This window comes from Kangiella aquimarina DSM 16071 (assembly GCF_000374105.1).
In the GTDB taxonomy this organism is placed as follows: Bacteria; Pseudomonadota; Gammaproteobacteria; order Enterobacterales; family Kangiellaceae; genus Kangiella; species Kangiella aquimarina.
Window position 1 is genome coordinate 300,533 of record NZ_KB893650.1, and the last position, 57,671, is coordinate 358,203.

The 57,671-nt window shown below is 42.5% G+C and carries 58 protein-coding genes (1 of these 58 cut by a window edge); 12 read left to right on the plus strand and 46 right to left on the minus strand.

What is annotated here, in order from left to right; genetic code table 11:
• Window positions 1-378 precede the first annotated feature (378 nt).
• Both B158_RS0101485 and B158_RS0101490 read right to left on the minus strand, forming a co-directional pair.
• Window positions 379-765, minus strand: a complete 387-nt coding sequence (locus tag B158_RS0101485; RefSeq protein WP_018623552.1) for an ACT domain-containing protein — start codon at window positions 763-765, stop codon at window positions 379-381.
• Between the two features lie 2 nt (window positions 766-767).
• Window positions 768-1,820: a cysteine synthase A gene (locus tag B158_RS0101490; protein WP_018623553.1), complete on the minus strand. Its 1,053-nt coding sequence runs from the start codon at window positions 1,818-1,820 to the stop codon at window positions 768-770.
• A 146-nt stretch (window positions 1,821-1,966) separates the two neighbouring features.
• On the opposite strand from B158_RS0101490, the gene B158_RS0101495 reads away from it, so the two are divergent.
• A complete protein-coding gene (locus B158_RS0101495; RefSeq protein ID WP_018623554.1) occupies window positions 1,967-2,623 on the plus strand; it encodes a 2OG-Fe(II) oxygenase in 657 nt (218 codons plus the stop codon).
• A gap of 23 nt (window positions 2,624-2,646) precedes the next feature.
• Here the strand turns inward: B158_RS0101495 and B158_RS0101500 are convergent, their stop codons facing one another.
• The 12 genes from B158_RS0101500 to B158_RS0101555 all read right to left on the minus strand — a co-directional run bounded on the left by B158_RS0101500 (window position 2,647) and on the right by B158_RS0101555 (window position 16,040).
• Window positions 2,647-4,704 carry a tetratricopeptide repeat-containing diguanylate cyclase gene (locus B158_RS0101500; protein ID WP_018623555.1) on the minus strand — a complete coding sequence of 686 codons (2,058 nt, stop codon included), beginning with the start codon at window positions 4,702-4,704 and terminating at the stop codon, window positions 2,647-2,649.
• Between the two features lie 255 nt (window positions 4,705-4,959).
• The gene (locus tag B158_RS0101505; RefSeq protein ID WP_033413776.1) at window positions 4,960-6,138 is read right to left on the minus strand and encodes a hemolysin family protein; all 1,179 of its coding nucleotides are present in this window, start codon (window positions 6,136-6,138) and stop codon (window positions 4,960-4,962) included.
• A 52-nt stretch (window positions 6,139-6,190) separates the two neighbouring features.
• The gene (locus B158_RS0101510; RefSeq protein WP_018623557.1) at window positions 6,191-6,730 is read right to left on the minus strand and encodes a manganese efflux pump MntP; all 540 of its coding nucleotides are present in this window, start codon (window positions 6,728-6,730) and stop codon (window positions 6,191-6,193) included.
• Between the two features lie 84 nt (window positions 6,731-6,814).
• A complete protein-coding gene (locus tag B158_RS0101515) occupies window positions 6,815-7,330 on the minus strand; it encodes a TspO/MBR family protein (protein ID WP_407635753.1) in 516 nt (171 codons plus the stop codon).
• Window positions 7,331-7,342: 12 nt separating this feature from the next.
• Entirely contained in the window at window positions 7,343-8,710 is a 1,368-nt protein-coding gene (locus tag B158_RS0101520) for a diguanylate cyclase domain-containing protein (RefSeq protein WP_018623559.1), read from the minus strand.
• The gene (locus tag B158_RS0101525) at window positions 8,707-11,418 is read right to left on the minus strand and encodes a cation-transporting P-type ATPase (protein ID WP_018623560.1); all 2,712 of its coding nucleotides are present in this window, start codon (window positions 11,416-11,418) and stop codon (window positions 8,707-8,709) included. Before B158_RS0101525 ends, B158_RS0101520 begins: the two co-directional genes overlap by 4 nt.
• Window positions 11,419-11,513: 95 nt before the next feature.
• Complete coding sequence (locus tag B158_RS0101530) at window positions 11,514-12,173, minus strand: NADPH-dependent FMN reductase (RefSeq protein WP_026309180.1); 660 nt, start codon at window positions 12,171-12,173, stop codon at window positions 11,514-11,516.
• 29 nt (window positions 12,174-12,202) lie between these two features.
• Window positions 12,203-12,655: a hypothetical protein gene (locus B158_RS0101535; RefSeq protein ID WP_018623562.1), complete on the minus strand. Its 453-nt coding sequence runs from the start codon at window positions 12,653-12,655 to the stop codon at window positions 12,203-12,205.
• Between the two features lie 82 nt (window positions 12,656-12,737).
• A complete protein-coding gene (locus tag B158_RS0101540; protein WP_018623563.1) occupies window positions 12,738-13,529 on the minus strand; it encodes a PhzF family phenazine biosynthesis protein in 792 nt (263 codons plus the stop codon).
• 197 nt (window positions 13,530-13,726) lie between these two features.
• Window positions 13,727-14,905, minus strand: coding sequence for a GGDEF domain-containing protein (locus tag B158_RS0101545; RefSeq protein ID WP_018623564.1), 1,179 nt, complete (start codon window positions 14,903-14,905; stop codon window positions 13,727-13,729).
• A gap of 65 nt (window positions 14,906-14,970) precedes the next feature.
• Window positions 14,971-15,255 (minus strand): encapsulin-associated ferritin-like protein, encoded by a 285-nt coding sequence (locus tag B158_RS0101550; protein WP_018623565.1) that lies wholly within the window; start codon window positions 15,253-15,255, stop codon window positions 14,971-14,973.
• Between the two features lie 86 nt (window positions 15,256-15,341).
• Window positions 15,342-16,040 carry a DUF6920 family protein gene (locus tag B158_RS0101555; RefSeq protein ID WP_018623566.1) on the minus strand — a complete coding sequence of 233 codons (699 nt, stop codon included), beginning with the start codon at window positions 16,038-16,040 and terminating at the stop codon, window positions 15,342-15,344.
• 207 nt (window positions 16,041-16,247) lie between these two features.
• On the opposite strand from B158_RS0101555, the gene B158_RS0101560 reads away from it, so the two are divergent.
• On the plus strand, window positions 16,248-16,628 hold the full coding sequence (locus B158_RS0101560; RefSeq protein WP_156823030.1) for a hypothetical protein: 381 nt from the start codon (window positions 16,248-16,250) through the stop codon (window positions 16,626-16,628).
• Between the two features lie 216 nt (window positions 16,629-16,844).
• On the opposite strand, the gene B158_RS0101570 is transcribed toward B158_RS0101560, so the two are convergent.
• From B158_RS0101570 to B158_RS0101595, 6 genes are all read right to left on the minus strand, one after another.
• On the minus strand, window positions 16,845-17,276 hold the full coding sequence (locus tag B158_RS0101570; RefSeq protein WP_156823031.1) for a hypothetical protein: 432 nt from the start codon (window positions 17,274-17,276) through the stop codon (window positions 16,845-16,847).
• A gap of 124 nt (window positions 17,277-17,400) precedes the next feature.
• Entirely contained in the window at window positions 17,401-17,937 is a 537-nt protein-coding gene (locus B158_RS0101575; RefSeq protein WP_018623570.1) for a cytochrome b, read from the minus strand.
• Between the two features lie 51 nt (window positions 17,938-17,988).
• Window positions 17,989-18,819 (minus strand): hypothetical protein, encoded by an 831-nt coding sequence (locus tag B158_RS0101580; protein ID WP_018623571.1) that lies wholly within the window; start codon window positions 18,817-18,819, stop codon window positions 17,989-17,991.
• Between the two features lie 137 nt (window positions 18,820-18,956).
• Entirely contained in the window at window positions 18,957-21,113 is a 2,157-nt protein-coding gene (gene katG / locus B158_RS0101585; RefSeq protein ID WP_018623572.1) for a catalase/peroxidase HPI, read from the minus strand.
• Window positions 21,114-21,309: 196 nt separating this feature from the next.
• Window positions 21,310-21,837: a GNAT family N-acetyltransferase gene (locus B158_RS0101590; RefSeq protein ID WP_018623573.1), complete on the minus strand. Its 528-nt coding sequence runs from the start codon at window positions 21,835-21,837 to the stop codon at window positions 21,310-21,312.
• 71 nt (window positions 21,838-21,908) lie between these two features.
• Window positions 21,909-24,224, minus strand: a complete 2,316-nt coding sequence (locus tag B158_RS0101595; RefSeq protein WP_018623574.1) for a M20/M25/M40 family metallo-hydrolase — start codon at window positions 24,222-24,224, stop codon at window positions 21,909-21,911.
• Window positions 24,225-24,452: 228 nt separating this feature from the next.
• Here B158_RS0101595 and B158_RS0101600 point away from each other — a divergent pair, with 228 nt between their 5' ends.
• Window positions 24,453-25,757, plus strand: a complete 1,305-nt coding sequence (locus B158_RS0101600; RefSeq protein ID WP_018623575.1) for a DEAD/DEAH box helicase — start codon at window positions 24,453-24,455, stop codon at window positions 25,755-25,757.
• Between the two features lie 218 nt (window positions 25,758-25,975).
• Here the strand turns inward: B158_RS0101600 and B158_RS0101605 are convergent, their stop codons facing one another.
• The 5 genes from B158_RS0101605 to B158_RS0101625 all read right to left on the minus strand — a co-directional run bounded on the left by B158_RS0101605 (window position 25,976) and on the right by B158_RS0101625 (window position 29,857).
• Window positions 25,976-26,452, minus strand: coding sequence for a VF530 family protein (locus B158_RS0101605; protein WP_018623576.1), 477 nt, complete (start codon window positions 26,450-26,452; stop codon window positions 25,976-25,978).
• 74 nt (window positions 26,453-26,526) lie between these two features.
• Window positions 26,527-27,675: an FG-GAP repeat domain-containing protein gene (locus B158_RS0101610; RefSeq protein WP_211215570.1), complete on the minus strand. Its 1,149-nt coding sequence runs from the start codon at window positions 27,673-27,675 to the stop codon at window positions 26,527-26,529.
• Window positions 27,676-27,701: 26 nt separating this feature from the next.
• Window positions 27,702-28,298, minus strand: coding sequence for a dioxygenase family protein (locus tag B158_RS0101615; RefSeq protein ID WP_026309181.1), 597 nt, complete (start codon window positions 28,296-28,298; stop codon window positions 27,702-27,704).
• A 27-nt stretch (window positions 28,299-28,325) separates the two neighbouring features.
• Complete coding sequence (locus B158_RS0101620; protein ID WP_018623579.1) at window positions 28,326-28,913, minus strand: cytochrome b; 588 nt, start codon at window positions 28,911-28,913, stop codon at window positions 28,326-28,328.
• Between the two features lie 89 nt (window positions 28,914-29,002).
• Window positions 29,003-29,857: a LytR/AlgR family response regulator transcription factor gene (locus B158_RS0101625; RefSeq protein ID WP_033413926.1), complete on the minus strand. Its 855-nt coding sequence runs from the start codon at window positions 29,855-29,857 to the stop codon at window positions 29,003-29,005.
• A 350-nt stretch (window positions 29,858-30,207) separates the two neighbouring features.
• On the opposite strand from B158_RS0101625, the gene B158_RS0101630 reads away from it, so the two are divergent.
• Window positions 30,208-31,035 carry a MipA/OmpV family protein gene (locus B158_RS0101630; protein ID WP_018623581.1) on the plus strand — a complete coding sequence of 276 codons (828 nt, stop codon included), beginning with the start codon at window positions 30,208-30,210 and terminating at the stop codon, window positions 31,033-31,035.
• 34 nt (window positions 31,036-31,069) lie between these two features.
• On the opposite strand, the gene B158_RS0101635 is transcribed toward B158_RS0101630, so the two are convergent.
• From B158_RS0101635 to B158_RS0101675, 9 genes are all read right to left on the minus strand, one after another.
• A complete protein-coding gene (locus B158_RS0101635; RefSeq protein ID WP_156823032.1) occupies window positions 31,070-31,363 on the minus strand; it encodes a hypothetical protein in 294 nt (97 codons plus the stop codon).
• A gap of 109 nt (window positions 31,364-31,472) precedes the next feature.
• Complete coding sequence (locus tag B158_RS0101640) at window positions 31,473-31,802, minus strand: hypothetical protein (RefSeq protein WP_018623583.1); 330 nt, start codon at window positions 31,800-31,802, stop codon at window positions 31,473-31,475.
• Window positions 31,803-31,828: 26 nt separating this feature from the next.
• Window positions 31,829-32,425, minus strand: a complete 597-nt coding sequence (locus B158_RS0101645) for a glutathione S-transferase family protein (protein ID WP_026309182.1) — start codon at window positions 32,423-32,425, stop codon at window positions 31,829-31,831.
• A 106-nt stretch (window positions 32,426-32,531) separates the two neighbouring features.
• Window positions 32,532-33,050: a YcxB family protein gene (locus tag B158_RS0101650; RefSeq protein WP_018623585.1), complete on the minus strand. Its 519-nt coding sequence runs from the start codon at window positions 33,048-33,050 to the stop codon at window positions 32,532-32,534.
• Between the two features lie 91 nt (window positions 33,051-33,141).
• Window positions 33,142-33,768 (minus strand): DUF4304 domain-containing protein, encoded by a 627-nt coding sequence (locus tag B158_RS0101655; RefSeq protein WP_018623586.1) that lies wholly within the window; start codon window positions 33,766-33,768, stop codon window positions 33,142-33,144.
• Window positions 33,769-33,865: 97 nt separating this feature from the next.
• Entirely contained in the window at window positions 33,866-34,276 is a 411-nt protein-coding gene (locus B158_RS0101660) for a hypothetical protein (protein WP_018623587.1), read from the minus strand.
• Window positions 34,277-34,466: 190 nt separating this feature from the next.
• Complete coding sequence (locus B158_RS0101665; RefSeq protein ID WP_018623588.1) at window positions 34,467-35,879, minus strand: DUF1996 domain-containing protein; 1,413 nt, start codon at window positions 35,877-35,879, stop codon at window positions 34,467-34,469.
• Between the two features lie 103 nt (window positions 35,880-35,982).
• Window positions 35,983-36,645, minus strand: a complete 663-nt coding sequence (locus tag B158_RS0101670; RefSeq protein WP_018623589.1) for a response regulator — start codon at window positions 36,643-36,645, stop codon at window positions 35,983-35,985.
• A gap of 19 nt (window positions 36,646-36,664) precedes the next feature.
• The gene (locus tag B158_RS0101675) at window positions 36,665-38,107 is read right to left on the minus strand and encodes an ATP-binding protein (RefSeq protein WP_018623590.1); all 1,443 of its coding nucleotides are present in this window, start codon (window positions 38,105-38,107) and stop codon (window positions 36,665-36,667) included.
• A gap of 249 nt (window positions 38,108-38,356) precedes the next feature.
• Here B158_RS0101675 and B158_RS0101680 point away from each other — a divergent pair, with 249 nt between their 5' ends.
• Window positions 38,357-38,644, plus strand: coding sequence for a hypothetical protein (locus B158_RS0101680; protein ID WP_018623591.1), 288 nt, complete (start codon window positions 38,357-38,359; stop codon window positions 38,642-38,644).
• 103 nt (window positions 38,645-38,747) lie between these two features.
• Here the strand turns inward: B158_RS0101680 and B158_RS0101685 are convergent, their stop codons facing one another.
• The 5 genes from B158_RS0101685 to B158_RS0101705 form a co-directional block, all read right to left on the minus strand.
• Complete coding sequence (locus B158_RS0101685; protein ID WP_018623592.1) at window positions 38,748-39,155, minus strand: hypothetical protein; 408 nt, start codon at window positions 39,153-39,155, stop codon at window positions 38,748-38,750.
• A gap of 191 nt (window positions 39,156-39,346) precedes the next feature.
• A complete protein-coding gene (locus tag B158_RS0101690) occupies window positions 39,347-39,877 on the minus strand; it encodes an SMI1/KNR4 family protein (protein ID WP_018623593.1) in 531 nt (176 codons plus the stop codon).
• 64 nt (window positions 39,878-39,941) lie between these two features.
• On the minus strand, window positions 39,942-40,496 hold the full coding sequence (locus B158_RS0101695) for a hypothetical protein (protein WP_018623594.1): 555 nt from the start codon (window positions 40,494-40,496) through the stop codon (window positions 39,942-39,944).
• Window positions 40,477-40,842 (minus strand): hypothetical protein, encoded by a 366-nt coding sequence (locus tag B158_RS0101700; RefSeq protein ID WP_018623595.1) that lies wholly within the window; start codon window positions 40,840-40,842, stop codon window positions 40,477-40,479. Before B158_RS0101700 ends, B158_RS0101695 begins: the two co-directional genes overlap by 20 nt.
• A gap of 79 nt (window positions 40,843-40,921) precedes the next feature.
• Window positions 40,922-41,701: a hypothetical protein gene (locus B158_RS0101705; protein WP_018623596.1), complete on the minus strand. Its 780-nt coding sequence runs from the start codon at window positions 41,699-41,701 to the stop codon at window positions 40,922-40,924.
• Between the two features lie 259 nt (window positions 41,702-41,960).
• Here B158_RS0101705 and B158_RS0101710 point away from each other — a divergent pair, with 259 nt between their 5' ends.
• The 5 genes from B158_RS0101710 (at window position 41,961) to B158_RS0101730 (ending at window position 46,893) form a co-directional block, all read left to right on the plus strand.
• Window positions 41,961-42,926 (plus strand): integron integrase, encoded by a 966-nt coding sequence (locus tag B158_RS0101710; RefSeq protein ID WP_018623597.1) that lies wholly within the window; start codon window positions 41,961-41,963, stop codon window positions 42,924-42,926.
• Between the two features lie 16 nt (window positions 42,927-42,942).
• Window positions 42,943-44,472 carry a YifB family Mg chelatase-like AAA ATPase gene (locus B158_RS0101715; RefSeq protein WP_018623598.1) on the plus strand — a complete coding sequence of 510 codons (1,530 nt, stop codon included), beginning with the start codon at window positions 42,943-42,945 and terminating at the stop codon, window positions 44,470-44,472.
• A gap of 179 nt (window positions 44,473-44,651) precedes the next feature.
• Window positions 44,652-46,115 (plus strand): aminotransferase class V-fold PLP-dependent enzyme, encoded by a 1,464-nt coding sequence (locus B158_RS0101720; protein WP_018623599.1) that lies wholly within the window; start codon window positions 44,652-44,654, stop codon window positions 46,113-46,115.
• Window positions 46,116-46,201: 86 nt separating this feature from the next.
• A complete protein-coding gene (locus B158_RS0101725; protein ID WP_026309183.1) occupies window positions 46,202-46,510 on the plus strand; it encodes an ArsR/SmtB family transcription factor in 309 nt (102 codons plus the stop codon).
• Window positions 46,510-46,893 carry a rhodanese-like domain-containing protein gene (locus B158_RS0101730; RefSeq protein WP_018623601.1) on the plus strand — a complete coding sequence of 128 codons (384 nt, stop codon included), beginning with the start codon at window positions 46,510-46,512 and terminating at the stop codon, window positions 46,891-46,893. Before B158_RS0101725 ends, B158_RS0101730 begins: the two co-directional genes overlap by 1 nt.
• A gap of 63 nt (window positions 46,894-46,956) precedes the next feature.
• Here B158_RS0101730 and B158_RS0101735 read toward each other — a convergent pair whose 3' ends face one another.
• The 4 genes from B158_RS0101735 to B158_RS0101750 are packed head-to-tail and all read right to left on the minus strand — an operon-like array spanning window position 46,957 to window position 51,895.
• Window positions 46,957-47,172 carry a YgaP family membrane protein gene (locus B158_RS0101735; protein WP_026309184.1) on the minus strand — a complete coding sequence of 72 codons (216 nt, stop codon included), beginning with the start codon at window positions 47,170-47,172 and terminating at the stop codon, window positions 46,957-46,959.
• 26 nt (window positions 47,173-47,198) lie between these two features.
• Window positions 47,199-48,512 carry a hypothetical protein gene (locus B158_RS0101740; protein WP_018623603.1) on the minus strand — a complete coding sequence of 438 codons (1,314 nt, stop codon included), beginning with the start codon at window positions 48,510-48,512 and terminating at the stop codon, window positions 47,199-47,201.
• Between the two features lie 22 nt (window positions 48,513-48,534).
• Window positions 48,535-49,371 (minus strand): outer membrane lipoprotein-sorting protein, encoded by an 837-nt coding sequence (locus B158_RS0101745; RefSeq protein WP_018623604.1) that lies wholly within the window; start codon window positions 49,369-49,371, stop codon window positions 48,535-48,537.
• Between the two features lie 10 nt (window positions 49,372-49,381).
• Complete coding sequence (locus tag B158_RS0101750; RefSeq protein ID WP_033413930.1) at window positions 49,382-51,895, minus strand: efflux RND transporter permease subunit; 2,514 nt, start codon at window positions 51,893-51,895, stop codon at window positions 49,382-49,384.
• Window positions 51,896-52,020: 125 nt separating this feature from the next.
• Between B158_RS0101750 and B158_RS0101755 the strand changes: the two genes are divergently transcribed.
• Window positions 52,021-52,884 carry an MBL fold metallo-hydrolase gene (locus B158_RS0101755; RefSeq protein WP_018623606.1) on the plus strand — a complete coding sequence of 288 codons (864 nt, stop codon included), beginning with the start codon at window positions 52,021-52,023 and terminating at the stop codon, window positions 52,882-52,884.
• A 95-nt stretch (window positions 52,885-52,979) separates the two neighbouring features.
• Window positions 52,980-55,004, plus strand: a complete 2,025-nt coding sequence (gene rep, locus B158_RS0101760) for a DNA helicase Rep (RefSeq protein WP_033413933.1) — start codon at window positions 52,980-52,982, stop codon at window positions 55,002-55,004.
• A 6-nt stretch (window positions 55,005-55,010) separates the two neighbouring features.
• On the opposite strand, the gene B158_RS0101765 is transcribed toward rep, so the two are convergent.
• The 3 genes from B158_RS0101765 to fadB all read right to left on the minus strand — a co-directional run.
• Complete coding sequence (locus B158_RS0101765; RefSeq protein ID WP_018623608.1) at window positions 55,011-55,403, minus strand: VOC family protein; 393 nt, start codon at window positions 55,401-55,403, stop codon at window positions 55,011-55,013.
• A gap of 348 nt (window positions 55,404-55,751) precedes the next feature.
• On the minus strand, window positions 55,752-56,918 hold the full coding sequence (gene fadA / locus B158_RS0101775; protein WP_026309187.1) for an acetyl-CoA C-acyltransferase FadA: 1,167 nt from the start codon (window positions 56,916-56,918) through the stop codon (window positions 55,752-55,754).
• A gap of 17 nt (window positions 56,919-56,935) precedes the next feature.
• Window positions 56,936-57,671, minus strand: the end of a protein-coding gene (fadB, locus tag B158_RS0101780; protein WP_018623611.1) for a fatty acid oxidation complex subunit alpha FadB. Its footprint extends 1,421 nt past the window's final position; the window shows 736 of its 2,157 coding nt (coding positions 1,422-2,157); its start codon lies off the right edge, out of view — the gene reads right to left on this strand; the stop codon is at window positions 56,936-56,938.

Sequence of the window (57,671 nt, forward strand, 5' to 3'; positions counted from 1 at the left end):
ATGCCTATTTTATTAACTTAACTTATTGATATTAAATGAAATTTAATTTTTTTAATTTTATTTATTTTTTCCTTTTTGGCGGCAAAATGGAATAAAAGGAGAAATTCACTTAACTTGTAGCTAAATGTATCCAATATCAGGCAAACTGATGTTAATTACTCATATTTTCTAGCTTTTTCCATTTTGCCTACCGATTTGCAAATTTGTTTAGAATTGGAACTTATTTTAATTCCTTTACCTTCCCGTCATTCCCGCGAAAGCGGGAATCCACTTTTATTATTTTCATTCCTGCCTCGCCTATTTCGCTACTCAGCTCAATCAAAAGGGGTATTATGCATATACTTCGACATATGAGTTTATTAAAGAACTTTATTTTATCTAAACAAACACATAGCCTGATTTTTTCAAAACTACCAGTGTTTCAGCTAAATTGCGCTCTTTCACCAAAAGGTAGTCAGTTTCAAAAGTTGATACCACGAAAATTGGGATCTCTGCTTTAGCCAACTCATTACTAAGACCTGCAATAACTCCTGTCATGCTAAAGTCGAGGGGGCCCTCAACTTTGATGGAGCGCCAGTTCAGCTCACTTTTTTGCACTGAATCCTTTATCAACTCTCGATTGAGTCCTTCACACACCAGTGATAACTCTTCATCTGTAGAGGAGAGAAACCAGTTTCCCTGTAGATCCTCCAGCTGCATCACTGAGGACAATTTATGCACATCGAATTGTGCGTCGAGTAATTTCAGACGAGGTTTTTGCTCCATAATTAATCTCTCCTTGTGACATTAACGATGACATTCTCATCCATTGACCGGTACCGCTGAAACATTTGCTCAAGCGTTTCCAGATCATCCCTAATTCCTTTCTCAGCCAGAAACTCCGGGTTCCATAATTTCGAATACGAGCGTTCTCCAGCATCACAGGCAAATGTAACGATAGTTTTGCCCGGGCCACTTTTTGCCGCAACAAATAGAGCACCTGCCAGATTAAGCGCTGAACTACTGCCCAGCACCAGTCCATCATTATTTCTTACCGCTCGTGACACCGTTACCAGATCCTGATCTGGCAAGGTTATTCCTTTATCAATTTTTGCCTGAGCAAAATTCGCCACCGTCCGCATAATGCCAATTCCTTCTGTAAATGAGCTCCCTTGCGCCTTGTACTCACCGGTTTTCAGATAATGGTAGATACCTGAGCCATCAGGATCTACTGACCAGATCTGCACTTCAGGTTTCTGTTCTTTGAGGTAGCGGGAGGTTCCACCAATGGTTCCCCCTGTACCTGACACTGACACCAGTGCATCTATCTTACCCTCTGTCTGACTCCAGATTTCTGGGCCAGTGTGCTTGTAATGGGCTTTTGCATTATTGGTATTTTCAAATTGATTAGCCCACCAATAATTATCGTTTTCTTCTGCGAGACGTCGCGCGGTATGATAGAAATGATTGGGATTAGCAAAGGGACAAGGATCCACCAACATCAACTCCGAGCCATGCAGCGCAATCATTTTTTCCTTTTCCGGCGTTTGCCCCTTTGGCATGACAGTTAGCATCTTGTAGCCCAATGCCTTTGCCACCACCGCTAATCCAATGCCGGTATTTCCGGCAGTGCCTTCAACGATGGTCATTCCCGGTTTCAGCTCTCCTGACTCAATGGCATCCTTCACCATTTGCAATGCAGCACGGTCTTTGATCGACCCGCCCGGATTCTGGAATTCGCACTTGACCAATATTTCGCAACCCGTCAGTTCTGACAGTGAAGGAATTCGCAATAAATCGGTATTTCCAATTAATTCAGCGACATTTTGCTTATAGCTCATGGGACTTGTCTCAATCTACTTATCGATTCCATTTAGTCTAATTCAGCTTGCCTCTAAATGCGACCACGCCTATTGTATGATTTTTGTTCACAAAATCATTTTTTTGGAGTATAAAGCGCGCATAGAATTCATGAGGTTTCACTGCATTGAACCCAGTTTTAAAATCCGTTTCTTCCAGCTCTACTGGTTATTTTGATGACGATGTCTTTGCGCGTATCTGCGATGCGATTACTGATCAGGGCTATATTGTTCTGAAAAACGCTTTGCCGCTTGATACCCTTAATCATCTATTTACCGGTCTAATTGATAGTAACCCCCATCAATTCGACCTGGCGGGTATTGGACGTGAGCAGAATTTTCATACCAATGAATTTGTACGCACGGACCAAATCCAATGGTTAGAACCAGATCAGCCTTTTGCCAGTCAATATTTTACTTGGATCGAAGAGCTTCGCCTGCGTTTGAATAGGCATCTTTTCCTTGGATTATTTGATTACGAATGTATGTTTGCGCATTACCCGGAGGGCGCTTTCTATAAACGTCACCTGGATGCCTTTCGGGGCAGTACCAATCGTCGGTTAACCACCGTTTTATACCTGAATCCTCAATGGCTTCCAGAGGACGGTGGAGAACTGCTGATTTATCGTAAACGCGAGAAAACCCCAATCGAAACAGTGATACCTGAGTTTGGTACTTTGGTCGTGTTTTTAAGTGAAGTGTTTCCGCATGAGGTTTTGCCCGCCAATAAATCACGGTTTAGTTTGACGGGGTGGTATCGAATCAATGAGGGGTTAGCGATCTAACCCCTGCAATTTCCCAAAATATTTTAAATAACATATTCAACGCGATTACGACCATTTTCCTTGGCCTGGTAAAGCGCTTCATCAACTCGGTGAAGTAGCTGATCCATAGTCTCCCCCGATTTATATTCTGCTACTCCAACACTGATGGTTGCATTCAGATCACTTTCTATATTTGTGTACTGCTTAAGATCAACTTCTCGCTGAAGCCTTTTTGCAACCTGGATAGCCTGATCAATATTTGCATTAGGCAGGATCGCCAGAAATTCCTCACCACCCGTTCTGCCCAGTACGTCATTATCACGTAACAGCTCTTTACTAAAGTTGGAAAGGTTTGTCAGAACCACATCACCCACCGAATGACCATGCTGATCGTTGATTACTTTAAAATGGTCAATGTCATACATCAGTATGCTCAACGGCTTCTTGCTCAAGCTGGCTTCATCCATCGCTTTTTTCAGTGCTCGCTCTATCTGCCGACGGTTGGCTAAGCCAGTTAAGCTATCGGTATAAGCCAGTTGTTTAAATTTGCGTGAATTGGCAACCTGTCTCAAAGAAAACCCAATCAAAACTATGGTTAATAAACCACCTAGAATAATGGCCAGAATTTGCCACTGACGGGCTTTCTCAAAAGATTTCAATTGCTCATCTTTGAGTTTCTGTTCTTTCTGGAGCTGCTCGTTTTCCAGCTCAGTTCTTTCACTGTCATACTCGAATCGAAGTACCTGAGTCTGTTGATCAGAACGCTGTCGATCGAGCTCTTTCTGTAGCTCCATAAACTTCTGGAATTTATCCAAAGCCTGCTGGTTATTGCCAGCACGTTTATAACTTTCAGCCCACTCCTCATAAAGCAAAGCCAGATAGCGGCGATTATTATCCCTAAGCATTTGCCTTTCCGCTTCAAGAAAGTACTCTTCTGCCTGTTGCGGTTGCTCAATATTACTCAGAGCAATTCCGTACTGCATGGCTGCCATGCCGTCATAATTTATGTTGCCCAGCCTTTCTCTGGCTTCACTTGCCAGTTCCAGTTCACGAATTGCCTTACTATATTCACCACGCAAATTATAACCACCAGCCAGAGCTATCCGTATCGGTACCATCTCACTCTGGATATCATCATCTCTGGCAACTTTCATTGCTACCTGATACTTTTCTATAGCCTTATCTAGGTTGTTGCGCTGCTCTTCGAGGAATCCTTGTTGTAAATAAACCTGCAACTGACCAAATCGTAAGTTGTCTCTTTCAGCAATTTGCTGGGCGCGATTTAAATATTTCTCTGCTCGCTCCAGGAAACCTAACCGACGGTAAATGATGCCAATATCAAAGATTAAGCCTTCCGAACCTTCCAGTAGGCCCTCTTCGCGATATAATTTTTCGGCTTTAACACAGTCCTGTAAGGCAAAATCATTTTCACCAATCAATGAACGCATCGAGCAACGACTTACATGTGCGTCAGCTATCAAGAGCTTATCGTTAAGCTCCTCACCAATATCAAGTGCTTTTTCGGTAGTTTGCAATGCTTCAGAGACTTCACCGGCTCTGGATTGGTAGTTGACCAGGCACATGTAAAGAACTCCCTCCTCTAGCCGGTCACCTTTTGATTTCGCCTTACTGATTTCATCTTTGGCAAGTTCGATTCCCGCTCTTGGGTCAAACATGCTGCTCAATACACAATGATAATACACATAGGACAGTCGGCGATCTTCATCCCCATCTGGAACTAATGCTTTCATTTTTTCTAACTGGCGGTCGAAGTCTTCCTGACTATTGACCTCTATTGCACCCGATTCAAGTTTATAAATGAAATCATCAAACGCCTGCTGTTCAGGGGTTAATTCCTTTGACTTTTCTTCTTTTGATTCGGCATTGTGATTTTCAAGTTGATCGTCAAAAGTCCCTTTTATATTAACAGGGTGGTGTCCTGCAAATGCCAGGGTATTGCTGAGTAAATATAATAGGATGCCCACCCACAAAGGAGAGCTAAAAAAATTCTTTAGGGAAGGTTGCCTCGCTTGGCGCATGGAGTTCCTTTCACAATCTACAATCGAGGCAGCCGTCTGAGTTACTCGAAAACGACGAGCCATAGGATTTCCTCATGTCTGACCTTCTTTTACTTTAGCAAAGAATGAGAATGAGAAATAGATCACACTGTCAGTATTTTTTACAGTGCTTAGGTCTTTCCTAATCTAAAGACTTATTACTTATTTTAATGTTATATAAATCAATAGGTTATAAATTGTTGCAATATAAGTATTTTTGATATCAAAATGTAGCTTAGCGACCCATATCAAGTTAAATATGACTTAATTACTGACAATTATTGTCAGTTTTGACTTGCTTTATTGGCTTTCAGAGTCTTTATCAATGATGAGGCCACGTTTTTCTGCTCTCTTGCGCCACTGCTGGCGGGCCAATAACTGCATATCTTTGACCTCGTCCATCTCGTCCATAATCTCTAATCCCAGTAAAGTTTCAACAACATCCTCAAGAGTCACAAGTCCGGAAGTCTGCCCATATTCATCAACCACCAGAGCGATGTGTTGGCGTTCATTGAGTAGTACTTCCATTAAATCCGGCAAGGGCATCTCCGCCAACACCACCATCAGTTTACGTTTCAGATGAGCCAGTGTTCTGGCCCCATGATCTTTCGCTTGTGTCATCAAGATATCGTCTTTCAGCACAAAGTCAGTAATATCGTCATTGTCTTCACTGTAGATTGGCAGTCTTGAGAACCGAATCTCCAGCACCTGCTGAAACACATCTTTCACTTTAGCACTGGCCGGAAGAGAAACCATTACAGTGCGCGGCGTCATGATATCCTTAGCCCGTAATTGACGGAATCGAAACAGGTTTCTGACGACCCTGAACTCATGCTCGTCTATGTGTCCTGTTCTTTCGCCCAATCCGGCCATCGCAAGAAATTCATCGCGGCTGAAGATGTGTTGTTTCTTACCATGCGAGATCCATTTGGTAATCATCTCTGAAAGCCAGATTAGTGGGTACAGAATCTTAATTAACCACTGGACATATACAGCGGTAATGGTAGCAAGCTGCTTCCAATAGACGGCACCAATCGTTTTCGGAACGATTTCTGAAAAGAACAGAATGGCTAATGTCATTATCACAGAAAAGAGCCCAATCCAGGCACTGCCAAAAACTACAGTGGCCTGTGCTCCAGCAGCAATTGCACCAACCGTATGAGCTATCGTATTCAACGTTAAAATAGCCGCAAGCGAACGATCGACACTGGTTATCCTAAGAGTGCGCAATACTTTGGCACGCTTAGGATTTTTTTCCTGCATGTGCTCAATGTAAGATGGCGTGATGCTGAGAAGCACCGCTTCAGCTATGGAGCAAAAAAAAGAAAATAGAATTGCGATAAGAATATAAAGCGCCAGTAACGCCCAATCAATGCTACTGACCTTGCTGATATCAGAAGCAACCGCGCTGGCATGAGCAGGCTCAATAGACAACATCCATAATAGGCATAGGGTTGCTACAATAAATAATCTTTTCATTACCGGCATAATTCCAATATTCTTTAAATTTAAACTTATTAATCTTCAGGTGTTAGCTTAACACGAGCTTGATCGCTATCAGAATCAATATCACGCCACCCAATAGCTCTGCCTTACTTTCCAACCAGGTTCCACTGCGCTTGCCAATGTAAACACCTATCGTACTCATTAGCATCGTAATCAGTCCAATAATGAGACAGGCTACAAACGGGTTGGCATCTAACAGGTTCAAGGCAAAGCCTGCTGCCATGGCATCAATACTGGTTGCAATGGCAAGCGTCAACATGACTCGTTGGGTAATCTGGGCTATATCATCTTCTATGCCTTCCGAGAAAGCTTCAAAGATCATTTTGCCGCCAATAAATAATAATAACAGGAAGGCAATCCAGGGAGCGTAAACCTCAATCCAGCCGAGCAGCCCTTTACCACCCAGATAGCCAATCAACGGCATTAACCCCTGAAACAAGCCAAAATATACAGCAGCCTGGATCGCTAGTTTTCTATGGCTAGCTACTGGTTTTGAACCAAGGCCAATGGATACCGCAAAGGCATCCATACTTAAGGCAATCGCCAAAATTATAACTTCTAACATTTAAATTGTAGGTTATTACTAGTGGCGCACATTGTAAGACGTTTCATTTTCAGTTGCGACTGACGGTCTGTAAGAAAGTTTTTACTAACCCAGCAGCGCTGGGTTCATTTTCCACACGGCATAATTAAGAATTGCTGCAAATAGAACCCAAAGTAAATAGGGTGCTAATAGCACTGCAGCCAACTTATTGACCCGTAAAAAGCCAACCAATGTAAAGCCAATGAAGATCCACAGAATAACAATATCTACAAAAGCCCAGCCCCCTAAATGCCACGCAAAGAACAACCAGCTCCACAAGGCATTCAAAATTAGCTGAAGTACGAAAATAGTTAATGCAGCATGTACCCTCTTTAATGAGGCATTTAAATTATATCGTTGACGCCAGACTAGCCACGCAGCAATACCCATAAAAGCATATAAAACTGTCCACACTGGACCAAACAGCCAGCCAGGCGGTGCCCATGATGGTTGTTCGAGCTGACTATAGAATTGGCCTGCTTCAACGGAAGCTATTGCGCCTATGGTGGCGGTGGCAAAAGCCAATATCAGCCATGCCAGCAGACCCAAGAGATCTTTTGTTTTAGTTAACTCGCTCATGATTTCCCCCAGATATCATTTATAAGTTTTACTGTTTTTTGGTTTCTTAGCATTCACTTGTCGCTTATCATCATACATGGCATTGTCAGCAATTCTCAGAAGCGACTCACTATTTTCACCGTCATCGGGATAAACTGCAATCCCAATACTAATACCGATAACCGCATCATTACCATCAAGACTGAAGCTTACCTTGAATGCATCTTTTATTTTCATCGAGACATTTTCAACGGCATCTCGCCCATGAATTTCTGTCAGTAATACGGTAAATTCATCGCCACCCATGCGTGCGACAGTATCAGACTCTCTGACACATGACTTAATTCTAGCCGCCACTTTACTTAATAATAAGTCTCCTTTGGCATGTCCCAGACTATCATTAACTTCTTTAAAGCCATTCAGGTCCATATAAAGTAAAGCCACCGATTCACCCATTCTTTTCGCTCGATTAATTGCCACCTCCATTCGGTCATTAAAAAGCATACGGTTCGGTAAGCCTGTGAGCCAGTCGTGGCTTGCCAGGTGGTGCAGCTTCTGCTCATTATTCTTGCGCTCAATCGCTACCGCAAACTGCTCTGCAACATACTCTAATAGGCTAATATCGCTACTCGAATAACGTTTGCTGTTGGCCGAGCTAATTATCAATACACCAATCACTTTTTCCTGTGTCGTCAGCGGAATACCTAGCCAGTTGCCATGCTGATGAAATCGTACTTTTTCATCCTTGCTAACCTCTAAACAAGATCCTTTGTTACTATTTGCCATCAGTGTTTTTCTTTTCTCGATTATCTCCGAAATGGCAGTCTTACTATCAACCGTAAAGTAAGTTCCTGTTGGATATTGTTCGTCATTGCTGTAGGTCAATTTGATTTGATTTCTTTCCGAGTGCTTGGTGCAAACTAAAAAGGTTTCTATATCAATGAAGCTTTTTATAAGTTGGTAGGAGTCCTGACACAACAGTTCTGGGTTACTCGATTGGTGGGCCATTTGTGAGATTTTATAAATGGAGTTCTGTGTCCTTTCGATGCGTTTATACTCTGTTATATCTCTTGCTACCGCTACCCGAACTTTATCCTCCTCCTGCCAGCGTGCTGACCACATAATATAAACAGTACTACCATCTTTTCGAACATATCTATTTTCAAAATACGGCTGTTCTTTTCCTCGCATTATCTGTGCTGCTATGGCCAATGTTTTATTTCGATCCTCTGGATGAACATAATTGATCATGTTAGTGCCCAGCATCTCTTGCTGGGTATAGCCAAAGACTTTTTCACAACTGCTACTGATATAGACAAAGACGCCATGTTCATCAACCACACAGACCACATCCATCAATAGATCAACAACGCGTGAAGCTATGTCATAAAAACGTTGATTCATCCAGTTTTTCTCTTTCTTGTCAGGGCTAGTCTAATCTGTTTTTCTGTTTCAGCTACGGCAAACACAGCAACACCTATCAGCACAATTAGAATGCCATCCTTTAATGGCACTGACCGTGTTGCAAAAATTTCTTGCATTGAAGGTACATAGGTAATTGCCAGCTGTCCTGCAGTGACTAATATCACAGCATACCAGATCACTTTAGTACCCTTTATCGCTTTCCAGGTTAGCGATGTACCATACATATTTCTGATAAAGAACAAATGAAACACTTCCATTACCACCAATGTGTTCATTGCCATTGTCCTGGCAAGCTCAATGGAATAGCCTTGCTCCACAGCATAGCGGTATATTCCAAAAACTCCCAACACAAAAAGTAGTGTCACCACAAATATGTGCCAGACTAAAGTTCCGGTTAGCAAAGGCTGATTTCTTGGCCTCGGTAACTGCTTCATGGTGTTCGCTTCTGTCGGCTCAAAAGCCAGTGCTACACCAAGGGTCACGGCCGTAATCATATTTACCCATAAAATTTGTACCGCAGTTATCGGTAAAGCCATGCTCAACATCAACGCAACAATAATGGTAAAGGCCTCGCCGGTGCTGGTTGGCAAAGACCAGCTGATGACCTTCTTAGTATTATCATAAACCGTTCGCCCTTCTTTTATTGCTGAAACTATCGAGACGAAATTATCATCAGCTAATACAATCGAAGACGCTTCTTTGGCTGCTTCACTTCCTTTAACACCCATTGCAACCCCAGCATCCGCACGCTTTAGTGCCGGCGCATCATTGACGCCATCTCCGGTCATTACCACTACCAGCCCGCTGGCTTGCAAAGCTGTTACCAGTCTTAATTTATGCTCTGGACTGGTACGGGCAAAAATATCCACTTCTTTAACTGCCTGCTCGAGTTCATCATCATTCATCAAATCGAGCTCTGCTCCGGTCAATACTCGCTGATTGTTATGCAAACCAATTTTAGCTCCAATTGAGGATGCAGTTAGCGCGTGATCTCCTGTAATCATTTTGACATCAATCCCTGCGCTGTAGCATTCCTGTATTGCCTCAATCACTTCACTTCTAGGAGGGTCCATCAAACCAACCAGACCCAACAAGACTAAATCCTGGTCTAAATCATGCTGTTTTAATATCGTATACTCTACCGGTACTCTCTTTATTGCCAGCGCGATAACGCGCTGACCCTTGCTGGCCAATTCAGCTGCCTTTGTTTGCCAGTATGGTTGGTCAATTTTTTTCTCTTGACTCTGTTCGGACACTTGTTTCGTACACAGCTCAATTATTTTTTCAGGTGCACCCTTTACATAGATTGCGGCATTGCCCTGATGGTCATGATTTAATGTCGCCATGAACCGATGACTGGCATCAAAAGGTATTAGGTCCGTGCGCGCCCACTCTTTTCTGCTAGTTTCCAAATCAAATCCAATCTTCCCGGCAAATGTTAACAATGCGCCTTCCATTGGATCGCCTTCGACACTCCATGTATTGCCTTCTCTTTTTAGTTGCGAGTCATTACACAGCAAGCTTGCCAGTCCGATAACTGTTAATTGCTGCTCCGTTTCTATTTTGACTGACCTTGAGTGATTTGAAATTGTCCCGATTGGCAGATAACCATCACCACTTACATCATAGTTATTATCCGAAGTACAGACTGCCACCACACTCATCTCATTCCGCGTCAGAGTTCCAGTCTTGTCTGTACAAATAACCGAAACTGAGCCTAACGTTTCAATCGCTGGTAGCTGTCTAACAATGGCATTCTTTTTGGCCATAGCCTGTACACCTACCGCAAGTGTGATAGTAAGTACAGCTGGTAATCCTTCTGGAATAGCCGCTACCGTCAAGCCGACAACCGCCATGAACAACTCACTGAACTCATAGCCGAGAAGCCAATAGCCAATTGCAAATATTAAGCTGGCTATCATGACAATGACAAAGCTTAGCCACTTAGCAAATGTATCCATTTGCTCAATTAAAGGCGTAGTCAGTGTTTTAACTTCGGACAACATTCCGCTAATTCGACCTACTTCGGTGTGCTTTCCTGTCGCTACCACCACACCTTGTCCTTGTCCCCTGGTTATTGTGGTTCCGCTATAGGCCATGCAGCATCGATCACCCAATACCGCTTTCTCTTCCACTGCCTCGGTTAGCTTTTCTACGCCCAACGACTCACCCGTTAAGATGGCTTCTTCAATTTTCAGGTTGTTTGCTATTATCAGTCTTAAATCTGCCGGTACTTTGTCGCCTGCTTCGAGTATGACAATATCTCCCGGAACTAAATGTTGCGCGTCAATGGTTATGCGCTGACCACTTCTAATGACTGAAGCTTTTAAGGCAAGCATCTTTCTTATGGCATCTAAGGCTCGCTCTGCTTTCCCTTCCTGCAATAGGCCAACTATGGCATTAATCAAAACCACGGCTACTATTACCGAAGTGTCTACCCAGTGATGTAATAGTGCCGTTATCGCAGCAGAGATAAGAAGAACATAGATAAGGGTGTTGTGAAATTGCAGAAAGAAACGAACAAACCAGCTTTTCCCGACTGCCGCTGGTACACGGTTATCGCCATATTCCTCCAGGCGATCAGCAGCCTGTCGTGAACTCAGGCCCTGTTGATCTGAGTCCAGCTGCTTTAGAACTGTTTTGGCATTTAAGGAATGCCAAGCAAAATCCTGTTGCTGCTTACCCATTCTCCACTCTTGTTACTGGTGACCTTTCACTAAGATAATCTAAACCCTGGAGATAAGAAACTTTTGCGTATGATTTCACTAATATGTTACTTCGCTTAAGGTGCATTGCGTTGCGAGGGATCTTTCTTAAAAGCTTGAATAACCTCATCCGGGTCAATCTCTGCTCGGTGCTGTTTGGTCGCCTGCGCCCACCATTCAAGCTGTAAGAAGCCCCGCGCAAAATAATTATTCCACCGTTCGACATTCTGATCTTCCTGAAAATTACCATCCTCATTAAACACTTCTTGTGCCTTTGGAATATTGGTCATAGCGGACACTGGCAGACAGCCTAGCTCCGAAAGAATACCGCGCATCGACATGGCGGCTCGTACACCACCCCATTGCCCTGCTGAATAGGTCACGATGACACTGGGTTTATAGGAGAACAATGAACTGCCGAAATGATTTAGAAGGTGAGATAGTGCCGGACTCATGGTGTGATTGTATTCAGGACTGACCATAACGTAACCATCAGCTTGTTTAATTTTTTCGGCTAATTCATCAAGGGATTTTGGCGCCTGGCCTTTAGCATAAGCAAAATGGGGCTTAAAAGGTGCACCAAGATCATAGTCCATGGGATCGACCAGCTCTACATTATGTTCTGATTGGAATTGCTTTAGATGATTGAGACAGGCTCTGGCGACTCGAAGTCCGAGCCGCGCAGGTTTGGGAGGTGTACTGTCTCGGACAGTACCAAGAAACAATAAATACTTCATAATCTATTTAGTATTATTTGGGATGTTTGTTATTGCTCAGAAAGACCATCATCGTCACTGTCTTCATCGACGTGTTTAACATCATCATCGACGTGTTTAACATCATCATCGACGTGTTTAACACCATCATCGACTGACTTAACTGTATCGGCCAATGCCTTGCCAGCCTTAAATTTTACACCACCTCTTTGCTGAGCCACATGATCTACTGATTCGTTACCATCCTCACAGCCTTCCGAACCCGACTGACACACGCTATGCCCCTGATTGACCGTAATATCAATACCTGGAATCGGATCACCTGCCTGCTGTGGTTTTGGTTCTGCGATGGGCATTCCGCGTTTAATGTCCGACTTCTCGATAGCCTGAGCATTCTCTGTGCTTTCGTTTTCAACTTTTTTGTCATTGGCAACAATTACACCACTTACCAACATCAGACTAACTGTAAGAATAACCCCAGTTACTTTATTAATTGTTTTCATAGCAAACTCCTTTGTACTGTTTTCAAGCCCGTTCATTCTGAACTAACAGAATCTAGCATACGCCTCGCTTTATGAACCTAACCTAAATAGCGATTTCACCCTTTAAGTACAATACCGCTCTACCCGCCACATGTACCCGTTTCCCATCTAAACGACAATACACCACTCCACCGCGTTGCGAGGCCTGAAAAGCAACCAACTCCTGCCTGCCCATTTTCTCGGCCCAATAAGGCGCAAGCCCAGCATGAATCGAACCCGTCACCGGATCTTCATCACCGCCATTGGCTGGCCAAAAATATCGCGATACAAAGTCATAGTCATTGCCTGGCGCAGAAGCCACCACATCATAAGGCGCTAATTGCTTTAGCTGTTCACTGTCATACGCAAGCTCTCTTACAGTCTGCTCATCATCATAGATTGCAAAATAGGCCTGCTCACTGCGTAAAACCTGTTGTGGTTTTTTGGACAATCCATCCCATATAGCCTGCGGCACATCAGCGACAGGTTCTGGCTTTCGATTTGGAAAGCTCATATCAATAACGCCATCCTCCTGTTGGGTCACCACCAAGTCACCCACCGCTGGCGCACTAAACTTAACCTCTAATAATGAAGGATTTTTTAAGAACACCACAAACGCAGAAGCCATGGTCGCATGGCCACAAAAATCGATTTCTGTTAAAGGAGAAAACCAGCGGATTTGATAATGATTATTTTCAACCGGTTTAAGAAAAGCCGTTTCGGAAAGATTATTTTCAGTAGCAATCGACTGCATCAAAGATTCATCCAGCCACTCCTCAGTTATAACAACTGCCGCTGGATTGCCTCCAAACAAATGCTCCGTGAAAGCATCTACCACATGCATCTCTACAGTCATATTTCGTCCTCTTTTATACAGGATGGTGTGGGTCTTATGACACGGCTCCTGAGCCTTGGCTACAATAGAATATGCCTTGGATTTATCGGTGCATCACGACTCAGATCCTGCCCTAGGGGTACCCTACGAAGCTACCTCTTGTAATTTTGAATCATTCCCTGCAAATTCTCCAAGTCCATATTCCTAAGTGACAATCTTCAAATCACCACTCGATTTCGCCCTTCACGCTTACCGATATAGAGCCTATTGTCTGCTCGGGCAATCAAAGCATCGAGATCATCGTCAGGTTCTGCAATTGCTATTCCAATCGTCACACTGAGTTGAAGCTCGCTCATTCCTCCTTCTAACCTTAACCTGGTGACATTATCCCTTAAACGCTCCGCTACAGTTTTTGCATCACTTACACTGGTGTTTGGTAATCCGACTACAAACTCTTCACCACCAAACCGACCAATAATATCTAATGGCCTAAGGGTTTGCTGACAGACCTCTACAATTCTAGTTAATATTTGATCGCCACAGGTATGTCCCCAGGTATCATTGACTCGCTTGAAATGATCCACATCGATCATAAATAGGCAGAAATCTGATTTATCAAATTGCGACCGCCTTAGAAGTGCTTCAGCCCGTTTCATAAAATGTGCGCGGCTATCTACACCCGTCAATGCATCCTTTTCTGCAACCATCCGTAACTGTTCTTCCAATGACTTTCGATGGGCAATTTCTACCTGGAGCTCTTTATTTTGTTCACGTTCCTCGTTCAGTAGCGCATATTGTTTACGTTGCAAAAACTCAATACGAAGCAAGGCACTGTAACCCACGACATTTGCGACAATTAACAATAATCCTATTCTTAGTGACATAGCTGGTGATATTCCAGCAAAAACAACTGCTGCCGATACAAATGCAACACTCAAAAATAAACTAGCCCAAAAGGATACCGTCAGCAAATTTGGAATGAGTAGATAGAATGCCATTATCGCAACAACAACTGCTGTTACTTGAGTCGATAGACTTTCAGGGCGCAGAGGAACAATTAAAACAATGCCAATAGCAACAATCCAGAGTGGTAAGGCATGTAGCCAAGCTTTTCGGGTATAACCACCACATCGACCAATTACATAAGCCAAAACCAAACATGAGCTGACCACTGTAATGCGCATGGCTAATAATAAGTAATATTCTCGAGTTAATCCAAGAAGGTTGTAATCCGTTATACCAAATACAGCAAATAGCATTGCAACTACAATGAGTGCAACACGTGTTTCGAAGCGAACTCTTTTTTTGATTGAGTTTCGATAATTGGTTTCGTTGTTAGTGTTATTGAACTGGCCCGTTAACCAATGTATGTCATTGTTTCTTTCTTGTTCTGACAAATAACTTATTCCCAAATAATAGATTCAAGCCTCAAGATTTTACTTAATTTTGAGGCTTCTATAATTTAATGCCCAATTTCGTCTTCTGTAAACAGGTAATCTTTAAGTTGTTGATCAAATTTAGGATCACGACGTCTAATCCACTCCAGTACCATTGCCGCGTGTTCTTTTTCTTCATCGCGGTTATGCTTCAGGATTTTCTTTAAATCGTCATCTTTACAACAATCAATACGTTGGTTATACCAATCCACGGCTTCCAATTCTTCCATCAATGAGATGATGGCGCGATGCATATCTTTAGTTTCGTCAGATAATTCTTCATAGGGTTCATGATAACCTTCATTCGCCATGTCATACTCCTGTTCTATTGAGATTCTCTGCTATGACCATACTACACTTTTCATCCGTTTCCGAGTCTTAAACATTGGCTCATTCTTTACGCCCATTCTGCTTTTGTAATGTGTCCCTTCCAAACCAGATCGAGTTGACCCGCGTCCCACCAGCCAACTTCACCATATAACGGGATACTTATTCCATTTACTTCTCGATAGTCTCTAAAGTGTCCTTCCCAGGGTTTCTTTTGATAGCCCTTGTCAAATTTTCCATACCGCCCGTCACTGTAAACACTGATGACTTCAGCTTCATCATTAAATCGAAACACTAGGCTAACCCTACTTTCGCCTACCGAAAGACTTGCTTCAGCACAGCCATCTTCTAAAGCTGACCATTGAACACCATTGATCGGTAGCAGTGCTGTTGGACACCATACACCTTCTGCAAGATATCGGTGCAGGGCACCAGAGTTTAGCTCAACCCTATTAGTCTCAGATCCTAGCGGAATGATAGAAAGTAATTTCACCTGACCAGTACCAATACCTCCCTTAAAACTATCTACCACTTTTATGTGCAAGCCCATCGGTATCTTCACTTTAGCTTTCCATTGAAAGCTCCGCTCGTCAGCGGCGATTCTTTCGCTAGCAGAGAAGCTCATCCAATGCCCTTCCTTTGAAGTTCTTAGCTGTCCCTCCTGGCTTAACTTTACCGACTGGGTATTTATTGATGTGCTATCCTGAAATACCCTTCTGAAATATCGTTGTACGACTTCGGGTAAATCCCTGATGATGTCATCTAACATAATTGCTTCTCTATTCTTTGTTCATTACCCATAAACTTTCCAATATTTTGATTCTTCCTGTCTAATTCATCATTTATCCACTCAACTCATATAATCAATAACCTACACCTTACTATTCACCTAACTTATTTTTTGATTGTTTAACATCAATATTTAGCGTACTTTCCTAATTATAAGCTTGTATTATGTTAGCTTAAGAGGTTCTGTATGCACACTATTTATCATCGCTACGTTTGCTGGATAGTCATTTTTTGCATGGTTGGCTGCACCAGCATGAAACCTGTTGAGCACGAATCGCCCGAGCAAAGTATTCAATTCAAGGATCGAATATTAGTATATGAAAAAAACGGCCGTATCGTAGATATGAAAGTCGTTAAGATTGAGCAAAACCAGATCACCGGCTCTCTTACAGAAGATCCCTTAAGCTCTGTTTCAATTCATTTTGACGATATCGAAAAAATCGAATTAGAATCTGTAGATGGCGGAAAAACTGTATTAGCGGTTGTCGGCGGAATTTTATTATTACCTATATTGTTACTGGGTTTACTGTTTGGTGTTGCTGAAAGCGTTGAGAGTAACAGCCAGTAACCACTGGCTCTTTGGGTATTCCTTAGCTTCTACTCTTGAACACCTTCGTTAACAGGGTGCTCACACCAATAAATACAACCACCCAAATCCCAAAGTCTATTAACAAACCAATCCAAAAAGTATTATGTTCAAATGGGTTATAACCTAATAAGAAATAGCTTAGGCGAGTAATAAAATATGAAATAATAAATGCTATAATGCTTTTAACATTTTTGGTCATTTTTTAATTCCTTCTCTGTTTTCGCTCTCTTCGTTTCTTTCTGTGCCTAATAGTTTATTTACCCTAGGTTGAATAGACCAGACACCTATTGGTAGAAACAACAATAATACAAGTGAACCTGCATATTCTGAAAAAATTACTTCTTTTTGTTGTTCTAACTTTACTAACTGTCTTGCTGTAAAATCATAGGCATAAAAAACTGCTACGACTGCCAATAAATTTAGTATTACCCATAGCGTTTCGAAATTTTCCCAAATAAATACTCCAGTGGCTATATAGATAATTAAATACACTAAAGCAATTTTTACTAGACTTGTCGATTCAGTTAGGTTCTCTGGCAATTCTTTTAAACAAGCCGCCACAATCGACCACAACCAGCTCGCTACAACTAACATCATAAACATTGCAACCCAGGTGTCTACTAACAAGCTTGGCTGATTTCCTTCCTGTATGCTATTAATTATTAAATGCTAGCTCAGCACTTTTGCTCCAAATATTAGTATAAACAGTTGCCAGTGCTTTAACCTTAGAAAAATATTCATTCCTTCTTCCTTACTTTGTTCCCCACATACGCGGCATAACATTGCTAGTAGTTTTTGACTTTTTATGCCAGTAGCTCATAATGATGTGACCAATTGCTAATGCCAACAACAGCCAACCTAGTTCTCCGTGCAACAATCCTCCTAGATCTAAAGTCCATTGTATTTTCTCTCCTTCAAAACCACTGAAGATTGTTATACCAAAGACCTCAAAAGAGCGTCCAGACCCATATTGCCGTAATAAACCCAGCGCTGGTATTGCCAGCATTAGAAAATAAAGCGTTATATGACCGAGTCTTGCTAACCAGTTAATAGAAGATGGACGGTTGGATACGTTCATTAACGCCCAGATGATTCTTATAATAATTAAGAAAAATAGTAGTAAGCCCATCGGTTTATGACTTGGCCAGAAGAAAGCTTCTATAGCTGTGTCATCAAAGAAGAAGTGTGCTGCTGCGCTTAGAAATTGCCATAGCAACAACAATGCCATGCCCCAATGTAGGATTCGGCTTACTCGCCCATAGTTTTGATTATTATCTTTTATACCCATTTTTTCTCACCATTATTTTATTTGTAATGAATATAGCATAGGTTCTAATTACTATTTGATGATTTGCTTAATGTTATCACTGATATGACCAATTACATTTTTGTCTTGCCAGTACTGACCATGGCTTAAAGGATTCCAAGATTTAAATAGTTTACTCAACAACCCTCTACCAACATTGATTTGTATATCTTCTACTAGTTCTTCATAGGATGGGCTCAGTGATTTCAATGGCCAACCAAGCACATCATCTTTGTCGTAAAGGTTATACCACTTAAACTCTTCCATAGGTGGTTTAATGGCCTCTATCTTCTTGTGTCCCGCCACAAAGATTGGAATATTGCACCCTAATGTGTAAAAACCTTTTAAGCTTTGCATTCTTCTAAATTTATCTCGTGGAGATCCTTCTGCAACGTCGTCCTCTCGCTGCATACTCCAGATTCCTACGGATGCATCTATTCGCTGCGCATCCCAGATGTAACTTGAGATCACCTGACAACCCAAAGAGTTTGCTACGATAATTACCGGTATAGAACGTGTTCCTGTTTCATTAAATATCTCATCCATGGCACCCATTATCATTTTTTGTGTTAAGTAATAAGGGCTGTTTTTAACTCTTTTCTTATATTCAAGACTTGCCGCATCAGAAAAACCATACAAGAGAAATCGTCTGAGCTTTATCCAATCTACCTGATTCCGCATTCGGCCTAGCACTGCTTCTTGCTGTCCTTGTAGAATATCCTGATAGTAGAGCGGCTTAAAAATTACCTGATTCCATAACTGATCACCTAACGATTTTTTCATCTGATCATAAAAGCCAGTGTAATAATCTCTTTCGGTATCCCCCATCCCATGAATGGTTATTAGCGCAATTTTTTTATCCATGGCCTTCTCCTTTGCTTTGTAACTTTATAAACAATACCATTCATTATGACTTAGTTAGCCATTGCTTATTTCGTAGAAACTATTTAGATGTACAAAAATGTTTGCCGCATCAACTTACTGATGCGGCACTGTATGGTTTAGATTAAATCAAATCGATCAGAGTTCATGACTTTAGTCCATGCAGCAACAAAGTCTTTAACAAATTTTTCCTTGTTATCGTCCTGAGCATAAACTTCTGCTAAAGCTCTCAATATCGAATTTGAACCAAACACTAAATCAGCACGTGTTGCTGTCCATTTTTTATTCCCAGTTTTACGCTCACAGATTTCATAAAGATTGTTACCAGCTGGTTTCCATGTGTAATTCATATCAGTTAAATTCACAAAGAAGTCATTGGTCAAGACGCCTTCGCGATCAGTAAAGACACCATGCTTGCTGTTTCCATAATTAGTACCAAGCACTCGCATACCACCGATCAAAACGGTCATTTCTGGCGCAGTCAGGCCCATTAGCTGGGTGCGATCCAACAACATTTCTTCAGCTGGAACTTCATAATCTTTTTTCAACCAATTACGGTATCCATCATGTAGCGGTTCCAGTGGTTCAAATGATTCAATATCCGTCATCTCATCAGATGCGTCACCCCGACCTGGTGAGAATGGTACTTCTATATCAAAGCCTGCTTTTTCTGCAGCCATTTCGATACCCACATTACCTGCTAATACGATGACATCTGCAATACTGGCGCCATTGTCTTTGGCAATCGGCTCTAGCACTTTTAGCACCTTGGATAATCGCTTTGGCTCATTGCCCTGCCAGTCCTTTTGTGGTGCAAGACGAATTCGCGCACCGTTGGCACCGCCTCGTAGATCCGAACCACGGAAAGTTCTGGCGCTATCCCAGGCGGTAGTCACCATCTCACTGATTGACAGCCCGCTATCCTTAATCTTTTCTTTAACGGCAGACACATCATAGTCTTTGTTGCCCTCTGGCACAGGATCCTGCCAGATTAAATCTTCCTGCGGTGCATCTGGGCCAATATACCGTTCTTTGGGGCCGATATCGCGGTGGGTTAACTTAAACCAGGCGCGTGCAAACACTTCTGAGAAATACTCGGGGTCTTTATAGAATTTTTCGGATATCTTGCGATAGTCCGGATCCATTTTCATGGCCATATCGGCGTCGGTCATGATTGGGATTGTGCGAATAGAAGGATCTTCAACATCGACAGGCTTGTCTTCTTCCTTGATATTTTTTGGCTGCCATTGCCATGCACCCGCCGGACTCTTGCTTAATTCCCATTCGTGGTTAAGCAGCATTTCGAAGTAACCGTTATCCCACTTAGTAGGATTGGTCGTCCAGGCGCCTTCAATACCACTGGTCATTGAATCGCGGCCAATGCCACGCTTTTTCTTGTTGTTCCAACCAAGCCCTTGTTCTTCTACGTCACAAGCTTCAGGCTCTTTACCCAGCTGCTCTTCCTTTGCGTTACCATGACACTTACCAACGGTATGTCCGCCAGCCGTTAACGCCACCGTTTCTTCGTCATTCATCGCCATACGCGAAAAAGTTACTCGGATATCTTTCGCTGTTTTTAAAGGATCAGGATTACCGTCAACACCCTCTGGATTTACATAGATCAAACCCATCATTACCGCTGCCAATGGATTTTCCAGATCACGCTCTCCAGAGTAACGACTATGTTCATTGTCACTTGGCGCTAACCATTCTTTCTCAGCTCCCCAATAAATATCTTTTTCTGGATGCCAGATGTCTTCACGACCAAATGCAAATCCGTAAGTCTTAAGACCCATGGATTCATAGGCAACCGTTCCAGCATAGGTCATTAAATCTGCCCAGCTGAGTTTATTACCGTATTTCTTTTTGATTGGCCAAAGCAGGCGACGCGCTTTGTCGAGGTTAACGTTATCTGGCCATGAATTAATCGGAGCAAAACGCTGATTGCCAGTTGAAGCACCACCGCGACCATCCGCAATTCGATAAGTACCCGCCGCATGCCAGCTTAGACGAATCATTAATCCACCGTAATGTCCCCAATCCGCGGGCCACCAATCCTGACTATCGTTCATCAATTCATGCAGGTCTTTTTTTAAGGCTTCAAAATCAAGTTTTTTGACTTCTTCACGATAGTTAAAATTATCTCCCATTGGATTTGTTTTTCTATCGTGCTGATGGAGAATATCGAGGTTTAGAGCACTCGGCCACCAGTCTGTATTTGATGAACTGGATTTAGTAACCGCTCCATGCATTACAGGACATTTTTTCTCGGACATAATTTACTCCTTTTAATTCAAGAACCGTATGATTGACAATATACCGATACGGCCTAAATATTTAAAACCGTTATATCACACATACTAGATATTTATTTTTTATATATAGTTACTATTGAATGGCTCTATGAAGTCGAGTGAATTATTTTTTTAGGAACAGGTATTCTTCAAGGGTATTATCAATACGTCTTAATTGTTATTTTAGTATCAACCTAAAACCATAAACTTTCAGTTTTTGTTGCATAAAATCCAAATCTAAAGCTCTTTCAAAACCCAGTCGTTCATACATTCCCCAGGCGACTTTCATTGCCTCTGTGCTGTGGATGACTACTTTTCCCTTTCCTAAATTGCGAGCACGTTCGATACAGGCCATAGATAATGCTTTCCCAACACCCAATCCACGCGCATCAGGATCGACAGCAAGCAAACGAAAACCACAGGCATTTTTTTCATGAACCGCAGTTCCTCCAGAGCCATAATGCTTCATATCACTAAAAAACACTACTGCACCAATATTTTTTCCATTGGAATCTTTGGCGACTAAAATCTCGGTTGTTGGAACTAATGTCAAATCTCCAACATTAAGTAGCATTCTGTAGTAATCGGGTTGCTCGTCTGGTTTTGGGAACCCGTCAAGGCTTGAGTATACTCTGACTAGAAGCTTTCCGATTCTATCAAAATCATCTGTTTGTACTTTTTCTATAGTAAATTCGGTCATATTCATTTTCACAAAGCTTCTACCCCGTTTGAGAGATTTATTCTAAAAAAATAATGATCAATTTTTACAATACTTATCTATAACTTATGCCTTGAAATTATTAACGTTTTGTCACCATCATGCACTGACACAACTTTATCGCCTTTTAAAGCTGAAAGATATTGATACTGCTCAGGAAGCTGATCGTATATTGATACCACCATAATAGTCAGCGGCTGATCCACTCCATAACGGATTGTCAGTTTCTGTTTCGCACACTCATCGCCACGACAACGGTACTCATAATAACTCGATGAGTACCCAGGCTCTTTTTCATACCAGAGGGTATCGTTACCGCTTTGTATAGTGCTCAGTTCAGAACTTTTTGGGATAAAGATACGCTGTTCGAAGAAGTTTTTATCTGATGAATCTACAAACACCTCCGCCACACGGCCATCATTGTCAATACTAACGTAGTCACCGCTTACTGTTATTTTTGGCATGCTTTGTGGTTTGGCTTTAACTGCAGGGAATTGACTGTTTAACCAAGGGTACACGGCTTGATTTTCAAAGTTATCATCAAACGCATTTTGCAACGATTCTGGAATATCACTTTCTTGGTTGTGTAACGCAATCCTCTGTTCATTCTGATTGACTATGTATCGTATATTCAGATGTTGAGGTGCATCAGGACTGTAAGCTGGTTGGATTCCTGCCCACAATGTTGTGCCTATCCACAATATTCCTAGCGGCAACATTAACTTAGCAAATGATTGATTGATAACTGATGACGATACAATGACTGGTAATAGTGTTATCAATCCAAAACCAATCATTGTTGCTACTGCGACGGATAAATGAAACGTTAATAGTTTCTCAAACACAAACGCCATCGCTATAAAACACACGGAGGATAAAACAGCCGTCGCTGTCGCAATAGTTTCAAATATGCTTTGCTGTCTTTTTTTCGTCATTCGATTAATCAGTAACAGCAGTACCAATCCTCCGAGAGCAATCATTCCAGGTAAAGCAAATAGAATGGCCACGCCAGGAGCCAGGATGGCCATACCGATGCATAATGTTGACCACAATAGTGATAACCCAACCAAGGATTCAATAGGCTGTGTTCGTTTTAGCAATAAGCGCCCTACGGTGAAAAGAATCATAAAGCTGATGATCCACAAACCAAATCGCATCGGTAATCCATTCGCAGTCCAGGGCGCCTGCTTGCCAGTCAGCCATTGAATCAAGTACTGATACAAGATCCCTGAAATGGCTATAAGCACAATGATTAATAACCCAGAAAAAACAGTCAGCAAGACTCGTGACACTGTGATAGCACCTGCAACTTTTAACATCACCAGAATCACCACACTGGCTGCCAGCAATAGACTAGCAATTAGAAGGTTATTACTTTCGTCCCAACTGACAACAAACAGCCCCGCGTAATCTGTGAATACTTTGTTTCCACTTTCAGCCTTCGTCAAATTTGTATCTTTTAATTCTTTGAGTACACCCCAGACATTATCACCATGATGCTGCAAACTTCCTTTGTTCAGCCGTTTAGAATTATCTAAGGGTGTATGGTAGTGAGGTAAATTTTCGCCATGTGCAAAGTTTAGTCCCTGTAACCCGTACTGCTTGAAAACCGTTAGGTCGGTATCATTCGGTAATATCTTATAAGCTTCATAGAATATTGAGCTGGTCAGCGGTGCTGGCGTAGACCCGGCATACAGATCCACTAACCAACCACTATCTTCCGCAGTTTCAAACATGACACTCTGACCACTTGTGCCTCTTGCTTCAATATTGAGTGCGACCTTCAGGTTCTTTGCCTGTGGATGCTCACGCATAAAAGCTCGCGCACCCATTAATCCATACTCTTCGCCCTCGTTGAATAAAAATACCAGACGATTTTTCGGTGGCGATGACTCCTTGACCAGTCGCATCGTTTCAAGCAGTGTTGCAACCGCCGCCATTGCATCGCTGGCTCCTTCAGCACTAGGCACCGAATCATAATGGGCAGAAAGCAATATACCTTCATCACTCTCCGTGCCATCTATGCTCACAATAATGTTATTAACCTGTGTGCATCGAGCAGTTCCTGTTTCATAATCGAGACAAACCTGAGTTTTTTGTTGTTCTACTGCATATCCCATTTGCATTATCGTATTTATAATACGACTAGCTACTTGTCGGTTTTCTTCTGTATCTACGGTATGTGCGACTCCCTCTCCTGTAAGATGTTCTAAAATGTCGAATGCTCGCCCCGCTGAAAAAACATCCTCATCTGCATCACTCGGCAAATCATCAATCGGTAGCATCTGCAATCTAATGAATATCGCGCTTAAAATGATTAAACTGACTGCAACTATAAAGTTGACGAAAGATGTCTTTTGATTTTCGATTTGCACGAGATTTTCCTTTTATTATCTTTACTTTCTTACATTAATTATGTCCCTATCATAATCAGACTATACATTTTTACCATGTTAAATTTTCAGTTGTTGCTCTTCTAATATTGTTGTTTCTCTATTTAAAGTTTCGCAACCATTGGTAATTATCAATACTCAGCCTTTTATCCTCGTAGTCTATCGCGGAAAAGGCTAAACTGTGCGTCTTATGCATTAATCCTTTCCTACATGCCCTTTTCCAAACTCGATTTAATACAGCCATTACTTGATGCTCTACACAAAAGCGGATATACCACACCCTCGCCTATCCAGCAGAAAGTAATTCCTTTAATTCTAAATGGCCGGGACATTATGGCCGCAGCCCAAACTGGGACTGGCAAAACAGCTGGCTTTGCATTACCAGTTTTACAACGTCTGTCTGAAGGGAAAAGAGTTTCAGCCAACTCTGCTCGTTGTTTGATTTTGACGCCTACCAGAGAGCTTGCCGAACAGGTTCACCAGAGCGTACAGAAGTATGCAGCCAATTTATCGCTTAAATCAGTCGTCGTTTACGGTGGCGTTAAAATAAACCCTCAGATGTTAAAGCTGCGTCGTGGTACTGATGTATTGGTCGCAACCCCAGGTCGATTATTGGACTTAATGGAACAGAATGCGGTTAGTTTTACTGATCTTGAATTTCTGGTTCTCGACGAAGCCGATCGGATGCTTGATATGGGTTTCCTGCCAAGCATTAAGCGAATCATTGGCAAGCTGCCAAAGAACCGACAGACATTGTTATTCTCTGCCACCTTTTCTGAATCAATTAAAGCCATAAGCCAGCAATTTCTCACTAACCCTGCTTTAGTCGAAACCGGGCAAACCAACACCACGGCGACAACAGTCAAACAATGGATTTATCCAGTAGACAAGAAGCAAAAACCTGCTTTGCTCAGTTACCTCATCGGTCACCACCGCTGGGATCAGTTGCTGGTATTTGTGCGTACGCGTAGAGGCGCTAACAGGCTCAGTGTCGATCTTGATAAGCGTGGCATTAAAGCCACAGCCATTCATGGAGGCAAAAGCCAGGGCGCACGTAACCGAGCGCTCGCTGAATTTAAATCCGGAGAGGTAACAGTCCTGGTGGCAACCGACGTGGCAGCTCGCGGTCTTGATATTGAACAGATGCCATTGGTTATTAACTATGATTTACCCAATGTTGCCGAAGACTATGTCCACCGCATTGGACGTACTGGACGGGCAGGAGAAAAAGGCAGCGCTATATCCCTTGTTAGCGCCGATGAAGTTGACGATCTTCGTGCTATTCAGGATCTCATTCGCCAACAATTAGAACGAAGAATTGCCGATGGCTTTGAGCCACAGCATTCACTACCAGAAACTCCACTCAAGAGTCCGCGCAAGAAAAAGCCCCACAAAAAGAAATTGGCTAAAGCACAACTGAATCAAGCCAATAAAAAATCTGGCGTTTCGCAAAATAAAAATAAGCGCAGAAAACCAAAGCCCACGAACAAGGCTGGTAAAAGTAATAGGACTTAATTGCCCCTGATCATTTCCTTGGCAAACACCTTAATTATCGGGCTTGTTGATCTTCGCTTGGATAACCCGTAAGCCAGAGCCATCCCCCACCGTCATTGCCGGGCTTGAGGGTCTGCCCCCTTGGGTGCCCGGCAATCCAGTGACTTTAATTCATTGATCTTTACTGAATGGATAAATCAAGGAGGGATTTCTTCGGACTCTAACTCACTACGAACATCTTAACTCCAGTTCCCCCAAGGGTCTTTGCTCTTGTCGGCCTGTGAGTCTGATGAGCCCCTTGATTCATGGCGTTTCTTACGCGAGGCATAGCCCCCACTTTTATCATATTCGGCTGCTTTTTTTGCTCGTTTCTCGTTTAACTTCTCAGCATCTTCCAAACTTAATTCAGCAGGCTCACCCGGCTTTTGCTCATCAGGAATAATTCGGTCTCTGGGCGGTACTTTAAACTGCTCAGACGATGCAGGTGGCAGATTTTTATATTGATACATATAAAACGCTTCGACCTTTTCACGTGCCCATTGTGTTTTCTTAAGAAACTTAATGCTCGATTCAATACTCGGATTGGTTTTAAAGCAGTTAATATTTAAATAAGCATAAAGGATTTCAAAACCATAATGATCTACTAATTCAGTGACCATTGCTTTTAAACCCACGCCATTAAGAGGGTTGTTCTTGTAATTAATTTCAGAGTTCATGCTTATTTCTATAATAAAATACGTGTCCGGCCATTATAACGTTTTAGTGAAGAGTAAATAGCCTCTAATCCTGTTTAACGTGACATTGGTTTACTGACATAAACGACCGCCAGTTCACTATCGCCATCAGCGATTATCATGTCGCTTAAGCCATCGTTATTTAAATCCGCCATAGCTACCGCCCATGGATTAGCAATCTCTGGGTGATCCAGGTTTACTGTTTCGAAGTCATCGTTACCACCGAATATGATTGTAAAATGACCTGACCAGTTACTGATCAATGCATCCTCTATTCCATCGCCATTTAAATAACCAACTGCTATCTGTTTAGCCCCAGATGCCACGGTTAGCGTTGATTCAAGTTTTTTCGTAAAACCGCCTTTCCCATCACCTGGTACAATACTGATCACACGTCCATTGGTCGCGACTATCAAGTCTTTGTGAGCATCGCCATTTAAGTCCGCTAGCTCCACAGCAAATGGGGCCTCGGACATGTCTAACGTTTGTAGCGAAAAGCCCAAGCTTTCTTTATCGACTTTATTAATCATAATTCCGATGGCACTGGGGTTGGGAGTCACCATATCCAATGATCCGTCATCATTGATATCATCGACAGCAAATCCCCGATAGGGATCACCTCCCGCTTTTATTAGGGTACCTTGTGATACAAACTGTCCGTTATCCTTTCCTTTCAAAACCCGTAAGCCAGTATTAGTACGGTCATCAACGATGAGATCCTCGATGTCATCACCATCAAGATCCGCAAGTGTCACAGCATGTGGGTGAGGATCGACATCCACTTTTATGGGTGAATGTGAGGCTTGAGCAAAACCTCCCTTCCCATCACCTAAAAGCAATGTGATATATGACGTCTCGTGATTCGCAATCGCAATATCTATGTTTCCATCTCCATTAATATCTGCGGCATCCATATGAGTAGGATTATCGCCGGCAGGGATCCGGTTTAGTTCGTTTAAATGACCTTTCCCATCACCTTGGTATACGACAATATTATTGTCCGAGTAGTCCGCGATAATAAGGTCCTGGTCGCCATCAGAATTAACATCACAAAACAGTACCGATGGTTGTCCTGATCCCGCTTTGAGTACATAAGAATAAAATTGCCCATTACCAATTTCGATAATGTCTTCTTGAGCGGCAACACTCAAAGTGCTAAATAAGACTGTCTGTAATACTAGTGCTTTCGAATATATCTTCATCATTTTCCTTACTGTTTAACTCATTTCAGCTATTTATAATCTTGAACCCCTTCCCCTAAAATAATGTCACGCTGAATCTGCCAAACACCCTGTTCATTTCGCTCCACTTTACTGTCGGCACACCCGCCTCGACAGTTATGATTGCTACGCTTCTCAGCCGTTAGTAATGGATCGTCATCAAATGTTATATCATCAATATAGTAGGTTGCTTTATCTGGTTCGATGATATGCATATGAATATGCTGTGGAATGTCTCGCCCAGGGTAGGCTTTAGGCCTAATGGTCATAAATTCATATTGGCCTGCCTGATTGGTACGCGCCCAACCGCGCAATCGGCCGTGACTGGTGGAGCCTTTTGGATATTTGCCGCTGTCATCAGTTTGATAGGCATAGACAATGATTCCCTTAGCAGGCGTACCGTCTTTTTTATAAACAGTACCCTTAACAATTAGAGCCTCTCCTGGCTCGTCAACGGGCGCTATCCTGGCACTTGAACTGACGTCATCGGGCATGCCTACGAATACGAGTTCGCAGCCCTGACACGGTCCCCCAATAACTGCCTCCTGTGCAGAATATGCTGCAATACTCGTTAAAAACAGACAATAGAAAGTCATTAGCCTAAACATCGTTAACTCCTTATTTTTCTAGATTATTTATTGCTTCTGAAACGCCATTTTAGATAGCGTTTTATCTTTCTTGATGTAGTGGTGATACAAAGCCGCAGAGATATGCCCTACTATTAGAAGCCATATCACCCAGGCACCAAGATAGTAGTGAACCAGTTCTGCGGGATCTTCTAGCTGCTCTAAAGTCACACCGAAAAGGCTTACCAATTCAACATCTCGGAATAAAGTGATATCGAACCATAAAAAATAGGTAATGACTCCTCCTTTGGACAAATAATCTGCAATCGATAAATAGCCGGAAAGAGGCATGATTATCATAATAAGATAAAGGATGTAATGCCCCGCACGGGCCGCTAACCGTTGTGTCTTTGAACCAGGCTCTGGATCGGGAGTTTGGTTCAGACAACGCCAAATGATCCTAAGTACTATCAGGCCACCTAAAGTTATACCAATGGACAGGTGAAGCTGAATCGAACTCCATTTCTCGAAATCACTTTCTGCCAGCCAGTTTTGATAATAAATGGCGCAATAAGACGCCAGATACAATATAGCTGTTATCCAATGGAATCCTTTAGCGATTGAGCCATAAGTTTCAGATGTGTTCTTCAGTTGCATGTGTTTACTAAGCAGCGGTCAGTAGGAATAAACCTAATGTCTCTTCCGGCTCAGTGAGAGTCAATTTCAAATGATGTAAGGCGATGAGTCTACGCCTTAAGCTGAGGACCTGAATTAATGTGGTGCTTGAAGGCACTGACATAATTTCTGCTAAGTCGGACTTCCGTGCCATCTTCAAGCTTTAAATCATAGTCACCATTCAGTCGAGATTGGTACGAAGCTACTTTATCGACATTGACAATACTCGAACGGTGGACTCTGATGAATCGATCGTCTAACTTCTCACTTATCGATTTTAAAGACTCAGAATGCAGATATTGTTTATCTTCCAGCTGAATGGCGACATAAGGCGTTGCTGCTTTAATATACAGAACATCGCTGAGATTGATTCGAAAATTATTTTTACCTGAGTTAACGGTTAAATATTTATTGGTTGACGTTGGAACCTGAGATGCTTCATTTTCTTGAGTTTGGCTGCGAGACTCGTCATTATGCCGTTTTGTTTCTAAATGCTTTAACCAAAGAACGAATATCCCATATATCAGAAGCATTTTCACCAAGTCGTTTGCCAGAGTGTAAGTTAAAACCTTAAGTATTCCATAAGCTTGCTCACGAAATATAACTGATAAGCCCCATATGGTGAGTGGTACCAGGCTTAAATGCACTAATGTGGCAACTGCCACGGCTCCCCCCATTCGAACAGCGCTATTTAAATATCCTTTGTGATGTGAGTACTTAAGCAACAGAAGTATCGGTGGGAAATATAACCAGAAGGTCTTAAACAAAATTGATTCAGAAAAGAAAAATGGATAGCCATTCCTTGCAGAATGGAAGTAGTCCTGAAGTATCGCAATAGCTACTGCCGCTATACTTACAGATAACAAAATACTCAGGACCTTGTTGCCCTTGAAAAATTGATTACTTTCTTTAATTTTACTTATCATATGTTTCAGCATAATCATTTGTTCTTGTTATATAGAAGCACAGTTCCACATGAAGCCGGTTTCAACGTCTATTTATACCACATTGTGGGTTAGCAATCTCTGAGCATCCAATATATCCGTTGGCTGTCTGCCTGTATTCATGTCCTCACTCATTTAATTTGCTAGATTTCTCAAGTGAACAATACGTTTACAAACTAGCTCAAACACTGGAGAGCAGTTTTGTAACATCAATTCCCTAAAAGTAATGACAGTAAGAGCAAGCTCCCTAACAAAATTTTCACATATCCTGTGATTCAATACATCATCATAACTAGACTTTCTGTCCCAACTTATTCTGGAATGAAGATCAAATGAAAAAGTTTACATCCTTATTATTGATCATGTTGGCACATGGCTTTTTCTCACAATCGGCTTTAGCCAAGGAAGAAAAATCTGCCTTGGTTCCTTTACCCTCAGTTGATGACTTCACCAAGGGCGAAGACGGTTGGGCCTTTGCCCTAGGCTTAGGCGTTGAGTATGAGTCAGCCTATGAAGGGTCTGATGAATTTGGATTCGAAGCACAGCCTGCTGGCGCCATTCAATGGCGTAATGGTGATGATATTTTCTACTTTGCAGGCGAAGCGCTTGGTTGGCGTGGTCTTCGCGCTGACACCTGGTTATTTGACGCGGCCGTAGCCTTCGATGAAGGTCGCGAAGAAGGCGACTCCGACGAAGGTTATTTGGATGGCCTCGGCGATACCGAAGAAGCAACTGAGTTAGTCCTTCAAACACGTTATGCACTCGATGACGATTGGCGTTATTGGCTTGTTGGTCGTGTTGTCACAGGAAGCAACGGTAATCTTGGTCTATTTGGTTTAGGTTATCGCTTTGGCGACCAGCTTGACGGTACGGGCTCTGAAATAAATGTAGTCGGTGTATTTCATGATAGTGAATATGCCAATAATGGTTTTGGCATAACCGCAGAACAGTCCGCCGCGTCAGGATTACCTCAAACTAATTTAGATGGTGGTTTCCGCTCAATAGGCATTGATTATACTTACCGCTATTACCTCAATGACAATTGGCAAATTTTCGGCGAAGCACTTTATGAGCATTTCAGTAGCGATGTTCGTGAAAGCCCAATCGCTCGCAGCGACTATGAAGCCGAAGTGAGTATCGGTTTTATTTATATATTCTAAATACATTACAAAACAGCGCCGGCTGGATTATCACTCATTCTTTGATCCAGTCCGGCGGCTTCCCTACCCACTCCAATTCCTTCGTATCTAAGTTCGCCAGACATTTTGAATAATATTTAGTGCCGTTCCGTTTATACCGAACACCATAATGTGCAGAATATGGTTTGATATCAATTACAGTACATCCACGCTCTGTTAAATAATTTTCTATGAACTTCATTCTTGGTGGATCACTAATGCGCGAGAGGATTTTTGGAAGTGCTCCAAGTAACAGCATGATTCCAATAAATATAACTACACCAATAGCGATCGCTTTTAATATTTCCATCTGATATTTCATCCAATAGCAAACGTTCTAATACGCATATATTCTTGCAGAATATTTGATGAGAACGTGTAAATCATTACTGAAAAGAGGATAGCCCTTTGATTATGTATTACTGAGGCACTCCATAAACAGCAATAGATATAATAAAAACTATCGATGATATGGCCGCTGAAAAGTAGCTCACAACAAAAGGCAGTCTCAATTTCGTTGCGAAGGCTTTAGCTTTTTCGCATTGAACAGATTCGTAATCTCTCTGCATTAAGTATTTGTTGAGTGGCCATGCACTAATAAGATCAGCATTACCCATTAAAGTTGGACTGCCAGAGTGCTCCCACAAATCAGGGTGCTTCTTTTGGCTACCTTTAATAAATATCCAAGATATGATGCTTTCTAGAATTAGACATACACCAAATATTGTAAGGGTTACCCAAAAAATCATTCAATCTCCCTTTTAATTAGTGACAATTACGCCATCCTTTTGAAGTTGGGTAGTGATGCCACCCGATTCAGCCATTCCTGAATGGCTGGATAGTCATCCAACTCAAACCCACCTTCATGAGCTACGTGAGTATATGCATAAAGTGAAATATCTGCAGTGGTAAAGTCCTCACCTGTTATGAATGGGGTTTTACTAAGTTGCTGCTCCATTACTTTTAACGCCTTATGTCCACCAGCTTGTTTCGAGGCATACTCCTCTAACCTATCGTCTGGCATTCCTAAGTACTTGTTGATAAAGCGGGCTACTGCGATGAACGGTTCATGGCTGTATTGTTCAAAAAATTGCCATTGCTGGATTCGTGCCTGAGCAAGCGCCCCTTCAGGATAGAACTCTGTTCCATTTGCCAAGAAATTAATAATGGCGTTCGACTCGGAAAGAGTCTCGCCCTCAATGAGTTCAAGAAGAGGTATTTTGCCATTGGGGTTCATTTTCAAGAATTCTTCAGTCTTGGTATCGCCAGCCAGTATATCTACATTGATCCACTCGTGATCAACATTCAGCAAACTACAAACAAGTTGAACCTTGTAGCAGTTACCTGATTTGGTATCACCGTAAATTTTCATGTTCTTACCATTGCCATCTAACTTGTTTTGCATAATTCAAATGGTGGAAATTCATTATCGATGCTCTACTTCTATAAACTGAAATTTATAAAAAAATTCCACGATTTCATTGTGACGATTCCATTTCTTTTAACTTTACGACCACGTTTTTAACAAAATCTTCTTTCTCTTTCCGTGATTCAAAAGAACGTATTGGGAGCCAGTTCATGGCACCGTCCGAAAAGCCAATAAAGATTCCTTTTTTAAAAGATTCAAAGGCTTCAACCTCATCCCAGCTCCGAATGATAGAAATTCCTTCTTCTGATACAGCTTCAATCTTTTCATTTGTGAACATGAGATTGATTTCTTGTTCAGGCTCATTGGACTCTTTAATAAATTTTATTTCCAGATATGGCTTTAAAACTATTTTCCAGATAATTACACAACCTAAGATTAACCATATTAAGGGTTGCCAGATATTATCGGCGTTTGGAGCCATGAAGATAAATCCCAATAACCACATAACACCAAGCAGGAATACAAGGCCTCTTGACCAACCACTCATACCAGACTGAGCACTCCTAACGGCATTGTATCCGTCAACTAGATCTTTATGTGTGCTGATGTATTTAAATTTATATTCCATTTTTTCTTTAATCCCCGTAATCGATGAACTTGTATCGCTAGTATTTTAATAAAGTCATAATAATAAAATAGCTGATTTACTCTGACCCTATTCATTCAGCTAATTGCTCAAGCTCTATTTTTAATCCAGAATCTTTATCTGAAACGCGCAATCCAACCCTTGCATACTTTTGTTGCTGATCCTTGTTCCCAATGTGCTGATTTATTCTTGCTAGAGCCAAGGCGACTCTGGAAGGAATAATCCCTCCCTCGATATTAGAGAGTTCTTCTGATTCAAATATTTCAAGCGGGAAAGCTTCTTGGACGCTTTCTACACTGCCATATCTTGAAAAGATAGCACGCCCAACAACTTTGTATGTCTCACATAGATGTTCAACGGATTTCTTGGTACTCCCAAAAAGGCCATTTCCCCTAAATTTCCACCAATAATCTGATTTCCCCTCTGGAGCAACACGGAAGCGGAACTCTGAGTCAACTTCTTTTATTTTATTTAAGTTTGGCATTTGTTTGCTATCCCAGCAAACAGGCAGGAACGTAAAATGAACACCTACATTTAGGCAGCAGCTTCCTCCATACTTATTGTTTTGTAAGTTGATTGTATGTATCACATCCCCTTTAACTCTACGAAAGTTTTGCCCACTACCTTTAAAACCATCCTGCCTCAATAGAGGAATAAATGTTTCATTTATGTGCTTATAAAAACGTTTTTTATAGTCCATTAAACCTCACACTAAAATCACTTTGCCATTTTGACTCATCTTTACGCTTCTGGCACGAAGTTCACCTGCTTCCTTAACTGTTAATACAGTTATATAGCTAAGTATTTTCATAAGCCTTTTTTAGTTTACGACGAACTCCAAGAGTAAAAATTATTGATATAGGATAACCTAGTATTCTTATCGGATTGATAAAGTGTGACCAATACGGCTTTGCGTACCATTTCTTCATTCTTGCTTTCAGATACTCTTCGTCATAACACCAATCAGGCATTATCATCCAAAGCATACATGGAAAAATTAAGAATGAGTCTACTGCGAATGATGCACATACATCGCGAACAATAATCTTATTTACTTTTTCCCAATCAGGGTAGTCTTGTTTAATTTTCTTCGCATATTTGGGGTAATCTTCGCTCTCCAAGCCTATCTCTGTCCATGCGTATGACATGACATCCCAAATCTTGTATTGATCCATATTTTTTAAACTTGAAATTTTATTAACGGACATTCCTGTTCTGTTATCCCTTTCGAGATTTGTTTATCGATATTATGGCTGAATAAATACACGCATTATAGTAATTGGCTCCTTTGTAATTGCAATTCTTTTCTTCGCTCATTTTCTAGGGAGCTATTTTGTAATGTCAGTACAAAAACCGACAACTTGTGTTATCGGTTTTTTTATTTAAACAATAGTATTTTTAATAACCCATTCCTCTATTAACGATGGGCGGTTCTTCCTGGGTGCCTTCGCGAGTTCCAGACAAACGGTACCCATTGGCCAGATTGCCATCATGACAATCCAGTCCGGCTTGAATACAGTTGCTGAGGATTGCTTCCATGATGCTGGGATGCCATGCATTAAACCAATCTCCATGTAGGGACAGTCCGCCAGCCTGTTCGTTGGTCACCTCGTACATATCCGCAGCCAGTCGCCAACCTTTACTGCTTCTCTCCACGGGGTGAGTGTATTCAGGCAACACACCGAATGCATAATGATAGCTGACGCGAACTACCGGCACTGGGTGTGAATCCGGACAATGAGTTCCTTCTGGGCCACCGTCGTTTACCGGATAAGCCATGTGGCTACGATGGTCTTCAGAGTCTAGATTTTCTCCGTCCCAGCAACTGGGGAAGAACAAATCCATTCTTAATCGATCCGGCTCTTGGCATTCTGGTATGGTCGCGCTGAACTGCGGATTGCTGGCGTCGTCTGACTCCCAGGTCTGGCAATGCCAGCGTGCAACGGTGCTGTCCTGTTCTTCGCCGGGTCGGGTACTTGCTACACCGGCAATCATACGTAAACCTGGTGGTAACGGTTGAATCGAATCCAAATCATCGACACCAGCAGAATAGTAGAAAACTTCATGCGCTTCATCGTCATTGCCGACCACCGCTGGCACCACCTGCCAGGCAGGATCGCCGTTGTCATCCAGTTCACGCTCGCCGCTTATCTGATCATAGACGGGTGCCAATAGAGCCGGAACCCAATACGATGACAGGTTGAGCAAGTTACCCTGACAGGTGGATTCACCCTCGGTATACAAGGATGCCATGGTCGTATTTTCATCCACCACCGTGTTGCCATAGAAGCGGTGTAAGTGCGCTGCATCATTTTGTCCCGGGTAGACAATGGGGTCATCGTAGCTGCTATGCGCAAAGTCACAGTTGATTCGAAATATCCCGCGCCAGCTATTAGGCTCCACCGGGCTTGGCGAAACATTGGTGGCAACTAAGTCTTCGTGACCTTCATAAATGACATTATTTACATACCAATTGTACGATGTGACTTCTCCGAAACTTCCAGACTCATCATAAGCTCGCACGCTCAACCAGTTGCTGCCAAGTGCAATCTCCTCTTTAAAAAATGGTGACTCACACTCACTGTAACTCTCTTCGTTTATGGCGCACTCATAACCAGTAGCATCAGGTGCACTGAATTCGAACTGCGCATAACGCAAGGAAGTGGTTTCGTCAGGAGTTAACGCTAAAGTAACGTCCAAGCTAGAACCGGTTTCTTCAACGCTGGTCGTTTCAGTATTCGAGCTGCTATCGCATGCGGTTAGGGTTCCGCCCAACAGTAATAGCGGAAGGTATTGTTTGAAGGATTTCATTCACTGCTCCAAGGGTTATTCGATAAAGTATGTTTACCCTTCTAAGCTTAACGATCCATTTTTCAAACAATGTGCAAGGATTGTGAAACTGCTGTCACCTGTTTTAATCAAATTTATAACCCACACCATAAATTGATCGGATGGGATTATCTGCTAATGGCAGCTGCTCCAGTTTTTTTCGTAATTTTTTGACGTGACTGTCTATGGTCCGTTCGGAAACCAGTCGTTGATCGGTATAGATAGCATCCATCAATTGATCACGTGAAAAGACTCGGCCAGGTTGTTTCGCTAAAGTGCTGATCAGACGAAACTCTAACGCCGTCAGTTCCAGTACCTGTCCTCCGGCACGCACCTGATATTTCTCTTCATCAATTTCTAAGGTGTCCTGCGCCGTAGCCATTCCCTCTACACGACGTAAAACTGCGGCTACCCGAGCGCACACTTCCCGCGGACTGAATGGTTTGCAGATATAGTCGTCAGCACCCGATGAAAGGCCAAGCAGGCGATCGATTTCTTCGACCCTGGCGGTCACCATAATGATCGGCAGATTAGAGTTTTTTCTGATGTCACGACACAGGCTCAATCCATCCATCCCCGGTAGCATCAGGTCGAGCAGAATCAATCGAGCTGAATGCTTGTTTAGCCACGGCATGACTTCATCGCCACGATGTAGCATTTCTACCTCATAACCTTCGCGGATGAGATAGTCGCGCATCAGCTCAGCAAGTTTGACCTCATCTTCAACAATTAATATCGGCGTACTCATATCGCTGCTCTCTGTAGATTTACTTACCGTAAAGTGGAAAATGCACGGCAACCTTCAGGCCGCCTAATTCGCTGTGACTGGCCTCAATCCACCCCTGATGACCTTCCGCAATGGCGCGGCAAATAGCTAGCCCTAAACCGGCACCACCACTGATTCGATCCCTGGCACTGTCAGTTCGATAGAGTCGATCAAACAGCTTTTCCAGATCCTTATCTGCTACGCCGGGATGACTGTCTTCCCAAATTAAGGTGGCCGTTCCAGTGTTTCTATCTTCGAACAAACGTACTCGCAGTTGCCCCCCTGCATCGGTGTAGCGTAATGAATTGATCAGTAAATTACGGAATAACTGAATCAGCCGTGATTCATCCGCAAACAAAACCAGTGGCCGGTTCGGGGAATGGAAATCCAGTGTGATATCTTTCTCAGATAACTGGGTTTGGCTTTGTTCTAAAAAGTCGCTTAATAATGCCCCCAACGAACACTCCTTGCGCTGGTATGACAAAGAACCCTGATCAGACAGCGCCAATTCATACAGGTCATTGATCAAACCGGTCAGCCGCTCCACTTCGGCATGCAGCGACTTTAGCGCTGACGGTTGCAGCGGCCTGACTCCATCAATTAAGGATTCCAGCTCTCCTTGCAGAATAGCCACCGGCGTGCGCAATTCATGAGAAATATCGGCTATCCATTGCTGACGTGCTTTCAGGTTATCTTTTAATGTATCGGTCAGCAGGTTAAAGGCATGAGCGAGCCGACCCAGCTCATCGTCAGAAGTCACCGGCAAGGGCTCCAGTTGTTCAATCTTCCCTCCAGCCAGCTGTTGCATCGACTCTTGCAATCGCGTCACCGGTCGCACCAAGCGTTTTGCAAACGGAAAGGCCAGGCCAACAGAGATCAGCAAAATGCCTAATACAATCCAGGCCGACTGCTGCAACTGATGGGTTACAAATAATCGATCCATCTCTCGCTCTAGCTCCGTTGAATGCGCCACTCCCAGCTGCCCTATCACTTCGCCATCTATCATAATAGGTAACCACTGGATACTGGTTTTTCGATGCTCAGGATTAATCACGGGCAATTCAATAATGGGGTTATCGTGCGCGTCACTGAGCAATAATCGCTGTGTCATCGGATGTGGCGGTCGAGGCTTTCGAGGCGGGCGCTGTGTTGATTGCGAAACTTCGATGACTTGACTGTCTGGCTCAGCTTCTCGTATCAGATACTGCTGTACCAGCCGCTGCCACTGCCTGCGGTTGTTGTGTAGCCATTGCCAACTTCGCCCCTTCTGCTGGTAGGCTTCAGCCAATCCTTCCACCAATGGCTGCAATTCCTTGGCCTGGTCGTTACGAACATATTCCTGAAAGCTACGGTTAAAGTTCCAGCTTATTGCAGTAAACAAGGCAGCGGCCAACAACAGGTTGGCTACCAGTATGACAAAAAATTGCTTGTATCGAATCTGCATCTACACCGCCAGTTTATAGTCCGCTATCGCCTTAAAGATATCCTCAAAGGCTTAAACCCGCTTATCTCAAACATCTGTAAGCAATATACACCTCGCACACTGGTGAACCAAATTGCACTCAACAACTTGTCATTTTTTTCCACATTCGCTGAACAATTCCTGCAAATCTTGCTTTTAGGATTACCACTAATGGTTGGCAATGCTTAGCCCGCCATTATCACCCCTAACCATTTATTAAGAGGTAATATTATGAAGACTAAAACTAAGATGTTCTTAACCGGATTCGCACTGTTAACTACAATTTCAATGACGAGTGCCATGGCACATCCGTCTGAGTCCGGTAAACGCCACGGCCCGCCGGAAGAAGCCGTTGCAGCTTGCGAAGGTTATATTGAAGGTGACTCAGTGAGTTTTGAAGCACCGAATGGCGAAACTTTGGAAGCGACGTGCAAGAAAGTGTCTGGCGTATTGGCTGCGGTTCCTAATGATCATGGTAAACGTCCTCGCAAACCATGTGCTGATAAAAACAAGGAGTAACGATAGGAACGTTGCTTAGTAACTACAACGGGCTACAAAGTTTCTATGTGGCCCGTACTTATTTCTTAACGCCGCGCTTTCCGGCCTGAGGTAATCTGTATTTTTAAGTTCCCAATAGGGATTTGTTAACCAATCGAAGTTTCAGGTTATAGCCATACCCGCACTCAACTTCTAAAATTTCTGACTTTGGAACTGTTATGATGTTAGCCTCTTGCGTACCAATAAACTCTCTATCTTCCGAGCTTAAGGTTTTGCACCAAAAAGAAACTAATGCACGAGCATTTTTTTCGTCATAGACTACGACATCAGCTGAAACATATATAACACCACTTTCTCCTTCTTGAGTTAGGAGGTCCGATATTTTAAATGCCTCGGGCGAGAAAAGTACTTTCTTTTCCTCTTTTACTGCGGTGTTCCACAAAATCTCTAAGCCTATATCAAACTCTTCGGCACGGTCGGCTTTCAATGAAGAACAAAGAAGAAACAGGCAAAGTAGTTGTATTAATTTCATTTTGTTAACGCCCGCTTTTGCTGCTGGTTTGGATCACAGCGGAAAACCAGTCCGACAACATGTGCTTGTTATACCGTAATTTAATAAGCCCGTTGCTCTCCGAAGAAACAAAAAGAGACATTATCAGGCCATCTAATTTTGAAGTAAATGGGGTCAGAGTACATATTTATCCCATTAATTTGTGTTAGGTGCTACCCAGTTATCCATCGATATAACTCCCTTATAGAGTAAGCTATCGTTGGCAAGACAACGAAGAAAATTAATAGTGCAACCATTACAGGGCCATAAAACCGCAAGTTGAAAACCAAGTCACTTCGCAATTTTGCAAATCCAGTTAATGGAGGAGCATTTTCACTTTCAAGATATTTCTTGTAGTCATTGTATCTATTAGTAAGAAATTCTTGGAACGAGCTGAAGGTCTCTAATGGTTTAATTTCAATACTTCCATGATCTAGCCTTTTTAGCTCGGCCGAGATACAGTCAAGCGCGTAGGGACAAGCATCAGATTCATCACCGATATAAACAAGCTGCATTGGCCACTGTTGACTGCATTTCCCCTGCCTATAAGCAATCGTTGCTTCGATAATAGTATTTGCATCATCAAAAACACTTACTTCATCAATAGCATCATAATTTCTTTCTGAAATCATGAACTCAACAAAGTCTGAAGGTAGTTTTACATTCAGAGCACTTTCTATTCTTCTGATGTCTTCGATCTTCATTTTTTTCTAATATCGCCTTGCAATGGGGCAGCCACGTAATGGACGTCCCAGCAGCTGCAACCTGTTATGCATTTTTAATCTTATGCTGGTAGTTTATGATCAAACACTGGCCCATGCTTTGGCCATAAGAGTTCGCCCGGCCGATGCCCACTAAAGTTTCAGGGATATAATTTTCTGAAAGCTTTTCTAAACAAAAGTCCAAAATCGGCTCGATTTCCATCTCACATTTACTCGGCTTCCCTTTGTAAACGCGCAAGAAGCCTGCCCTCGGATCAGAACACAAGCCCGGAATAGCCGTTGCTTTAAAGTTATGGAACCATTCCCCTCTGGGCATGGTTAATTGACCATTTATGAATGTTGGGTCGAATAATTTTCTTTCTTTAGGTGGAACATAGTTATTCTCAGTTGACTCGGGTAGACCCGATGCGCAGCCTGCTAATATAAACGCAAATGCTAAAAAATATTTCTTCAATGTTACTCTCCCTGTTTTTTTTGCATAACGTTTGAAACAAATGGCGGACAAACCGCGGAGCGGGTTGGCCGTCCAGCGCGTAAGCGCGAATTTGGTTGACTTGTTAGGCGTGGATTCTACACACATTTCAAAAGTCCAAGTCTGCATCGATAATTCCATAAAAGTCATTATTTGAAGGTTCCTCTTCTTCAGACAAAGACTTCTTGAAACTTTCTATACCACTCCACTCGTAAATGACTTTTCTATCATCATTTATTTGTATAATTTTTCCATTTTTAGTTTCTAAGCAAAACAAATCATGCCAATCACCATAAAAAGGAATAAGTGACTCGTTTACATCCCATTTAGCGCGCAAAGTTAACCCTTCGTTTATTTCTCCCCAGGACCAGAAACAATGACTAAGAAATGTCAATTTTCCATCGACGTAAATTGAAGGATAATTTTTAGCGTACCCTTCAATAGATTTTAAAAATTCTTCTTGTTGTGTATTCATTATTATTTACGCCTAACGCCGGGCTAATTTGCGCCGCCAGGCGTCAAATTGAGCCCTTTGTTATGTATAAGTTCCCATCTCATGTGAACGATTCCATTACTGTCAGAACACGCTCAACCTCCTCAAGCATCTCATTGAAGGAGTCTTGAACTGACTTAAAGTAATACGGATCACGTATAGAAAATGACACATTCACAGGAACATCTAAAGTCTTATGAAATATATTCATTGTTGGAGGAACTATTTCACCAATATCTTTTGGATTATATAAACGACTAGTCCAACCAACATCCCTTCTGTTCTGACCAAACTGTGCATTTACTAGGCCAGCGGGAAAATCAGGTATCTGAGCGCGTATCATCTCACTTGAGATATGAGTGTAATCACCGATTGGGGTTGGAAACTTGTGTTTATCAACAATATTTATTTCATGTATCAGGAATATTAATGTGTTCCCACCATCACCCAAAAAAGGTTTAAGTTCGCATATGGCCTGAACAAAGTCTTCGCTAACATAGTGAGCCATGCGGCTTCGGACACTCTGCTCTAAACTTTCTTCTTTCTTAGCAAAGGGAAACTGAATGGCACCATGCTTTGATTCATCTTCTACTTTAGGTGAGACTGTCTCGAAATAAGCATGATCTATAGAAGAACGGAGATTATGGAATACTTCCCCACATCTAACGACTAAACGATCAATAACTCTTTGATCGCTTTTAGCGAATGTTGCTCGTTCATCTGTGTGCGTATTTGTTTCAAGTATATATGTGTAAGGTGGAGTGTCAGAAATAAGGGCGTCAATTTCAGCAATCAACTCTCTAGATCTTTCTATTTTGGCTTTAGCACTTGCGAACGCCATTTTAACTCTCCCTAGATCACCACATAACATTATATTACCGGACAATGCCGATAACCTTTTGATTTAAAATGATTTATTTTTAATGTCCTTTTTTCCGGCTAATACCATATAAAACCGGACATTCCTGTTCTGGTATCTCTTTTTGTATTGAGTTTACAGGTACCATGGTCAATGACCTACAGGCCTTATAGTAATTGGCTCTTTTGTAATTGCAACGCTTTTTTTAGTATGCAGCTAAAACCAACAAACAGGACAAGGAATGTCTGGTTCTCCTTTTTTACAATCTATTCGTCATTACCTGCGAACGAATCATTACAGTTATCAAACTGAGAAGTGTTATCTATATTGGATTAAGGATTTTATTCGCTATCATCGAATGGAGCATCCGCAAAATTTATCTGATGCAGATGTCAGCAATTATTTATCCTTCCTAGTTGTTAAGCGCAACGTCAGTAGAAGCACTCAAAAACAGGCTTTGAATGCACTAGCTTTTCTCTACAGAGATATCATCGGTAATCCTCTAGGAGTCCTGCCCGGTATTACACGCTCTAAAAAACCAGTTCGTTTGCCTACTGTGTTTAGTCATGATGAGGTGTCTCGGATCTTTTCAGTTCTCACGGGTGAATATAAAGTTATTGCTTCATTATTATATGGCAGTGGTATGCGCATTTCTGAGGCTTTGTCACTACGCATAAAAGACATTGATTTCACAAGAAGCACTGTTACAGTCAGGCAAAGCAAAGGGGAAAAAGATAGAGTCACGATTTTATCCAAACTATCCGCTCAATTACTTTCAGATCATTTCTCTCAACTGAAAATTAACTATGATAGCCTCAAATTGGATTCTGATTGGCCTGGCGTGCATTTGCCTAATGCCCTAGGTAAAAAATATCCAAATGCCTATAGATCCTGGGGATGGCAATTTGTCTTCCCTTCCTCTACCAATCCTCCCGATTTGATTACGGGTGTTCGTCGTGGTTTTCACCGGCATCCCAGAACCATAGGTCGTGTGCTCAATAGAGCATTCAAACAGGCTAAGATAACAAAACATGCTTCTAGCCACGCTTTTCGACACTCTTTTGCTACTCATTTGCTAGAAGCTGGTTACGACATTCGAACAGTTCAGGAGTTGCTTGGACACAAAAGTGTCGAAACCACACAAATTTACACACACGTTATGAATAAAGGGGCTAATGCAGTGAAAAGCCCTTTGGATCATCTATAATTTAATAAGGAAGTTTATGTCTCTCGCTATTGTCTATTCCCGCGCCGGGGTTGGAATTGAAGCTCCGTTGGTTACTGTTGAAGTGCATTTGTCGCACGGTTTGCCGAGTTTGAATATTGTTGGTTTGCCTGAAGCGGCGGTTAAGGAAAGTAAAGATCGTGTGCGTAGTGCAATTATTAATTCTAACTTTGATTTTCCGGCGCGTCGCATCACCATCAATTTAGCGCCAGCAGATTTGCCTAAGGAAGGCGGTCGTTTTGATTTGCCAATCGCGCTTGGAATTTTAGCTGCGTCTGGTCAATTGCCCTCCGATTACCTTTCTAATTATGAATTTATTGGCGAGTTGGCGTTAACCGGAGAACTTCGGCCAGTAAAGGGTGTGTTACCGGTTGCTTTGGCCTGCACTGAGGACAAGCGCACTCTCGTTGTGCCAGAAGCCAATTCTGCGGAAGCAGGTTTAGTTCCTTCGGTACAAGCCGTTCACGCCAAACATTTATTGGATGTATGCCACTCGCTGATGCGGAATACCCCTTTGCCGGAGTGCGTCAATGATGCGGTAGTTCATAACTATGATTTTGATATGGATATGTCCGATGTCATTGCTCAGGAGTCGGCTAAGCGCGCCTTAACGATTGCCGCTGCGGGTAAACATCATCTACTCTTTATTGGCCCGCCCGGAACGGGGAAAAGTATGCTGGCCTCAAGGATGCAAACTATTTTATCGCCGATGACTGAGCAGGAAGCCAAAGAGTCAGCTTCCATTTATTCGGTCAGTCATTTTGGCTTTGATGCCAGTCAGTTTTTTGTTCGTAAGTACCGATCACCCCATCACTCCTGTTCTGCTCCAGCTTTAATTGGTGGCGGTAGTCATCCTAAGCCCGGCGAAATTTCTTTGTCCCATAATGGGGTTTTATTTCTTGATGAGTTGACTGAGTTTTCGCGTCAGGTGTTGGATAATTTACGTGAGCCATTGGAATCCGGCAAAGTCACTATTTCACGTGCCGCCCATCAAGCCGAGTACCCCGCCAACTTTATGTTGCTGGCTGCGACAAACCCCTGCCCCTGTGGTCATTATGGTAATCCTAAAGGTTCTTGTCGTTGCACCCCCGATGTTATTCGTCGCTACCTGGGTAAAATTTCCGGGCCACTGTTAGATCGAATTGATATGCAGGTTGAGGTGCCGCTTCTTAGTCAGAAAGAATTAACCAATGGCAAACCACAAGATTCTAAGCCTCAAGAATCTAGCGAGTATTTACGTCGACGCGTTATCGAATGTCAGTCGGCACAATATCAGAGACAGGGTAAACTCAATGGTCAATTACAGGCCGGAGAAATTGATGAGCACTGTCAGTTATCCGAATCTGCAAAGATGCTTTTGAATAAAGCACTGGAACAGCTCAATTTATCCGCACGTTCTTATCATCGAATTATAAAAGTATCACGCACGATTGCGGATCTGTCTGGTGAGGATAAGATTCAGCCTCACCACATTAGTGAGACTTTGAATTATCGGAAGATTGAGCGTTATTTAGCGCAGTTGCCATGAATTTTGATATGGCTTAGGGAAAATTCATGAATAATCCAAATTACTAATCAGCTCATACAACAAGTATCCTGGCTAGATTGGTCTAGCCAGTGCTTTTATGCCTAGCAGTTACTTGCTTATCTGCGGCACCCTGTCTATATTAGCTTCTTTGCATATTTTTCCAGACAACTACTCCTATAATGAATCTTGTTGAACACTTTGCGCCATTCCGTCAGGGAATTATTGGCGAAAACCATCGTTATGACAGCGCACCAAATGGTGAATCCATTCTGTACGCGGACTGGACGGCCAGCGGTCGTCTGTATCGCCCGATTGAAGACTTTATTATCAACACCTTAGGTCCTTATGTTGCCAATACTCATACCGAAACGACATTGACTGGCACCACCATGACTGAGGCCTATCATGATGCTCAACAGATTATTAAGCGTCATGTTAATGCAGATGAGAATGATGTGCTGATCGCCGCAGGTTCTGGAATGACTTTGGTTATCAACAAGTTTCAACGGATGCTGGGTCTGCGCGTACCTGAAAAATGGCGCGAGCGTCTGGATATTAAGGAATCTGAAAAACCTTTAGTTCTGGTTACTCATATGGAACACCATTCCAACCAGACCACCTGGCACGAGTGTGAAGTCACTCTGGAAATCATCCGCTCAGATGCACAGGGTCGTCCGGATCTGGGCCATATGCGTGAACTGCTTGAAAAGTATAAGGACCGCTTGGTGAAGATAGGCTCCTTTACTGCCTGCAGTAATGTGACTGGTATCAAAACGCCCTATCATGAAATGGCCAAAATTATGCATCAACATAACGGCCTCTGCTTCGTTGATTTTGCTGCCTCTGCTCCTTATGTTGACATTGATATGCATCCTGCAGATCCCGAACAAAAACTGGATGCGATATTCATATCCCCGCATAAATTTCTCGGCGGACCTGGCAGTAGCGGAATTCTAATTTTTGATAAAAAACTGTATGACTGTAAAGTGCCCGACCAACCTGGCGGTGGCACCGTATCATGGACCAACCCCTGGGGTGAGCATCGTTTCTTCGACAATATCGAAGCCCGCGAAGATGGCGGAACTCCTGGATTCCTGCAAACCATAAAAGCTGCATTGGCATTTAAACTTAAAGATGCCATGGGAGTCGATAAGATCCAGCAGCGTGAAGCGCAACTTGCAAAAATTTTACTGGATGGCTTCTCTCAGATTCCAGATGTGAGGATCTTAGAGGGCGATCAAAAAGATCGGCTCTGCATTGTTTCTTTCTATGTTCTTGGTATTCACCATAATCTAATCGTACGGCTACTTAATGATCGTTTTGGCATTCAGACTCGAGGCGGTTGTTCCTGTGCAGGAACTTATGGTCACTTGTTACTTGGTGTTGATCAATTACAAAGCCATGAAATCACCAATAGAATTGATCAGGGTGATCTTACCGATAAGCCGGGATGGGTGAGAGTTTCACTTCATCCCACCAATCATGATGATGAAGCGTATTTTATTGTTGATGCTTTAAGGCAAGTAATTGAAAACGCTGAAAGCTGGTCAAAAGATTATGATTTCAACTCTGCCAGCGGTGAGTTCATTCCAAAATTTAATCAAACAAAATTAAAGTCATTATGTGACTTTTCACCCATATAGGTGATTCTTTTTGGCAACAGTCGATTGCGCGAAGGTATAGATTAAGGCAGAATTTAAATATGAATCAACTAGTCACAAACAGTAACATGGCATTCACTGATGAAATGCAGAAGCACTCCGCAGAAGCTGCAAAGTTGCTTAAAAATATTTCCAACGAACAGAGATTAATGATTCTCTGTATTTTACTTGAGAAAGAATTATCCGTTGGTGAATTAAATGAAATGTTGCCCCAATTAAGTCAGTCTGCTTTATCGCAACATCTAGCCTTGTTACGCAAGAGCGACCTGGTGACTACTCGTCGTCACTCACAAACGATTTATTATTCTTTAGCATCTACAGAAGTCGCTCGTATCATTCACTTACTCCATGAAATCTATTGTCAGGAGACCTGTTAATGCAACCATGTCTACAAAATTACATTGGCTCAATTAAACAAAACATCAAAGAAATCAGTATTGATGATTTTAAATGTACAGATTGTACTAATGCTCTAATTATCGATGTTCGTGAACCTGCTGAACATGCAGAAGGAATTATTGAAGGAGCCTTACCAATTCCGCGCGGAGTTTTAGAGTTTAAATTATTCAGTCATCCTGCCTTAGAAGGATTATCTGAAGAAGAAATTCTTAATAAGCCAATTTATATTTATTGTGCTTCAGGTGGTCGCTCTGCGTGTAGTGCTCACGCTTTGGAGCAGATCGGATTTAATAATGTTTTTTCTGTCGCTGGTGGTATTAAACAGTGGACAGAGTCTGGCGGGAATATCGTTAAGCCATAATCTTTTAAATGTTTATACAGCTCAAATGAGGGCAGGCCAATGTGCCTGCCCTTTTTTATTACCCTATAACGATCCCTGCGCTGCCTGCCTTTCCGTTTTAAAGCCTAATTTCTTTATCACCATCATCGCTGGGCAGAAGCCTGTAAATGCAGACTGAAATAAATTTGCGCCCACAAATACGGTTAGCCACAACCAGTAAGGGTGAACGTACCAGGTTAATACTACTGATAATAAAACCATGAAGCCGGCGAAAGCCATCAGTACTCTTTCGGCGGTCATTTTTTTCTGTGCCATAGGAATGCCTCCTAAAATTGATATCTCACACGCACATAGGCGTTACTTGCATCTTCAAACTGGCCAAAGAAGGTATGTGCTTCCTGACCATTGAATAGATTGGCCCCAACCGTGAATAACCACTCATCACTAAAACGATAATTCATGCTGGGTCTTAAATAACTGTCATCATCTGTTGGTGAATAAAACGCAAACAGTGACCATACAAATTTATCTTTCGCTGTTCGATAGGTGACTCGTGTTGTCAGCAGGTGTCGCTTTTCTTCAGCTTCATACTGAGGGAAGGGTGAGTTAGCCAATAACTCATCGTAATCCTGTGTCCACTCCAGATAATATTGCAGGCCCAGCGTTAGCCGGGTAGCCACTTCTGATTCATAACCAGCTAAGAACCTCCACTGTGAATTTTTCACAAATGGATCGGTGCCCTCGCTATCTTCTACTTCGTCGTGATATGCCACTTCCACATTGTAAAGGCCACTTTCAATACTGCCTCGCACACTGGCGCCAACAATATCCTTACGATGGAAGGTTGGTTGGAAATTATTGGTTATTCCCACGGGTTGTTTATCAAAACCCCGATAGCCATATATCGCATACTCGGTGCCTTCTACATTCTTATACAGTCTTAGCGCAATTTCGCTGTTGCCGAAATTCTTATCTGGCTCTATTGGGTTGACAACATCGGCTCCACCAATATTGCCGCCAGCCAAAGGATTAAATAGTGAAAAACGTTCTCCGTTAATATACCGGTCTTCTTCAAATACTGGCGTCCAAACCAGATCCACATTGAGGGCATCAAAGTAACTGGTTACTCGAACCGAGTTTGCTGGCGCTTTCAAATAAGTATCTTCTCGTCCTGAGAAAAATGACTGCCAATCTTTGGGAAATAGATCATTTAGAAAAACCAGATCACCGGTTCCCCAGGTGCTGATTTGACGTCCGATTTTAAAATCAGTATTACCAAATGCAGAAAAGCTCCAGGCTAGTTCCCGAATATCCAGTTCCATCTCATCTGTTACACCGTCATACCAGGTGCCACCACGAAAACTGAAATCTACCTTTTCGCCTTTATAATCTGCTTCAAGATGCCCACGAACCTCATTCAAGGTTTCTTTATCTTCAAATAAAGGATCCGTTTGTAGTCGTCGACCATAACCGGCCTCTACAAACCCTGCCCATGACCAGTTTGATGATTCTTCTTCATCCCACTCTTCTTCCCAGACATCGCCCCACTCTTCCTCAGCGGCCATACTGGCTGGCAATCCATGAGCGACTAATAAGCCGCCCATAAATAACCATTTAAAAATTTGAGTTTTATTAGTCATCGCCATTCCTTTTCAACCAGTCTTACTCTTGCTCTGCCTCAAGCCACTCGCGTGGGGGATTTCTTAATGAGCGCGACGTAAATACATCTTCTGGTACACCAATGTTATAAACCGGACGACGGAACTCCATGTAAGTCACGCTACCAGTTTCCAGATTAGAAATTTTTGATTTCATCACTGTTGGAATACCTTGCACCTCTTCTACTTCAGCTACATCCATTCGACGATAGACTTCACCTTTGTCATTAAAGTATTCAACTGTCATTGGCAAAAATGTTTCCTTGTTGATGTTGGCAATGTAATAAGCAAACTCCACATTACTTTTGTCTTGAGGAACATTTTTTACAATGTAGGCTGTATCGGTGACTTCTAATAGCTCGTGAGAATCCAAAGCAGGGTTACGCCCTGAAACATCTTCATAGAAGAAGTCAGAACCTACAAAGCTGGTTCGTTTGTCGCCGGCCGAAATTCTTTTTTCCAGATCGAGACCTGGCAAGTACAACCAGCGATCATCATCGCGGTCTACATGCTTGTTTACTAGAAAAACTGTGCCGCGAACATCCGATGGTCGACTGAACACTACCAGAAAATTTTGATCGCCTTCATCCTGAATGTCTTTACGTAATATCACAAACTGTCTTAGTTGCCGGTTACCGTCTTTATCGACAATCATCATACGCGCATCGCTACGACCATCATCGCCAGCGTAGTAAGATACTTTGTTTGCCTTGCTGATAATTTCTTCAACACCAAGTTCACTTTCTGCCGCCTGTAATCCAGCTGTCATCATTGGCAAGGTTAAACCTGTTACCAACAATTTTAAGAATTTATGCTTAATACTTTTCTGTAAGCTTTTCATGAAAGCCTCCTTAAGATTTAAATGCCCACTTGCGTGTGGCTTTTAATGCCACTGGTAATAACACCAGCGTTACCACTGCTGATGCAGCCATAATCGTTGCCAGGAAGAATCCAACCGTTATATAAGGCACTAATGGCGCAAACAACAGCGGCGTAAATCCAATGGCAATCACAATTGCGTTTCTGCTGATTGCCGATGCAGGTTCTTCAAACATCTTGACCATGGTTTGCTTAAAATCACCCGTCTGTTTAAAGATATCTCTGGCACGTTCCAAAAAGTGAATTGCAAAGTCGATGGATAATCCCAAGGTCAGCGATGACAACACTGCAATTGGCATATCATAGTCTTTGCCTACCCAACCAATTAAACCGTAGATAAATAGAATCGTAATACTCAGCGGTAACATAGCCAGCAAACCAAACAGGATGCTGCGGAACAATACGATCATCATGACTAACACCACGACAAAGGCACTCATTAAACTATCCAACATGCCTTTAACCATTTCATCCTGCCACACCATGTTCAGATAACTCTTTCCTGCCCATTGTGCTTTCACGCCTTCTGGTAATGGGTTGTCGGCCAGATACTGATCGACAAATTCCACTACCTTGGTCATATCCTGATTATCGCCACTGGTCAGTTGTAACCAGATTGCTGTCGAGCTGTATTCTTTGGTCACCATATGCCACAAATCCTGCGGTCTGTGTGACGACTGATACTGCAACAGAGCCTGTGCAACACCATTCTGGCTGTCAGGAATGACAAAGTCCTTCGGCTGACCAGTTTTCAATTCACGTGTCACAGTTTTCACCACATCGGCCAAAGAATTACTTTTACCAACGTAACCACTTTCAGCTAACGCCTGCTGTAGTTTTTCTATTTCACGAAGTATTTCTGGCTGCTGGAAATAGGCGACTTTAACTCGCGCCTCATCTGCTTTCATAATCAGATCTTCCAGAATTTGGGCTCGTTGATCGTTAGCATCAAACAATTTATCTTCCAGCAATATCATGACCTGATTCAGCTGAGTTGTTAGCTGATTTTCATTTTGCATGATATTCATCACTTCAGATTTAAGTGTGTTGTCTTCTATTGCCTGAACCGACTTCATCCAGTTATCTTTAGCTTTTGATTCATCAGCTTCCAATACCAGATAAGCATCATAGGTTCCGGCAAAATGATCGTTTAGCACTCTATCCGCCACTCGAATTTCATGATCCGCTTTAAACCATCGTACTGGGTTATCATTTATCTGAATCTGCGTAATACCCCAGACACTTAAGGCAACTACGGCTACAAAAAACACCGTTACTAATTTACTCGCCGCCAGACTACCCTTACCAACCTTTTTAAGTACTTTTTGCAGAGTGCCTTCTTGCTTAGCTTCACTCTGTAATGATTCTAATGACTTTGGCTTTAATGCAATTAGATAAGCTGGAATAAATATAATGGTCAAAATAAATGCCAATAAAATTCCAAAGCCAACATATGCACCAAAAATCTGTACTGGTGGTATTGGTGTTAATAGCAACGAGAAGAACCCAACCGCCGAAGTGATACTGGTATATAACATGGGCGTAAACAAGTGCCCGATTACTTCTTTAATCACTTCTTTACGATCACGGCCCGGTTTGTAGCTGTCCGCAAACTCCGACATGATGTGTATCGAATCCACCACTGCAATCGGCATCAGGAAAATTGGAATCATTGAGCTCATGATGTGTACGGTAAAGCCCATGCCGATCAATAATCCCATAGTGATAATGACCGTTGCCATGGCAATAATCATTGGCGCTGCGATAAATTTAAAGTTGCGGAAGAAAACCCACATCAATATAAAAATTACCAAGGCAGCCAATGGCGCCGAAATTCCCATCTGCACAAACATCTGATAACCAAATGTATCTTCGGCTACCGGTAAACCAGTAATGTGATATTCGTCATCAGAATCCAACTGATTGATTAAGCCCTGTATCTCCTGCGAAATACGGTAGCTTTCGTCCTTATCTAATATAGGCACATAGATTGCAGTCGCCTTATCATCCCCAGATGCCAGGGTATCCTGTAATAACGGTAACCGTTCTACCTGTTGATTGATCCAGTCTGCCTGGCGCTGAGTTTCTGGCGCTTGCTTCATCAACCACTCGAAGCGAATGGTGCCCGGTCCCTCCTGGCTGATATTATCGACCGTCGACAATGCCATCATGTCAGGTGCAACTACACCTTCTATTTCTGCAATACCATCAGTTAATTTCTTAATCGCCGCCAGTGATCTAGGGTTAAAAATCCCTTTTTCACTATTATTCACCGCGCCCACAACAATAATGTCATATAGATCAAAACGATCTTTTACATCATTATGGTAGACACGTGACGCCTGGTCTTCAGCCAGCATATTCTCCGGATCGGTATCCACCACAATATTTGGAATCATGGCTCCGGTAATTGCCGTTACAAGCAATGTTATGATGAATACCCATTTGGGCTTCGTCATTGAGAATTTAAGCAGGGACTGTTTCATATAACCTTCCATTCAACTCTTTATTAGGGCGCTTATTAGAGAAATCTAATATATTGTAGATTAGTATTTGCTAATATTCAAACAATAATCTATCCTAGATAACAAATTTATGAACTCAATATAGCATGTCTATAGAAATTAAATCCTTCTATCACGATGATACTGGCACCTGGAGCTATATACTTCTTGATCCTGATCAAAATTTAGCCACTATTATCGATCCTGTCATGGACTTTGATTTAAGTTCCGGCAAGGTTAGTTACCAATCGGCTAACCAACTTATTGATTACATTAAACAAAATTCACTCACCTTACAATGGATTCTGGAGACTCATGCCCATGCCGATCACATTTCTGCGGCACAGCATATAAAGCAGCAACTCGGTGGGCAAATTGTCATCGGCGAGGGTATTAAAGAGGTACAGACTCATTTCAGTGAGTTCTTTAATATTGATATGCCGATTGATGGCAGCCAGTTCGATAGACTGATGGCCAAAGGTGAGAAGCTACCCTTCGGAAGTTATGAATTTACCGCCTATCCAACCCCGGGTCATACTAATGACAGTATGAGCTATGAAATAGAAGGTAACCTGTTTATCGGCGACACTTTCTTTCATCCTGATACAGGCACTGCGCGCTGTGACTTTCCGGGCGGCGATGCTGAAAAGCTTTTCGATAGCTTGCAATTACTGTTGTCATTCCCCGAAGACTACAAACTGTGGCTTTGCCATGATTATCCCGATGGCCGTGATCCGGAAACCGGCATCAGTGTTGCCGACATGAAACATAATGTTCACTTGCAGCAATCAAACAACGTCAAAGACGAATTTGTCAGTATTCGCACCAAGCGAGATTCCACTTTGGATGTACCTAGGCTGATTTACCCTTCGGTGCAGTTGAACATCCGTGCAGCAGAATTGCCACAGGATGAAGACAACGGTCGTAAGTATTTGAAAATGCCTTTGTTTGTTCAAAAAGACAACAACTGATCTCTGATAGGCTCTGCTTTTCTTGAATTACCATTTTCTTTGCTGGTGGCAAATTGCTAAACTTGCCGCCAGTTTTGATTAACCTTTTTGCAGCCTTGTCTTTACCTCAACTCAATGAAAAACAGCGCGAAGCATTGCTAGCCACCCAGGGTCCCCTGCTGGTGTTAGCAGGTGCAGGTAGTGGTAAAACAAGTGTGATCACCCGCAAAATGGTTTATCTAATCAAAGAAAAGCAAATCCCTGCCCGCAATATCGTTGCGGTCACTTTTACCAATAAGGCTGCCCGTGAAATGAAACAACGGGTCAGTAAACTGGCTGGTTCAAATGCTACACAAGGTCTGACCGTTTCAACCTTCCATAACTTTGGCCTTAACTTCATCCGTCGCGAATATAAAAAGCTGGGCATGAAGTCCAATTTCACTATATTCGATGATCAGGATACTCTGGCCTTACTCAAGGATCTGGGTTTCAAGGAAGCTGAAAGCGACAAGCAATTACTATTCAGGTTACAGCAGCAAATTTCTGCCTGGAAAAATGATCTCATTCTTCCTGAGCAGGCGATTAACCAGGTTAAAGATCAGGAGCAGCTGATCTTCTCAAAGGTTTATGAAAAATACGCCCGGAGCATGAAGGCCTACAATGCGGTCGATTTTGATGACCTGATTCTGATCCCCACACTGCTGTTACGTGATGATCCTGAAGTGCGTGAAAAATGGCAGAATAAAATTCGCTATTTGTTGGTTGATGAATATCAGGATACCAATACCAGTCAGTATGAACTGATTAAGCATTTAGTCGGTCAGTTTGGAAGCTTTACCGTGGTTGGCGACGATGATCAGTCTATTTATTCCTGGCGGGGCGCACGTCCTGAAAACCTTGATCAGTTGGCCAAAGATTATCCCAATTTACAAGTTATCAAGTTGGAGCAAAACTATCGTTCCTATGGACGCATCCTAAAAGCCGCTAACGTTCTGATTGATAACAACCCGCACGTCTTCGAGAAAAAGCTGTGGTCTGACAAACCTTATGGTGATCCGCTTAAAGTCGTAACCTGTCCGAATGAAGATGCTGAAGCAGAAAAAGTTGTCACTGAGATTATCAGCCGCAAGGTTCGCACTAAAAATGGTCGCTATTCAGACTTCGCGATTCTTTATCGGGGAAATCACCAAGCTAAAATCTTCGAGCGAACCTTAATTGCGAATAACGTTCCGTACAAAATTTCCGGAAGCACATCCTTCTTTTCTCGTGCCGAAATCAAAGACATTATGGCTTACCTTCGTTTGCTGACGAACCCTGACGACGATAATGCTTTCTTACGTATTGCTAATACTCCACGTCGTGGTATTGGACCTACAACATTAGAACAGTTAGGTTCTTATGCCAATATGCGCCATATCAGCTTGTTTGCTGCTACCCAGGAGATTGGATTGGAGCAGCACCTACAGGGTAAGGGTTTAGAAAACATCCGTCGCTTTGCCGATCTAATTTCACGTGCTGCAGATAATGCAGAGCGGGGCGACAGCGTTGGTGTTATTCATGACCTAGTGGCACGCATTGGCTATCATTCCTGGCTACATGAAACGTCCAGCACACCGAAAGCCGCGGAGTATCGTTGGAACAACATTCAGGAATTGTTAGGCTGGGTAGAAAAAGGGATTGATGATAATGAGCATGATCCCAATCCATTCGCAGCAGCTGTAGCTAACCTGATGCTGCGTGATATGCTCGACCGCAATGAAAAAGAAGAAGAAGAGTCTAACGAAGTTCAGTTAATGACTTTGCACGCAGCCAAAGGTCTGGAGTTTAATCACGTTTATCTGGTTGGTATGGAAGAAGAATTTCTGCCACACAAGTCCAGTATTGAAAACGATGACATCGAGGAAGAAAGACGCCTTGCCTATGTTGGGATCACTCGCGCACAGCAGACTTTAACTTTTACTCTCTGCAAAAAGCGTTCCAAGTATGGAGAAGTCATGGCTTGCGAGCCCAGTCGATTCCTCGAAGAGTTACCTCAGGACGATCTTGATTGGGATGCAAAACGCAAACCATTAAGTGAAGAAGAACAGGAACAACTGGCTACTGATAACATTTCAATGTTGAAGTCACTTTTTGCTGATTAATATTATCTACTCTGGCTTCCCTTCCTTGAATTGCGCAAAGCAAATCCAGTTACCATAAGGATCGGTACAAATCGTTTCTGTGGCACCATAAAATGTTTCGCGTTCTTCAATCAGAATATTTTCACCCTCAAGCATTTTTTGTATCTCGACAATATCTTCTACTTCAACGAATAAAAAGGTTTTTGACTCTGGTAATACCTGACTGATGTCTTCTTCTATGCTCGCTGTTGTCTGGAACATAATTTCCGTTTTACCGTTACTTAAAATGACAAAACCAATCTCATCACCCTGAGGAACTGAAGTAACCACCTCAAATCCTACCTTCTCCCAAAACTTTATTCCTTTTTCCAGGTTTTTGACGACAATCACATTTGTTATTTTCTGACAGTTCGACTGCATCACATTTCTCCTACTCTTGTTCACCTTTGATTCACCCCTTTCAGTATAGACTACAATTAAACTTTTACATTCTTTTAGTTGCTAACTTTTCTTTTATTAGCCAATATAAAAGAAAAGCACAGGAGGTGCCTCATGACAATATTTGAGTGGATAATCGTCATACTTGTATCAGTCTTAATATTTTTATTTGGTCTGGCAGGTGTTACCGGAAGTATATTTTTTGACAATGAACGACAACACAACCGTTCTGAAAAAAAACTACAAAATAAACCGTGACACATTCCCCCAAAATTCACCTCACATAAAAAAGGCTCCATCTGGAGCCTTTATATCTTGTAAAGTTAAATTTTAATTCAACCTCTGGAACACGGTAGCAATACCTTGCCCCAAACCAATACACATGGTTGAAATGCCGAACTCTTTATCTTTGTCTTCCATTAATCTAAGTAAGGTTGTAGAAATTCGAGCTCCGGAACAACCTAGTGGATGGCCAAGGGCTATAGCACCACCATTAAGATTAACTTTGTCCTGCCAGTTATCACGCATACCCAAGCCATCTAGCACTGCAATTGATTGCGCTGCGAAAGCTTCATTTAACTCAAACAAATCAATGTCTGATATTTTCATACCTGCTCGCTTGAGCGCTTTATTGACTGCTGGAACTGGACCAAAGCCCATGATGGATGGATCACAACCGGCCACACCCATTGATACGATTTTAGCAATTGGCTTTAAACCCAGTGCATCAGCTTTTTCACGAGACATGACCAGCATAGCTGCTGCACCATCTGAAATTGCTGAAGATGTCGCTGCGGTTACCGTACCGTCTTTTGGATTAAAAACTGGACGGAGCTTTGCCATATCTTCTACCGTTGATTCAGGGCGAATAACTTCATCAAAATCAAACAAGCGCAAACCACCAGTTTCATCATGAGCTTCCATCGCCAGAATTTCTTTCTTGAAACGACCTTCAACGGTAGCTTTGTGCGCCAGCTGGTGAGAGCGGTAACCGAATTCATCCTGCTCCTGACGAGATACTTTATGCATAATGGCCAGCATCTCTGCGGTTAAGCCCATCATGCCTGCTGCCTTAGCAGTGTACTTAGCCAACTCAGGATCAAAATCAATACCATGATTCATTGGTACATGACCCATATGCTCAACACCACCGATGATGAATACATCACCATCACCAACCATAATCGAGCGGGCGGCGGTGTGTAGCGCCTGCATTGAAGAACCACACAAACGATTTACAGTTTGTCCTGCTACGGTATGCGGCAAACTGGTTTTTAACATAGCATTACGTGCAATATTAAAACCCTGCTCCAGAGTCTGCTGCACGCAACCCCAGATCACATCTTCCACATCGGCAGGATCTAGTGCGTTGTTACGATCCAATAGACCCTGAATCAATCGTGCAGATAACTCTTCGGCACGGGTGTTTCTAAACATACCGCCTTTCGAACGCCCCATTGGGGTACGAATGGCATCTACTATTACTACTTCATTCATCATTAATTCCCCTTTGGTTATGCGTTATAAAATGTTTTGTTGTCTTTAGCCATAGCTAACATTCCGTCAGTAGGCTCGTAAGCTTTACCAAGATGTTTATACTTGTTTGCTAAATCAACAATGTTCTTCATGCCATTATCATCTACATACTTGAAGACACCACCGCGGAATGGAGGGAAACCAAGACCGTAAATTAAGGCCATATCACCCTCGGCTGGGCTGGCAATAATGCCTTCTTCCAAACAGCGAATCGTTTCGATAATCATCGGCAGCATGGTGCGCGCAATTATTTCTTCATCACTGAAGTCTTTGGTTTCAGCGCAAACTTCTTTCAAGATCTCATAAGCTTTTGGATCGGCTTCCTTAGTTGGCTTCCCTTTTTTATCGGTACCATACACATAAAAGCCTTTGCCATTTTTCTGACCGTAGCGGTCATGTTCAAACATGACATCTATCGCATCTTTCTCTTCTTTGCTCATGCGATCTGGGAACCCTTCAGCCATCACCTCTGCCGCATGTTTACCGGTATCCATTCCTACCACATCAAGCAAGTAGGCAGGTCCCATTGGCCAACCAAACTTCTTACTCATGATTTTATCGACCTGCTGGAAGTCGGCACCATCGCGCAACAATTTTGTGAATCCACCAAAGTATGGGAACAGGACACGATTCACAAAGAAACCTGGACAGTCATTGACTACAACCGGTGATTTACCCATGGCGCTGGCATACGCTACAACGCTGGCGATGGTT

Coding starts and splice junctions, on each gene's coding strand:
- B158_RS0101485 (WP_018623552.1), bottom strand. CDS start 765: ATGGAGCAAAAACCTCGTCTGAAATTACTCGACGCACAATTCGATGTG.
- B158_RS0101555 (WP_018623566.1), bottom strand. CDS start 16,040: ATGTTAGATGACATCATCAGGGATTTACCCGAAGTCGTACAACGATAT.
- B158_RS0101745 (WP_018623604.1), bottom strand. CDS start 49,371: ATGAAAAGCTTACAGAAAAGTATTAAGCATAAATTCTTAAAATTGTTG.
- B158_RS0101535 (WP_018623562.1), bottom strand. CDS start 12,655: ATGAAAACAATTAATAAAGTAACTGGGGTTATTCTTACAGTTAGTCTG.
- B158_RS0101680 (WP_018623591.1), top strand. CDS start 38,357: ATGAAGACTAAAACTAAGATGTTCTTAACCGGATTCGCACTGTTAACT.
- B158_RS0101560 (WP_156823030.1), top strand. CDS start 16,248: ATGCACACTATTTATCATCGCTACGTTTGCTGGATAGTCATTTTTTGC.
- katG (WP_018623572.1), bottom strand. CDS start 21,113: ATGTCCGAGAAAAAATGTCCTGTAATGCATGGAGCGGTTACTAAATCC.
- B158_RS0101500 (WP_018623555.1), bottom strand. CDS start 4,704: ATGGCTCGTCGTTTTCGAGTAACTCAGACGGCTGCCTCGATTGTAGAT.
- B158_RS0101645 (WP_026309182.1), bottom strand. CDS start 32,425: ATGAAAATTTACGGTGATACCAAATCAGGTAACTGCTACAAGGTTCAA.
- B158_RS0101520 (WP_018623559.1), bottom strand. CDS start 8,710: ATGAATCAACGTTTTTATGACATAGCTTCACGCGTTGTTGATCTATTG.
- B158_RS0101650 (WP_018623585.1), bottom strand. CDS start 33,050: ATGGAATATAAATTTAAATACATCAGCACACATAAAGATCTAGTTGAC.
- B158_RS0101660 (WP_018623587.1), bottom strand. CDS start 34,276: ATGTCCGTTAATAAAATTTCAAGTTTAAAAAATATGGATCAATACAAG.
- B158_RS0101750 (WP_033413930.1), bottom strand. CDS start 51,895: ATGAAACAGTCCCTGCTTAAATTCTCAATGACGAAGCCCAAATGGGTA.
- B158_RS0101720 (WP_018623599.1), top strand. CDS start 44,652: ATGAATCTTGTTGAACACTTTGCGCCATTCCGTCAGGGAATTATTGGC.
- B158_RS0101700 (WP_018623595.1), bottom strand. CDS start 40,842: ATGAATACACAACAAGAAGAATTTTTAAAATCTATTGAAGGGTACGCT.
- B158_RS0101575 (WP_018623570.1), bottom strand. CDS start 17,937: ATGGGTATAAAAGATAATAATCAAAACTATGGGCGAGTAAGCCGAATC.
- B158_RS0101630 (WP_018623581.1), top strand. CDS start 30,208: ATGAAAAAGTTTACATCCTTATTATTGATCATGTTGGCACATGGCTTT.
- B158_RS0101550 (WP_018623565.1), bottom strand. CDS start 15,255: ATGGCGAATGAAGGTTATCATGAACCCTATGAAGAATTATCTGACGAA.
- B158_RS0101670 (WP_018623589.1), bottom strand. CDS start 36,645: ATGAGTACGCCGATATTAATTGTTGAAGATGAGGTCAAACTTGCTGAG.
- B158_RS0101675 (WP_018623590.1), bottom strand. CDS start 38,107: ATGCAGATTCGATACAAGCAATTTTTTGTCATACTGGTAGCCAACCTG.
- B158_RS0101490 (WP_018623553.1), bottom strand. CDS start 1,820: ATGAGCTATAAGCAAAATGTCGCTGAATTAATTGGAAATACCGATTTA.
- B158_RS0101635 (WP_156823032.1), bottom strand. CDS start 31,363: ATGGAAATATTAAAAGCGATCGCTATTGGTGTAGTTATATTTATTGGA.
- B158_RS0101525 (WP_018623560.1), bottom strand. CDS start 11,418: ATGGGTAAGCAGCAACAGGATTTTGCTTGGCATTCCTTAAATGCCAAA.
- B158_RS0101725 (WP_026309183.1), top strand. CDS start 46,202: ATGGCATTCACTGATGAAATGCAGAAGCACTCCGCAGAAGCTGCAAAG.
- B158_RS0101580 (WP_018623571.1), bottom strand. CDS start 18,819: ATGGATAAAAAAATTGCGCTAATAACCATTCATGGGATGGGGGATACC.
- B158_RS0101625 (WP_033413926.1), bottom strand. CDS start 29,857: ATGATAAGTAAAATTAAAGAAAGTAATCAATTTTTCAAGGGCAACAAG.
- B158_RS0101505 (WP_033413776.1), bottom strand. CDS start 6,138: ATGAAAAGATTATTTATTGTAGCAACCCTATGCCTATTATGGATGTTG.
- B158_RS0101605 (WP_018623576.1), bottom strand. CDS start 26,452: ATGAACTCTGAAATTAATTACAAGAACAACCCTCTTAATGGCGTGGGT.
- B158_RS0101755 (WP_018623606.1), top strand. CDS start 52,021: ATGTCTATAGAAATTAAATCCTTCTATCACGATGATACTGGCACCTGG.
- B158_RS0101695 (WP_018623594.1), bottom strand. CDS start 40,496: ATGCAGACTTGGACTTTTGAAATGTGTGTAGAATCCACGCCTAACAAG.
- B158_RS0101600 (WP_018623575.1), top strand. CDS start 24,453: ATGCCCTTTTCCAAACTCGATTTAATACAGCCATTACTTGATGCTCTA.
- B158_RS0101665 (WP_018623588.1), bottom strand. CDS start 35,879: ATGAAATCCTTCAAACAATACCTTCCGCTATTACTGTTGGGCGGAACC.
- B158_RS0101735 (WP_026309184.1), bottom strand. CDS start 47,172: ATGACCGCCGAAAGAGTACTGATGGCTTTCGCCGGCTTCATGGTTTTA.
- B158_RS0101615 (WP_026309181.1), bottom strand. CDS start 28,298: ATGTTTAGGCTAATGACTTTCTATTGTCTGTTTTTAACGAGTATTGCA.
- B158_RS0101685 (WP_018623592.1), bottom strand. CDS start 39,155: ATGAAATTAATACAACTACTTTGCCTGTTTCTTCTTTGTTCTTCATTG.
- B158_RS0101610 (WP_211215570.1), bottom strand. CDS start 27,675: ATGATGAAGATATATTCGAAAGCACTAGTATTACAGACAGTCTTATTT.
- B158_RS0101530 (WP_026309180.1), bottom strand. CDS start 12,173: ATGAAGTATTTATTGTTTCTTGGTACTGTCCGAGACAGTACACCTCCC.
- B158_RS0101730 (WP_018623601.1), top strand. CDS start 46,510: ATGCAACCATGTCTACAAAATTACATTGGCTCAATTAAACAAAACATC.
- B158_RS0101765 (WP_018623608.1), bottom strand. CDS start 55,403: ATGCAGTCGAACTGTCAGAAAATAACAAATGTGATTGTCGTCAAAAAC.
- B158_RS0101620 (WP_018623579.1), bottom strand. CDS start 28,913: ATGCAACTGAAGAACACATCTGAAACTTATGGCTCAATCGCTAAAGGA.
- B158_RS0101715 (WP_018623598.1), top strand. CDS start 42,943: ATGTCTCTCGCTATTGTCTATTCCCGCGCCGGGGTTGGAATTGAAGCT.
- B158_RS0101590 (WP_018623573.1), bottom strand. CDS start 21,837: ATGAATATGACCGAATTTACTATAGAAAAAGTACAAACAGATGATTTT.
- B158_RS0101510 (WP_018623557.1), bottom strand. CDS start 6,730: ATGTTAGAAGTTATAATTTTGGCGATTGCCTTAAGTATGGATGCCTTT.
- B158_RS0101540 (WP_018623563.1), bottom strand. CDS start 13,529: ATGACTGTAGAGATGCATGTGGTAGATGCTTTCACGGAGCATTTGTTT.
- B158_RS0101710 (WP_018623597.1), top strand. CDS start 41,961: ATGTCTGGTTCTCCTTTTTTACAATCTATTCGTCATTACCTGCGAACG.
- B158_RS0101655 (WP_018623586.1), bottom strand. CDS start 33,768: ATGGACTATAAAAAACGTTTTTATAAGCACATAAATGAAACATTTATT.
- B158_RS0101690 (WP_018623593.1), bottom strand. CDS start 39,877: ATGAAGATCGAAGACATCAGAAGAATAGAAAGTGCTCTGAATGTAAAA.
- B158_RS0101740 (WP_018623603.1), bottom strand. CDS start 48,512: ATGACTAATAAAACTCAAATTTTTAAATGGTTATTTATGGGCGGCTTA.
- fadA (WP_026309187.1), bottom strand. CDS start 56,918: ATGAATGAAGTAGTAATAGTAGATGCCATTCGTACCCCAATGGGGCGT.
- B158_RS0101640 (WP_018623583.1), bottom strand. CDS start 31,802: ATGATTTTTTGGGTAACCCTTACAATATTTGGTGTATGTCTAATTCTA.
- B158_RS0101705 (WP_018623596.1), bottom strand. CDS start 41,701: ATGGCGTTCGCAAGTGCTAAAGCCAAAATAGAAAGATCTAGAGAGTTG.